Here is a 56,192-nt window from a genome sequence, read left to right as displayed (position 1 = left end):
CCGCAGAGCGCCGACTCCTACCGCTGCGACCGGTTGGTCGACGACGTCGAGGCGCTGCGCGAGCATCTCGGTCTCGACCGGATGGACCTGCTCGCCCACTCCGCGGGCACGAACCTCGCGGCGCTCTACGTGGCCCGTCATCCGGAGCGGGTCGGCAGGCTCGCGCTGATCACACCGAGCGCGGTGGCCGTCGGCATCACCGTCCCCGGAGAGGCCCGCCGCGAGACCGCGCAACTCCGCAGCGGGGAGCCGTGGTTCCCGACCGCCTCCGCGGCCCTTGAGGCGATCACCTCCGGCAAGGCCACGGACGACAGTTGGCAGGCCATCGAGCCGTTCTTCTACGGCCGTTGGGACGACACGGCCCGCGCCCATCAGGCGGCGAAGGACGGTCAGAAGAACGAGGAGGCAGCGGCCGTGTTCGGCGCCGAGGGCGCGTTCGATCCCGATGCCACGCGTGCGGCGCTCGCGCGCTTCGCCGGGCCGGTACTGGTGCTCGCGGGGGAGTTCGACCTGAACTCTCCTCCCGGGCCGACCGCCGAGTGTGCCGAGCTGTTCCCGAACGCCGCATACGTCGTCCAGGCCGGAGCCGGTCACTTCCCGTGGCTCGACGATCCGGATCGTTTCGTCGCGACCACCGCCCGCTTCCTCGGCCGTCAGTCGTGACCGAACCCGTGGTGATCGACTCGGCCGCGCGCCGGGGCGATGCCGAGGTCGCGGCGGCTGCCGCGCGTGCCGGTGCGGACGTCGTGCTCGCCGGATACGGGCAGCGGCTCTCCCGTATCGACAAAGGCGCCGGGGATTTCGCCACCGACGCCGATCTGGCGGCCGAGGAGGCGATCCTCGGCGTCATCCGGGCTGCCCGTCCCGACGACGCGGTGCACGGCGAGGAGGGCGGCCGACAGGGCCCGGCGGAGGCGACACGCGAATGGTTGGTGGATCCCCTGTGCGGGACGCTCAACTACGCGGTCGGCAACATGCTGGTCGCGGTGAACGTGGCGCTGCGCAACGGCCCGGCGGCGGTCGCGGATCCGTTCAGCGGCGAGGTCTTCTGCACGGACGGTACGACGGCGTGGGTGCGGCGCGACGGGGTGGACGAGCCGTTGGTTCCCACGGCCGCCACCACGTTGGTGGACGTGAACCTCGATCCGCCCTTTCCGAGCGCCCCCGGCTTCAGGGCCGTGGACCTGCTCGCTCACCCGGATTTCGTCGCGGGGTTCCGGCCGCGGGTGGTGTCGAGCACGCTGGCGCTTGCCTGGGTCGCGGCCGGCAAGCGGGCCGCGTACGTCACCGACGGCGGTGACCTGACCGAGAGTGTGCACTTCGCCGCCGGTATCGCCCTGTGCCGGGCGGCCGGCTGCGTCCTCACCGGAGTCGACGGCGTTCCGGTCGGAGAGACCGGACGGGCCGGTCGGGGAGGCCGCGGTCTCGTGGTGGCCTCGGACGCCGAGACGCACGGCCTGCTGCTGTCGATGATCCGCGGACAGCGCTGAGTGCCGTCCCGTGGACCGCGTGGGCCCCTGGCGACTGCCGGGGGCCTCAGTCGTCGCCGACGACGATGGTGCGCTCTTCCTCGTCCCTGTCGTCCCTCTGCTTCGGCCCTGATCTGTCCTGCGGGACGAGCACCGCCGGCATACAGGTCCGCACGGGCTCTCCCGCGCTGCTGTGCCGACTGGTGATCAGCCCGGTTTCCGGGGGTGAGCCGTTCACTGTCCGACTCCTTCTTCCTCAATCGACGGCCAATGGAAAAATGCCCGAGGGCATTCCGCGACTCGGGTACCCGCCCGTGCGGTCACAACACATCCCCCGCGCGTTCCCCAGGCCGAGGAAATACGTTCCGCAGGAGGTGGGAGGCGTCGTTTCCACGAATGAAGAAATGTTCGAGGTCCGGGGCATTCGCCTGCCGCCGTGGGCGAATCTCCCCGGCCGTGGAAAGACCACGGCGAATCTCCCCCGCCGGGGAAAGACCACTCCGTACGGATCCGCCGGTGTGAAGGACACCCATGTACGCGCAAGGAAACAGGCTCTCGCGAAACAGGGAGAGAGTACCGGCGAGCGGGCCCGCGTGGATTCCCGGAGTGCGCGGGGGCTCCGACGCCTCCGCATCAGAGCCTCCGCGCGTCGTGACCCCTACTCGTACTCCACCGTCAGTGTGGCCCGCGTGTCCTTGTTGACGAACACATACGCATTCGACGTCTGGTTCGCCGCGAAACGCAGCCGCAGCTGTGTCACCCCTGTACGGTTCACTGCCGCAAGTCCCGCCGTCGACAAATTCGTCGAGGATCTGGTGCCCGAGGTGAACGCGGTGACCTCCGCCGACCCCGGGGCTGTCGTGGTGGCCGACCAGTCCGTGGATTCGACCGGGCACGTGCCCAGGCAGCCGTGGTGGACGTCGACCAGCAGGCGGTTGCCCGCCGGGCTGGTCCACGGGGAACCGGAGCCGCTGCTGTGTGTGAGCGTCACATGGGCGCGGGTGAGCTGTTTGCCGGGCGGGATGCGGGAGGTGTCGAAGGACAGCACGCTCCGGTTGTACCTGCCGTCGCTTCCGCGGCCCAGAGCGAGGCCGTACGTGGTCTCCAGCGTGCCGACGGACGCGCCCGAGCCGTCCGCTGCGGCCTTGATGTAGCCGTCCTGCGCGTCCGTGCTCGGCAGTGTCATCCGGTTTCCGGCGGGCGGCGGTGTGCCCTCGCCGCCGAGTGCCCTCACCATCGCCATGACGGTCTCGATCTGCTTGCCGCCGTGCCGGGCGTAGGCGGAGTCTCCCTGGTAACCCCACCAGTTCCAGCAGCCGTTGGGGTTGTCGAGCGTGGTGGTGGGGACGGCCTGCGGGTACAGCACGATCAGGTCGTTGGTGTCGGCGTACTCGTTGAGGTACGCCTTGTCGATGAACTGGCGGCCGAAACCCTGATAGGAGTAGCCCTGCTTGCACCCGTGCAGCGCGACCACCAGTGTGCAGGCGGCGCCGCCCGCGCAACTGTCGGGTACGTAGACGAAGCCGTTGTCGTCCAGCGAGATCGCCCGTGCCCGGCCACCGGGCGCGTACGGGTTCTGGTCGAACCGAGTCAGGGATCCGCCGGGTGCGGCTGCGGGGGCGGTGACGCTGCCGAGGAGATGGCCGAGCAGGTCGCGTTCCGCGTCGAAGCCGCAGTTGTTGATCCACGGATTCGCCGTGACCGTACAGGAGTTGGGGCCGAGCGGGCTGATCCACGCGTGGCCCGCCGCCGTGCTGTTGTTGTAGCGGACGCGTGCGCCCAATCGGCCGTAGTAGCCGGACAGTGCGTCGGCCACCGGGCGCTTGACGGTGGTGTCACCCGATCCGCTGAAGACGTAGACCGGATCTCCGGCGAGATTGGCCACCGGGTCCACGAGGCCCTGCGCCGACCAGTCGCGGGTGGTCTGTTCGAGCTTGTCGAGCTGGAGGTCCTGAAGGGTGTCCATGCAGGCCAGCAGGGCCTTGTTGAGGTCGTTCTGTGCGCAGAAGTTCGGGCCGGACGCGAACGCCGCGGAGCCGTCGAACGTGCCGGAGTACGCGACATGCAGTTGGGTGGCCATGTAGCCGCCGGACGAGATGCCGGCGCTGTAGACGTCGCTCACGTCGTACGGTCGCAGCTCACCCGGTACCGGCTCCCCTGGCGGAGCAGGCGTCTGTACCGGCGCCTGGGCGGCGGCCGCGGGCGCGGAGGTGGGAAAGACATGCGCCGCGACCATCAGCAGAAGGAGCGCGGCGGGCCGGAGGAGACGGGCAGCGGGCGACGATCTCATGGACCCTCCCGGGTGAGGTGCGGCTCACGGCGGATTCCCGTCCGTGGATTCCGGGAGATTAGGAGCCCGGCACCCGACCGGATATGTCGCTCACACCTACAAAGCACCGAGGGGTCGTGTGTGTAACGAGGAGATCGTGACGGCGAAGTGCCGTACCGGACACGTCAGTTGACGCGCTGGTAACCCGGAGCCCGCAGCCCCTAGCCGGCAACGCGCGGCTCGCTGCCCGCAGTCCCACCCGCCGACCCGCTGGCCCGCCGGCCCGCCGGCCGAGGCGCCTGCGCCCCGGCCGCTCGCCCCTCAGCTCCTCACCACGCCCCGCGGCGCGGCCGCCCGTCCGGTGACGCAGGTGTCCAGGAGTCGTCCCTCTCCTGCCGGGAGCGCGTGTTCGGGCCCGGCGATCGCACAGGTTCCGAAGGGCCCGAGGGCTGTCCCTCGGGGTCCAGTACCTCCGCGCCGTACAGGGCCTGCACCCAGTTGGCCTGATACACGGTGTCGAGGTAGCGCTCGCCGAGGTCCGGCGCGACGGCCACGGCCGTGAGGTCACGCGCGTCGTGCCGGGCCAGCCAGCCCATGGCGCCGCTGACCACCGTGCCCGTCGAGCCGCCGAACAGGAACCCGCGTCTGGCCAGACGGCGGCAGGCGCGGACGGTGTCGGCCTCCTCGACGCGGACCGCCTCGTCCACGTACGACTCGTCCAGCAGTGGAGGTCGGACGCTCATGCCGAGGCCGGGGATCATCCGGCGCCCCGGCTCGCCGCCGAAGCTCACCGAGCCGACACTGTCCACGGCGACGATGTGCACCGGCCGGCGCGACTCGCGGAAGTAGCGTGCGCAGCCCATCAGGGTTCCCGTGGTGCCCGCGCCGACGAACAGGACGTCGAGCTTCGGGAAGGCGCGGGCGATGGCGGGTGCGGTCCGCTGATAGTGCGCCTTCCAGTTGGCCGGATTGGTGTACTGGCTCAGCCATACGTAGCGTTCGTCGGACGCACACATGGCGCGGACGTAGTCGAGGCGCGCGCCGAGGAGTCCGCCGTTGGACCGCTGGCCGGCGACGATGTGCACCTGGCTGCCCAGGGCCTCCATCATCAGCCTGGTCGCCAGATTGCAGCGGGAGTCCGTCACGCACAGAAACCGGTAGCCCTTGCTGGCGGCGATCATGCTCAGCGCGACGCCGAGGTTGCCGGACGAGGACTCGATCAGGATCGAGTCCGGCGTCAGGATGCCCTCCCGCTCCGCGGCCTCGACCATCTCGGTCGCTGCCTTGAGTTTGATCGAACCGGCGAAGTTGAAGCCCTCGCACTTGAGGAAGAGTGAGCGACCGTAGATCGCCGAGAGGTCGACATAGAGCTCCTCCTCGTTGAAGGCCTGGGGTACGGAGATGACAGGCACGATGGCCTCCGTGTGGTGGGGGCGCGGGCGGGCTGCTCAGCCGTACCGGCGCAGTTCGTGGAAGAAACCGTCGGCGACCCGGAGTTCTCCGGTGCGGGCCACCTCGTCGTAGACGTATTTGCCGACCGCCAGATCGAGCACGCCGAGGCCGAACGGGGAGAACACCACGGGCCGGTCCGGTGGCACCGTGACCCGTCCGGCCATCACGTCGTCCAGCGTGCCGTTCACGAAGTCCCGGTTGCCGGTGCGCTGTTCGGTCAGATGAGGTGAGGTGCCGGCCCGCAGACAGTGCTCGATGTCGTCGACGATGTTCGTCGACGCGAGCAGGATGTCCGGGTCGAGGTCGCGCAGCGACACATGCAGGACCACGGGGTTGTGCTCGAACCACGACAGGTCGCCGACGTGCGGTTGACCCGCGACGGTCGCGAAGACCACCAGGTCGCTCAGCCGGATCAGGTCCTCGGCGCTGCTGTGCACGGTGATGCGTCCGCCGCCGCCCGACTGTTCGAGGTAGACGCGGAAGCCCGCCGCGCTGTCGGCCGACAGGTCGTGCACCCCGATCTCGTCGAACGACCAGCCCGTCCCCACCAGGAAGGTGTGGATGTACCGGGCGATCAGACCGGCCCCGAAGAAGCCGACGCGCAGCGGTCGCGGCCGGTCACGGGTGAGCCGGTCGGCGGCCGCTGCGGCCGACGCCGCGGTGCGGGTGGCGCTGATGATCGAGCTCTCCAGACAGGCGAACGGATAGCCGGTGTCCGGGTCGTTGAGGATCAGGACCGCCGAGGCCCGGGGGATACCGGAGGCCACGTTCTGCGGGAAGCTGGAGATCCACTTCAGTCCGTCCACGCGGTCCCGGCCGCCGATCGACGCCGGCAGCGCGATGATCCGAGAGGTGGGACGGTCGTGGAAGCGGAGGAAGGACGACGGCGGGTTCACCGACTCGCCTGCTCCGTGCAGCCGGTACGTGCCCTCGACCACCTCCACGATCTCCTTTTCGCGTCCTTCCAGGGCGCGTTGGACCTGGTCGCCCGTGATCACGGCGAAGGACGGCGCGGGAAGCGGTTCTGGCATGGCGGGCTCCGTTGCGGGAGAGGGGGTGGTGGTCATCGGACAGCCGCTTCGACGGTCGGCGAGCAGTCGCCCAGGCGCACCGGGTCGGCCATCGCCACGACCACGTCCCGGGGTCCTTCGAAGGGCTCTCTGCTGTGCGCGGTACGGATGTTGTCGACGAGCATCAGGTCACCGGCCAGCCAGGGCTGACGGGCGGTGTGGGTCTCGTACACCGCGTTGATCAGCTGGACGGTCTCCTCGGTGAGGGGATCGCCGTTGCCGTAGCGGGTGTTGAACGGCAGACCGTCGGCGCCGTACTCGTCGATCAGGTACTCCCGCACCTCGGGCGCCGTCGTCCACTCGTTGAGGAACGCGATCTGGTTGAACCAGCAGCGCGTACCGGTGACCGGGTGGCGTACCACGGCGCTGCGCAGCTGACGGGTGCGCAGTCCGCCGTCGGGCTGCCAGGCGAACTCGATCGCGTTCGCACGGCAGTAGTTCTCGACGGCGGCGCGGTCCTCGGTGCCGAACGCCTCCGCGACCGAGGCCCCGATCTCGTCGTTGTAGCTGCGGGTGAGCAGCCATCCCTCGCGCTCGAACCGTTCGGTCAGGGCGGGGGGCAGGTCGTCGAGCACAGCCGCCGAGTCGGCGACCGCGGTGGCCCCGCCCTCGGTCGGCGCGGTCAGGCACGCGAACATCATCAGGCCGGGGAACTCCAGTGTGTAACTCAGCTCGTGGTGCATGCACATCGGCTGGTTCGACGGCCAGGCCGTCGACGAGTAGACGCCGTCGGAATACGTCTCCCGCAGCGCGAAGGCCTCCTTGTCGGCCGCCGGTCCGGTCGCGAGCTGCCGGAGCACCGCGGCGACGTCGTCCGCGTCGCGCAGCCCGAGGCCGCGGATCAGGACCGCGCCGTGCTCGGCGACGGCGGCGCGCAGTGCGTCCCGCTGCTGGACCGGCCAGCTCATGGTGTCGGTGCCGGGTTCAAGTTCCAGCAGGGGAGGCCGGCCTGGGCGCGATTCCAGGCCCGGCAGCGCGGTGGTGAGCGAGGAGGGCATGGTGGGCTTCCTTTCAGGCGGGGGGCCGGACGGATGCGGCGGAGTGTTGGTCGTGCCGGGGGACGGCGCCGTCCTGTGGACCGACCGGCTGTGGACCGTCCGGCACCGGCACGGGCCTCGGCAGTGGCGAGTTCCGTGGGGCGGGGGCGTCGGTGGCTTCGGCTGCCGCGGCCCGTTCGTCGACGAGGGCGGCCAGGTCGGCGAGGACCGGGTGGCGGGTGATGTCCTTGAGGGAGACGACGCGGTCCAGGGCCACCACGAGCTTGACCGCCGTCAGCGAGGTGCCGCCGGTGTCGAAGAAGTGGTCGAGCCGGCCGACGCGGTCCTGCGGTACGCCGAGCACCGGGGCCCAGGCCGCGGCCAGCCGCTGTTCGGTCGGTGTCAGCGGTGCGCGGCGGCCGTGCTCGGTCGCCTCGGGCGGTCCCGCCGCGTCGAGCTGTTCGGCGAGGGCCGTCAGCGCCTTCTTGTCGATCTTGCCGTTGGCGGTCAGGGGCAGGCTCTCCTGCCAGTGGAAGGACGACGGAACCATGTACGGGGGCAGAGAGCGGCCCAGCCGGTGCCGCAGGTCGTCGGCTTCCAGCGGGCCGGGGCCGGAGTAGAACGCCACCAGGTGCGCATCACGGCCCGCTGCTCGGGTGATCACCACCGCTCCGTCGCGGACACCGGGCGCCCGCAGCAGCGTGTTCTCGATCTCGCCGATCTCGATCCGGAAGCCGCGGATCTTGACCTGACTGTCCCGGCGGCCGAGGAACTCCAGCTTTCCGCCCGGCAGCCAGCGGCCGTAGTCGCCGCCGCGATGCAGCCGCAGACCGGGACGGTGCGGGTCCGCCATGAAGGCGGGCCGGGTGCGTTCGGGGTCGTTGATGTAGCCCCGGCCGACGCAGACGCCGGAGAAGACGATGGCGCCGGGAGCCCCCAGCGGCACGGGGGAGAGGTGCTCGTCGACGACGTAGACGTGCACGTTGTTGACGGGGCGTCCGAGCGGTACGCGCTCGGTGTCCGGCGCCCGGTCCATGACCTCGTGGTTGGTGTCGTCGGAGGTCTCGGTCAGTCCGTACGCGTTGACCAGGGGGATGTCCGGCTGTGCGGCGAACCAGCGCTGCACGAGTTCCATCTTCAGCGCCTCGCCGGTCACCGACACACGTCGCAGGTCCGGGAGTTCGCGGGGGTGGCGCTCCAGGAGCGAGAGCACGGCGTCGAGGTAGGACGGCACCACCTGGAGGACGGCGACCCGGCCGTCGACGATGGTGTCGAGGAACTGCCGGGCGTCCAGGACCGCTTCCTGCCCGACGAGCAGCGTCCGCCCGCCGGTCAGCAGGGAGGCCAGCAGCTGCCACAGGGAGATGTCGAAGCACTGGGGCGCGGTCTGGGCGACGACATGTCCCTCGTCGATGTCCAGGTCGTCGATCTTGGCGTAGAGGTGGTTGAGCATGCCGGCGTGCTCGCACATCGCGCCCTTGGGTTCACCGGTGGATCCGGAGGTGAAGAAGACGTAGGCGAGCTGGTCGGGCGCGACGCGGATACCGGGGTCGGTGTGCGGTTGGTCCTCCGCGAAGGCGGCTTCGATGAGGAGCCTCTGCACTCCGGAGCGCGACTGCGACTCCCGCGACTCCGGGGACTCCGACTCCCGCGACTCCGACTCCCCGGCTCCCGTCTCCCCGCGCCGCGACTCCAGTGCCTCGTCGAGCGTCGCGGTGCTGCCGGGTTCGGTCAGGACGAACCGGCACGCGGCCCGGTCGAGCATGGCGGCGATCCGGTCGGCGGGGAAGTGCGGTTCGACGGGCAGATAGACGCCGCCCGCCTTGAAGACGGCGATCACCGCGGCCATCCAGTCGAGATTGCGCTCGGTCACGACGGCGACGACGTCCTGGCGGCGCAGTCCGCGCGCCAGGAGGGCGCCCGCCAGCCGGTTGGCGCGGGAGTTGAGCTCCTCGTACGTCCACTGCCGTTCGCCCTGCACCGCGGCGACGGCGTCCGGACGGATCCGTACCTGCTCCTCGAACAGTTCGTGGAACCGGCGGTCCGGCAGCTCCCGGTGGGGTCCGGCGAGCCCGTCGAGCTGGAGATGGAGTTCCCCGGCGGACAGCAGGCTCTGTCGCCCGTGATCGGCATCCGGATCCGCGGCGATGAGGGCGAGCGCCGTGAGGTGATAGCCGGCGACCCTGGCCGCGCACTCGGCGTCCAGCACATCGGTCCGGTACATCAGCCGCATGACGCGACGGGTGCCGTGGTGGGGCAGTGCCACACGCAGCACGGTGTCCCGCGCCGGGCCTTCGCCGTCACCTTCGCTGTTGCCGTCACCGTCGCCGTACGGATCGAAAAGAGTCTCGGGCAGCGGTTCCCCCAGACCCAGCTCGCGCCTGAACTCGTCGACGGGGAAGTCCTGGTGGGCCAGCAGCTCCGCGTGCGTCCGGTCGGTGTCCTCGATCAGCGCACGCCACGAAGCCGACGCGGTCGACAGCCGGCACGGCAGCGGCGTGCCGTCCGGCGTACGGACGTACGTCGCGACCTCCTGCTCGCCGGACAGTGCCGCGAGGACCTTGGCGTGCGCGGCCAGCAGCACCGAACTCAGCGGCACGTCCGTCTCGTCGGCCCACCGGCGCAGCGAGGCCAGCAGGTCGTCCGGTACGGCCGCCCTGTACTCGGCGGTTCCCGGCACATGGTCGCCCGCCCACCGGGGGATCGCGGTGAACGTGCCGGCGGTGAGCACCCCGCGCCAGAAGTCGGCGTCGGTCTGCGTGGACGTTGCCATCACTCCTCCCTCCACTGCTCGCCGGTGTCCCGGCCGACCGGCCGAGCCGGATTCCCGGTCCACCGGGCGTTCTGCGGGACTGCCTCGCCCTTCATGAGGAAGGAGTCGGGGGCCAGCTCTGCGCCGTCGCCCACGGTCACGCCGTAGTGGACGAAGGCGCCGACGCCGAGCGTGCAGCCGGCGCCGATGCTGCTGCGGTCGGACTTGAACGTGCCGTCCTCCTGCGAGTGGCACTGGACGACGCTCCCCGCGTTGAGCGTGGAGTGGTCACCGACGGCGACCAGGGGCCGCTCGGTGAACGAGCAGCCGTCGTCGAAGACCCTGCGGCCGAGCCGGACTCCCAGCAGCCGCCAGATCAGGTTCTTGTACGGGGTGCCGTTGTAGATGCGCAGCCAGGTCTCGTTGGGCACCTTCCAGTACCGCTCACGTCGCCAGAAGCGGCGGTCGTAGATCGAGCAGAACACCGGACTCAGCGGGTGCAGGGCGGTGACGGCCCGCTCGACCAGGACGTAGTACACGGCGGCGGACAGGAGGACGAGGACGTTGCCCAGCGCGATCGACATCGCGCCCAGCGAGGTGTAGAGCTCCGCGGTCACCGCGACGAGGAGTGTGAACCAGGTGAAGTAGAGCCACCGCACCAGCAGATACAGCGCCATGGTGACGACGTTGTGCTTGCTCTTGGCGGCGAGGTTGCCGGGCAGCTCCTGTTCGTTCTTGAGCTGGTCGAACGTGCTGTCCCGGTGGACGGATCGGGGGATCTCGAAGCTGGGTGAGCCCAGCAGGCCGACGCCTTCGCGCACCGCTCCGTCGATGGGGACCATCACCTTCGTGGCGAGCAGGCAGTTGTCGCCGGTCCGGCCCCGCGACGGGTAGGCGATCCTGTTCCCGAGGAAGTTGTGCGGTCCGATCGAGGTGCGGGAGACGCTGAAGGATGTGTTCGAGAAGTCGGCGTTGACCATGGACAGGCCGTCGGCGATCATCGTCCCCGTTCCGACGGAACTCAGGTACGGCGTCTCGTGCTTCACGTCCGTGCCGAAGTTCGATCCGGTCTGTTCGACGGGCGAGAGGTGGTACCCGAGCGTCCGCAGGTAGTGGACGATGGCGGAGCTGTCGCCGAACAGCCGGGTCATGAACTTCCTGTTGGTGATGAGGACGATCGCCCGGTGCATCCCGTAGTGGATTCCGTACAGGGGATAGACCCGGCCGGGTGTCATCGCGCGGTGGAACAGCCGGGGCAGTGTGGTCATGATCAGCAGGCCGACGGGTATGGCACCGAAGAAGAGCACGACAGAGGCGACCAGCGCCTCGACGTAGAACGTCCAGCTGGTCAGCGCCGCGGGCCCGGGTTCCAGAGCCGCGGCGAACTGCGGCACCTCGGCGAACATCAGGCCCACAACGCCCACCGCGAGCGGCATGTAGACGAGCAGCGCGGTCAGCAGCTGGAGGACGCTGTGCACGGCCCGTCGCAGGCCGCCGCAGCCGGCCGGTCCCACTCCACGGAAGTCCACCGCGCTGTCGGCGGGAACGGCGGGGGACCCGTGCCAGTGTTCTCCGGCGGGGACGGTCTGACCGCCGTGCAGCGAGGAGGCATGGGCCAGTTGGGCCCCGTCCCCCATGGAGCTCCCGATGTCGAGCACGGTCGCCTCGCTGACGGTCACGTCCCGCCCGAGCGTGACCGGGCCCGTCTGGATCCGGCCCGCGTGGGCCCGGTAGCAGGCGAAGAACGAGTCCTTGCGGATGACGGTTCCGTCGCCGACCGTGAAGAGGTCGGTGCACACCGGCACGGCGCGGGAGAAGATCACGACACCCCGGCCGATCTTCGCTCCCAGCAGCCGCAGATAGAAGCTGTAGAGCGGCGAACCGACGAACAGCACCAGGGGGTTCGCCCGCACCAGCGTCTTGACGAGCCAGAACCGTACGTATCCCAGGCTCCAGACACGGATCTCGCGCGGCTTCCACCGGCCGATGACCGTCCACTTCACCACGACCGGAAGGGCGCACAGCACCAGGAAGCCGATGGCGCCGAACACGACCGACCGCAGATAGACGTCGGCCACACCCGATCCGGCGGAGATCCACTCGTAGCCCTGTGCGGTGATGTACGCGATGACGCAGGAGTAGCCGATGAACGCGAGCAGTTGCAGCGCTCCGCACAGGACGTACTCCCACAGGCTCGTACGGGCCGCCGGCACTGGGTCGGGCGGTGGCTCGACGGGTGCGGAGGGCTGTGGTGCGTCGATGAGGGCGGCGGTGAGGCTGTGGATCGTCGGATTCCGGTAGACGTCCTTCATGGAGACCGACGGCAGGTCCGCGCGCTTTCTGATGCGTGCGCAGAAATGCGCCATCACCAGGGAGTCGGCGCCGAGTTCGTCGAAGAAGTGGCTGTCGGCCGACACCTCCGGGACGCCCGCGACGTCGGCCAGCATCTCGGCGAGGATCTGCTCGGTTCCGGCGGCGGACTGTTCGGCCGGCGCGGTGGGTGTCTGCTCGGCCGGGACGGCAGGTGTCTGTTCGCTGGGGGCGGTGGAGGTGTCGTACCCGTTCTTCCGGACCACGGCGGATTTCTCCATCCCGGGTGCCGGGCCGGAGGCCAGTGTTTCAACGGGCTTTCCCACCATGCGAGCTCCTTGGAAGGTCGTGACGGCCGGATCGCTGCGGGCTCATGTACCTGGCCCTGGCGTCGCCCCCGCGACGCGTGGTGTGTGCGATCCGTACGGCGGGTGGCGTATCGAGCACGGACGGCAAGCCGGTCGGCGGTTCACCCGACCCGGTGCCCTTGGGGCTCGACGCCGGACACTGCCGGACGTCTTGACCTGTATTCGACACGGGCAGTGGGACGGATTGGCCAAATCGTGACTTGTCTCGCATATCGGTCTTGATCTCGAACCGTGGACAGTGCCGGGTCTCCCCGCGGGTGGGGGTGGCCGGAACCCTGTACTGTCCGCGCAGCGCGTGGACCCGGGGCGACGTGAGGTGCGCGGGCGTCCCGCACACCTGGAGCCAGGTCTCCCGCGGCCCGACGCGCCGACCGGCCGGCGGGGCCGCCGTCGCGACCGACTCCCGGAGAAGAAGTCATGCCGGAACATGCCTCTTGGTTCGTTTGCGGCACATGGGCGACGTGATGATGCTGGACACGACGCCTCGAGCGGCCGGCCCGTGCCGGGCGGACGCCATCCCGTCAGGGGCGGACCAGGAGGACGACGTGGTCGTGACGGCCGGGCGCCGACGCCGGGACTTCGCGCTGCTCGCCGGAATCCTGGTCATCGTGCTCACCGGGGCGAACATCCCCGCCCCGCTCTACGTGGTCTACGAGTCCGTCTTCCACTTCCGGCCCGACCTCACGACACTGATCTTCGCCGTGTACGCCGTCGGCGTGTTGATGTCACTCCTCTTCTTCGGCAGGGCCTCGGACCACCTGGGCAGACGGCCGGTGATCGGAGCCGCGCTGGTGCTGATGGCGGTGAGCGCGGCGGTGTTCCTGGCGGCCGGGAACGTTGCCATGCTCTGTCTGGCGCGCTGGGTCTCCGGTCTCGCCATCGGCCTCGTCGTGGCGCCCGCGACCGCGGGGCTCAGCGAGCTGGAGCCCACGGGGAACGCCCGCCGGGCGGCGCTGACGGCGACCTGCGCGAGCATGCTGGGTCTCGGATTCGGCCCGCTGCTCTCCGGCCTTCTGAGCGAGTACGCCCCGGCTCCCACCCGCCTGGTGTACGCGGTCTATCTGGGACTCCTCGCACTCGCGGCGCTCGCGCTCCTCCTGCTTCCCGAGACGGTGACCGGGCGGGTGCGGCGCTATGTGCCCCGTATCGACATCCGCCTCCCGGCCGCGGTCCGCACGGAGTTCCTCCCTGCGGCGATGGGGGTGTTCTCGGGCTTCTTCGTCCTGGGCCTCTTCGTCGGGCTGATCCCCTCCTTCCTCGGCAACGATCTGCACTGGACGAGCCATGCGCTCGGCGGAGCCGTCGTGTTCCTGCTCTTCGGCGTCGCCACGGCGGCCGAACTCCAGGCACGCGAACTGCCCGACCGGCGCGCCCTCGGCCGGGGTCTGCTGGTGCTGCCGGTGGGCCTCCTGGTGATCGTGCTCGCCTTCGCGCACGCCAGCCTGCCCGCCTTCCTGGTGGGCACCGTGCTGGGCGGCATCGCCGTGGGCCTGGTCTTCATCGGAGGCCAGGCAACCGTGAACCGCATCGCCCCCGCGGAAGCTCGCGCCGGCGTGACCGCCGCGCTGTTCACCGCCGCCTACACGGGCTTCTCCGTGCCGGTGGTCGTGGTGGGGGTGGCCTCCGTGCAGGTGGGCACCTTGCGCGCCACGACGGGGGCGACGATCGGCTTCGTGGTCATCTGCGCCTTCGCCCTCTGGGTGCTCGCCCGGGTGGGCCGTCGTTCCTCACGGACGGGGTGAAGGCCGCCGCGCACGGAACCACCGCGCTGTCCGCATCGGCGGGAAGGGCGGGCGCTGTGCCCCCGACCGACCGATCGATCGACCGGGCGATCGACCGGGCGATCGACCGACCGAGCGGGCGGGGCCGACGCAGAACGTCGCCCCGCCCGCCGACGAGCCCCTCGCGAGAGGCCGTGCACGGCGCGCTCATCCCCGAGCTGCGGTCACTGCCGGCCGTGCATCCCCCGCGTGCCCCCGGGGCGCGGCATCAGGCGCGGCCGATCAGGTGAAACCCCGGATGCGGCGACCTGCCCGGAGGGGCCGTGCCTACGCCGGAGGGGCCGTGCCTAGGCGGGAGGGGCCGTGCCTAGGCGGGAGGGGCCGTGCCTAGGCGGGAGGGGCCGTGCCTAGGCGGGAGAGGCGGCCAGGCTGACCGACTGGTTCGCCCTGCGCAGCGACGCGGCGACGAACCCGTCGGCCTTCAGGTCCTCGACGAGTTCCCGGAGGAATGCGACGGTCTCGGGCCGCCGGGTGGCGGGTGTGCCCACGGCCTGCTGGATCTGCATGAACCGGTCCTCGATCAGACGCACGTCGGGATGCGCGCCGACGAACTCGGTCATCGGCTGCCTGATGCCCGCCGCGACCTCCAGCCCCTCGGTGCGGAACGCGTCGGTCCCCTCGTCCCCGCGGACGACCGTCGCGTGCTGGAGCGTGCGGGAGAGGAAGAGGTCGTAGGCCGATCCCTTCTTCACCCCGATGCGCACACCCGCGCGGTCGATGTCGGCCGGCGAGGTGAAGGGGGAGTCGCGGGGGACGGCGTACACGCCCTCGATCACGACGTACGGGGCGGTGAAGGCGACTTCGGCCTCCCGCGCGGGATCGACGGCGAGGAAGCAGAGGTCGGCGCGGCCCGAGGTCATCGCCTCGTACGACTTCCGCGCCGCGTCGAAACAGAGGAGTTCCACCGCGACGCCCAGCCGCCTGCCGACCTCGCGCGCGATGTCGACCGTGATGCCGGACGGTGTATCCGGCGTTCCCTGGGCCAGTACCGGGTTGCCCAGATTGATGGCGGCCCGCAGCACGCCACTCGGGGTCAGGTCCTCGGTGACGGCGGCAGTCGTGATCCTCATGGAGGGGAGTCTATGGGCTGCCCCGCACTCCCCGGTGGATCAGTCGCAGCCTCCCCCGGGGCCCCAACTGCGCACCGTCACACGCACGGTGGGGGCCGTACCGGTGATTTTGACATAGCCTTGACAAATTAAGATTGCGTTGCGAACATGCAAAACACTCGCACGACGTAGACAAGAATCTTGTGTTCCATGCAAGAACCCCGCAGGGCCGTATGCCCCTTGACGGTGGACGCATGCCGTCGCGCGCCTTGCCTGACAAACCCCCACCAGGTCAGGAAGGAACCTCCATGTCCTTACGCCGTCTTTCGGCATGGGCGGCACCCCTCGCCGCCCTCGCGCTGGTGCTGTCCGGCGCGCCGGTGACCGGCGCGGCCGCCGCGGCGCCGGCCGCCATTCCGCCCTCCGACTACCAGCAGGTCCAACTCGCCTACGGAGCAGCCGAACTGGGCGAGGCGATGTCCCTCGCCGTCCTTCCGGACCGCTCCGTCCTGCACACCGCGCGCGACGGCACGGTCCGGTACACGGACCCCGCGGGCAACACCAAGGTCGCCGGCAAGCTGGACGTCTACACCCATGACGAAGAGGGTCTCCAGGGTGTGGCGGCCGACCCCGGCTTCACCGCCAACCGCCATGTCTACCTCTACTACTCGCCCAAACTGAGCACCCCCGCCGGCGACGCCCCGGTCACCGGCACCGCCGCCGACTTCGAGCGGTGGAAGGGACATCTGAATCTGTCCCGGTTCACGCTCAGGAGCGACGGCACACTCGATCCCGCCAGCGAGAAGGTCGTCCTCGAAGTCCCCAACGACCGCGGGCAGTGCTGTCACGTCGGCGGTGACATCGACTTCGACGCCGCCGGGAACCTCTATCTGACCACCGGCGACGACACCAACCCGTTCGAGTCCAGCGGCTACAGCCCCATCGACGAACGGACCGACCGCAACCCGCAGTTCGACGCCCAGCGCTCCTCCGGGAACACCAACGACCTGCGCGGCAAGGTCCTGCGGATCAAGCCCCAGGCCGACGGCGGTTACACCGTCCCGGCCGGCAACCTCTTCGCGCCCGGCACCGCCAGGACCCGGCCCGAGATCTACGCGATGGGATTCCGCAACCCGTTCCGGATGTCCGTCGACCGTGCCACCGGAGTCGTGTACCTCGGTGACTACGGCCCCGACGCCGGCGGTACCGACCCGAACCGGGGCCCCGGCGGCCAGGTGGAGTTCGACCGCATCACCGGCCCCGGCAACTACGGATGGCCGTACTGCACCGGCACCAACACCGCCTCGGAGACGTACAACGAGTACACCTTCCCGAGCGGACCCGGCGCCGCCAAGTACAACTGCGCCGGCGGACCGGCCAACAACTCCTCCCGCAACACCGGACTCGCCACCCTCCCTGCCGCGAAACCGAGCTGGATCAAGTACGGCGACGCGGGCTCCCCGCCCGAGTTCGGCGGTGGTTCCGAGTCGCCCATGGGTGGCGAGGTGTACCGGTACGACGCCGGTCTCAACTCCTCCGTGAAGTTCCCGCAGTCGCTCGACGGGCGCTACTTCGCCACCGAGTACGGCCGCCGCTGGATCAAGGCCGTGGAGGTCAGGTCCGACGGCTCCTACGGTCTCATCGAGGACTTCCCCTGGACCGGCACCCAGGTCATGGACTCCGACTTCGGCCCCGACGGCGCCCTGTACGTCCTCGACTACGGCTCAGGCAGCGGCAACCAGGCGCTGTACCGCATCGAGTACATCGGCGGCAGCAACCGCAACCCCATCGCCAAGGCCGCCGTCGACAAGACCTCCGGGCCCACTCCGCTCACGGTCGCCTTCTCCTCGCAGGGCAGTTCCGACCCCGAGGGCAAAGCCCTGACGTACTCCTGGAACTTCGGTGACGGCACGACGTCGACGGCCGCCAATCCCAGTCACACGTACACGGCCGCGGGCACCTACCGGCCGACGCTGACCGTACGCGACCCCGAGGGCCTGACCGGCACCGCGAGCCTGGTCGTCACGGCGGGCAACACCGCACCGACCATCACCCTGACGACTCCCGCGGACGGAGCGCTGTTCTCCTTCGGCGACACCGTGCCCTTCACCGTCACCGCCACCGACCCCGACGACGGGCCGGTCGACTGCGCCAGGGTGAAGGTCACCTATCTGCTCGGCCACGACAGCCACCGGCACCAGATCACCTCGAAGAACGGCTGCTCCGGCTCCATCGCCGTCCCGGCCGACGGTGAGCACGACAGTGCCGCCAATCTCTACGGCGTCTTCGACGCCGAGTACACCGACAACGGCGGACTGACCTCCCACAGCGTCCGCATCCTCCAGCCCAGGCACCGGCAGGCGGAGCACTTCACTGCTCAGTCCGGTATCCAGACGGCGGACCACGGAGCCGCCGAGGGCGCCAAGACGGTCGGCTTCACCGACAACGGGGACTGGGTCTCCTTCCAGCCGTACGCGCTCTCCAACGCCAGGAGTGTGACGGCCCGGGTCTCCTCCGGCGGCGTCGGCGGAACCGTCGAGGTGAGGGCGGGCTCGGCGACCGGCACCCTGCTGGGCAGCATGGCCGTCGCGCCGACCGGCGGCTGGGAGAACTTCACCGACGTGTCGACGAACCTGGCGAACGCCCCGGCCGGCACCACCACGCTCTACTTCGTCTTCAAGGGAGTGACGGGGCAGGGCAACCTCTTCGACGTCGACGCGTTCACCTTCGTCACCGGCACGCCCACCGGACCGAGGACCGTCGAGGGCGAGGCATACACCTCCGGCTCCGGCGTCCAGCCCGCGGCGCACGGCAACGCGAGCGGTGGGCAGACGCTCGGCTACATCGAGAACGGCGACTGGGCCGGCTACGCGTCCGTCGCCACGGCCGGCGCGAAGACGTTCTCCGCCAAGGTGTCGTCCGGCGGAGCCGGGGGCACCGTCGAGATCCGCGCCGGATCGGCCACCGGCACGCTGCTCGGCACGGTCGCGGTCGCGCCGACCGGCGGCTGGGAGACCTTCACCACCGTCTCCACCACGCTCAGCGCAACAGGCTCCGGACCACTGTTCCTCCGGTTCACCGGCGGATCCGGCTCCCTCCTCGACATCGACACCTTCACCCTCGGCTGACGGAGACATCGTGAGACGCATCCACCGCACGCCCGGACGCCGCTCCCTGGCGTTACTCGCCACCCTGGCGCTCGGATTCGCCGGGGCAGTGACCGTGCCCGCCACCGCGGCAGCGGCCGACTACGACGTACTCGTGTTCTCCAGGACGGCCGGCTTCCGGCACGACTCGATCCCCGCCGGGATCGACGCCATCCGCTCGCTCGGCACGGCCAACAACTTCTCCGTCACCGCCACCGAGGACAGCGCCGTCTTCACGGCATCCGGTCTCGCGGGCTACGAGGCCGTTGTCTTCCTCAACACGACGGGCGACGTGCTCGGCGACGCGCAGCAGAACGCGCTCCAGTCGTACGTCGACGCAGGCGGCGGCTTCCTCGGCGTCCACGCGGCCGCCGACACCGAGTACGGCTGGCCGCACTACGAACAACTCGTCGGCGCCCGCTTCCAGAGCCATCCCGCGATCCAGCGGGCCACCGTGAAGACCGAGGACCGCTCGCACCCGGCGACCGCCCACCTCGGAGCCGACTGGAGCCGGACCGACGAGTGGTACAACTACCGCTCCAATCCCCGGGCCGGGGTCCGCGTCCTGCAGAGCCTGGACGAATCCTCCTACAGCGGCGGCGAGATGGGCGGGGACCACCCCATCACCTGGTGCCATCCGCAGGGTTCGGGGCGCTCGTTCTACACGGGGCTCGGGCACACCGCCGAGTCGTACGCCGATCCCGCGTTCCGCTCGCTGCTGCTCGGCGGCATCCGCTACGCGGCGGGCACCGCACCCGCCGACTGCACTCCCCGTGGCGGCACCGGGCCGAGGACCGTCGAGGCGGAGTCCTACACCTCGGGGGCGGGCGTGCAGCCCGCGGCCCACGGCAACGCGAGCGGCGGCCGGACCCTCGGGTACATCGAGAACGGTGACTGGGCGGGTTACGCGTCCGTCGCCACGGCCGGCGCCCGGACCTTCACCGCGAAGGTCTCCTCGGCAGGCGCCGGTGGCACCATCGAGGTACGGGCAGGTTCCGCGACGGGCACCCTGCTCGGCTCGGTGCGCGTCGCGCCGACCGGCGGCTGGGAGACCTTCACCACCGTCTCCACGACCCTCACCGCGACCGGCAGCGGACCGCTGTTCCTCCGCTTCACCGGCGGCTCGGGTGCCCTCTTCGACATCGACACCTTCACCCTCGCGACGGCGCCGCCCGTGACCGAGGCCCTCTCGCAGAACGTGCACCTCTTCTACTACCCCTGGTACGGCACGCCCGCGGGCCAGGGAAGCTGGCGGCACTGGCAGCAGGGCGGGCGCACCCCGCCCGCCGACATCGGCGCCGACCTCTACCCGGCCCTCGGGCCGTACGACTCGGGGGACACCGCCGGAGCCGTCGACCAGCACATGCGATGGGCGGTGCAGTCGGGCGCGGGGGTGCTCGTCTACAGCTGGTGGGGCCGCGGCGGTTACGAGGACGGCATCGCCCGTCGGGTCATGGACGCCGCCGATCGCCACGGGATCAAGGTGGCCTGGCACATCGAGCCGTACGCCGGGCGGACCGCGCAGTCCGTCGTCGACGACATCCGCTATCTGAACTCGGCCTACGGCAGCCACCCCGCCTTCTACCGGGACGCCGCCCACGGCAACCGCTCGGCCTTCTACGTCTTCGAGAGCCTGCGGATCGCCGACTGGACGGCGCTCGACCAGGTCACGGCGAGCAGCATCGTTCTCGCGCAGACCACCGACACGACGAAGATCGCCCACTTCTCCGGTCTCTACACCTACGACGGCATCGCGGGGGCCACCGCCCCCGGCTGGAAGCAGGCCGGCGACTACGCCCGCGCGAACAACCTCATCTGGGCCCCCTCGGTCGCGCCCGGCTATGTCGACGACCGCGCCGTTCCCGGCAACACCACGCCCACACTGGGCCGTTCGAACGGCGCCACCTACGACAAGGAGTGGAACAACGCGCTGGATCCGGCGATCGGCGGCTCCCCGGCATGGGTCTCCGTGACGTCCTTCAACGAGTGGCACGAGGGCAGCTCCATCGAGCCCGCCGCCGCCAACCCGCCTGCGGGGCACGGCTATCAGACGTACTCGGGCGCCTACGGGAAGACCGGCGCCGCGGCCGAGACGGCCTATCTCGACCGTACGAAGTACTGGGTCGGCGAGTTCGAGAAACGGCGAGCGGCGCGGCGCCCCTGAGGTGAGTCCGCCCGGTTCCGCCGCGGCGCCGGATTCCGCACCCGGCGCCGCGGTGTGCCTTTCCGGGGAGTGCCTTCCGGGCCGGCCGGTCAGTGACCGATGGTGCTCTGAGACAGGGGGAGCGGGAGATCGAGCGGGCGGGTGCGGGCGTCCGGGTCGATCCAGTTCACCGGCGGCGGGTCGAGAAAGGCCTCCGCGTGGGAGACATGACCGCGCTGTCTGACCGACGCGGGCAGCGGATCACGGATGAGAGCGCCCTGCGGCAGCCCGCATTCGTGCAGCAACTCCGCGGTCTCCTGCACGAACATCACCGGCCCGCAGAGGTAGACCGTCTCGCCGGGCCAGTCCCGGCGTTCCCGCAGATGGGTGTGCAGCCGTTCCGCGGCCCGCGTCCGGCCCTCGCCGCGTTCCTGGTGCCACCAATAGGCGCTCAGATAGGGGTGCTTGCGCAGGATGTCGTCGAGTGCGGCGCCGTCGTAGAAGTGCGCCTCGCCGCGGGGCACGACGTCGATACGGATACGGGGTGCGGGCCTGCGGGAGAGTAAGGCGTCGAGGACGGACTTGACCGGGGCCCAGCCCGTGCCCGCGGCGATCAGGGTGACGGCGCGGGTATCGGGCGGCGGGGTGAGCGCGGAACCCGATGCGGCGCCGAGCCGCAGGACCTGACCCGGCTCGGTCCGGTCGCACAGCGCATTGCTGAGCTGTCCGCGCGGCACGCGGCCCACATGGAATTCGAGCACATGGCTGTCGCCCGGGCGCCCGGCGAGCGAGTAGGGCCGCCACACACCCAGCAGCTCCGGGTGTTCGATCGTCGCGTACTGGCCGGGGAGCCAGGGATAGGGCTCGGACACGGACGCGCGCACGACGGCCGTGTGATCGCGGTGGAGCCGGTGCGACAGGACGGTCGCCTCCCACCAGGCGGGCTCGCCGGTGGCACAGGACCGACGCGCCCCGCCGGTCATGGCGCCGGCGGCGTAGTCGTACACCCGCTGCCAGGACGCCTCCGTGCGGCGGTCCCACGAATCCGGGCTGTGGTGGCTGATCGCGGCGAGGAGGCTCTCGCCGACCGCCCGGTAGTCCTCGTCCAGAATCCCGAACTTGCGGTGGTCCCGGCCCAGGAGCTCCAGATGCGCGGGGAGTCCCGGGTGCCCGAGGTGCTCCACCACATGGACGAGGGCGGTGAACAGCCGGTCGTACTGGTCGTCCATGGCCGAGGGGAACAGCGGGCGCAGCTCGGGATGGTGGGTGAACAAATGTGCGTAGAAGTACCGGACCACATGAGCGGACCGGAGTCGGACCCGCTCCAGACTGGCGCTGACCACATGAATGTCGTCATATATGTCGTCGTCCATGGACATCCCCCGGGGCTGCACGTACGTGCGCCAGTTGAACGCGCGTCAAGTGCCGAGCCAGCGCACCGTATCAACTCGGGGGCGGATAAGGGCCGTTCGGAGCAGAATATGTTCTGAACGGGACAATATTGTGAGTCGTCGGACAGAGCGGCCGACTGTACGTTCGGATCTGCGGGCGATATCCGAACGACAGGAGCGCCGAGTCCCCCTAGAGCCCCTGCCAGGCGGGCTTGGCGGCGTAGGTCGCGCGGAAGTAGTCGCCGAGCTTCAGCCGGGACGCCGCCGCCTCGTCGACCACCACCGTGGCGTGCGGATGCAGTTGCAGCGCGGAGGCGGGGACCAGGGCCGACAGCGGGCCCTCGACGGCGAGCGCGACCGCGTCGGCCTTGGCCTCGCCGGTGGCCAGCAGGACCAGGTGGCGGGCCTCCAGGATGGTGCCGATGCCCTGGGTGATCACATGGTGCGGGACCTCGTCGAGACCGCTGAAGAACCGGGCGTTGTCCTGCCGGGTCTGCTGCGTGAGCGTCTTGATCCGCGTGCGCGAGGCGAGCGAGGAGCACGGCTCGTTGAAGCCGATGTGCCCGTCCGTGCCGATGCCGAGCAGTTGGAGATCGACCCCGCCGGCCTCGGCGAGCGCCCGGTCGTAGGCGGTGCAGGCGGCGGCGACGTCCTCGGCGGTGCCGTCGGGGCCCATGAAGGCATCGTCGGTCAGTCCGAGCGGTTCGACGACCTCGCGCAGAACCACCGACCGGTACGACTCGGGGTGGCCGTACGGCAGGCCCACGTACTCGTCGAGCTGGCAGATCCGAGCCCGCGAGGTGCCGACCTCGCCGGCGCGCACCTTGGCGGCGAGGGCTTCGTAGACCGGTAGCGGGGTCGACCCCGTGGCGACCCCCAGCAGGGCGTCGGGCTTGCGTCGCAGCAGGTCGGCCATGGCTTCGGCGATGAGCTCGCCGCCCGCGGCGGAATCCGGAACGATGACAACTTCCACGAAGATCCCTGTCTCTGAGGACATCACTGGTGTAGACCAATCTACCCGGTGAGCGGGGGTGCTGTCGCGCGAAGTCCTGCGGTACCTCCGGGGAACGCGGGACGGCCGGTCCGGAACACCGCGGGCACGGGGGCCGCGGAAGGCGCGGCGCCCGGTCAGAACAGTGGCAGCTGGCCGGGGAAGGCGGGCACCACGGAGCCGTCGAGCGACGGCTGGACCGCCGGGTCGTACGGCGCCTGCCGCAGCGAGCCGGGGCAGGAGACCAGCTCGGCGGCGGTGCGCGAGGCGGCGGGGTCGTGGCGGGCGAAACGGCCACCGACGACGGCGATCTCGCGACGGCAGACCGGGCACAGCCGGCGGGGAGCGGACATACGTCCAGTCTGCCAGCACGGTCGGACAAGGGACCTTGCCGGACGCGCGCGGCAGGAGGCTGGACCGGGGGCGCTTGCTGCCTGCCGGTGTCGGGACCCGCGCGCGGCGCCCGCGTACCGTACCCGGACGTCCGCTCCGCCGGTGCGGCGTAACAGGCCCGCCCGCTCCCCCGCGCCCGGCAGGCGATGGACGGACCGTCCCGCCGCGATCCGGGACGACACCGACCCTTTCCGTTTCGACGTCCGCCGCGCGGGGCGGCCGCGCTCGACGCCGGTCACGGCGAGGAGGCGACCGTCGTCCTGGGCGGGGCGCTCGCGCCGTGGCAAGGGTGCTCGGCGACGAGCGCTGCACACCGGCCCACCGTGCGGGCCGCGGGCCGATCCGAGTCAGTGCACGTCGACCAGGCGGGCGAAGGCGACCACGTTGGCGTCGTACCCCGTCTTCGCGGAGTAGCCGCCACCGCAGGTGATCAGGCGCAGTTCCGGGTCCGGGCCGTCCCGGTAGACGCGGTCGGCGGGGAAGTCCTTCTTGGAGTACATCTCGACGCCGTAGACGGAGAAGACCGCGGTGCGTCCGTCCTCGCGTGCGACCTCGACGCGATTGCCCGGCTCCAGCGAGCCCAGCAGATAGAACACCGCGGGCCCGGCGGCGTTGTCGACATGACCCACCATCACGGAGGTGCCGCGCTCGCCGGGGGAGGCGGCGCCCATGTACCAGCCGGTCAGGTTGTTGTCCGTCAGCGGCGGTGTCGCCACCCAGCCGTCGTCGTCTAGCCCGACGCGGGTCACCGGGGCGTCGAGCCGCAGGGTGGACACGCTGATCCGCTTCGGCGGCGAGTGCGGCAGCGGGCCGGGCGCGGGCGGCAGCGGTCCTGCGGCACGGTGCGGGGCGGCGGCAGCGGCGACGGGGCGGGGCGGCCCCCCGGCGGTCTCCGTCGACCCGTTGCGCAGGAAGAACAGGCCGAGCAGCAGCACGCACACGAGGGTGAACCACGAACTGCGCCGGGCGGTGGTGTGCACGGACGCCCCGCTCAGACGCCGTCCCCGGTACGCCGGCGCAGCAGGACGACACCGCCGCCGACCGCACCCGCGACCAGCAGGGAACCCAGAGCGATCTGCGTCGGGCTGAGGCCGGGGACACTGCCGCCGGATCCGGCCTGCACACCACCGCCGGGCTTCATCAGCCCGCTCAGGTCGTCCGTGGGGCCGGTGTGCGTCCCGGCGGAAGGAGTCGTGTGAGGGACCCCGCCTGCGCCGACGCTGAGTTTCGTCGTGCCCTTCTCGCCCTCGCAGTCGAAGGTCACGTCGTACTCGGCACCCGGCTTGGCGTCATCGAAGACGGTCGCGGTGGCGGGGAGCCCCTCGGAGAGCGTCACGGTGTCGAAGACTCCCGACGAGGCGGTGACGGTGGGGGATTCGCACTCCGTGGCGTTGAGCGTCACGGTGCCGCCGGGCTCGACGTCCTCGGGGCTGACGGTGAAGCCGAACGAGGTGACGGTGCCCTCGTCCTCGGCGAGAGCGGCCGGGGCGCCGAGGGCCAGCGCGGCGGCGGTGCCGGCGAGGGCCAGGGACGCGACACATAGGGCACGCATGGTCAGGTCTCCGTTGGTAGGAAATGCACCACAACGAGACCGACGCTAGGAGCGCCGTCCGCCCCCTGCCACTCCTGGGGGGCCGAACGGCCCCCACGCTCCCGGAGCGTGGAGGCCGCCGCTCACACCTTCCGGTAGCCGTAGGCCTCCGTGGCCGCCGCTTCCACCGCGTCCAGGTCGCCGCCCGCCGACGCGGTGACCACCGCGGCCACCGCACCCTCCAGGAACGGCGCGTCGATCAGCCGCGTGGCTTCCGGGAGTTCGTCGCCCTCGGCGAGCAGGGCCTTGACCGTCAGGACGGCGCTGCCCAGATCGACGAGTACAGCCACCCCGGCACCTCCGTCGACCGAGGCCGCCGCCTCGGCGATCAGCTCGGAGCTGGTGCCGAGACCGCCGTCGGGGGTGCCGCCGGCCGGAGCGACGGGCGCGGCCCGGCCGCCCGCCAGACCGGTGGCCAGGGCGGCGACGGCCGCCGCCACCTCCTTGCTGTGCGAGACGAGGACGATCCCGACCGTGCTCCCCTCGCTCATGCCGCCACCTCCGCGAGCGCCGCCAGCAGGAGCGCCGACGAGGTCGCTCCCGGATCCTGGTGCCCGATGCTGCGCTCACCCAGATAGCTCGCCCGGCCCTTGCGCGCCTGCAGAGGGACCGTGGCCAGGGCGCCCTCCCGCGCGGCGTCGCGGGCCGCGGCGAAGGACTCGGTCGTGTCGCCGAGCGCCGCGACCGCCGGTTCGAGCGCGTCCAGCATCGTCTTGTCACCGGCCTTGGCACCACCGAGCTGCGCCACGGCCGCGACGCCTGCCCGCAGTGCCTCGGCCAGCTGTGCGGGAGTCACCTCGGCGTCGTCGCCGAGGGCTTTGCCGGTGCGGCGCAGCAGCGTCCCGTACAGCGGTCCGGACGCGCCGCCCACGGTGGAGATCAACTGCCGTCCGGCCAGGGTCAGTACGGCCCCGGGGGTCTGCGGCGCGTCCTTGTTCAGCGTCGCGGTGACCGCCGTGAAACCGCGCTGGAGGTTGCTGCCGTGGTCGGCGTCCCCGATCGCCGAGTCCAGCTCCGTGAGATGCGCCGCCTCACGGTCGACCAGTACCGCGACCGCGGTCAGCCAGCGGTGGAAGAAGTCGGCGTCGAGCACATGCCCTCCCTGAGGTGAGTCGGTCCCGGTCGGTTCAACGGCCCCGGTTCAACGGCCCCAGCGGAGCGCAGGGGTGTTCACCGGCGCGTCCCACAGCCGCAGCAGGTCCTCGTCGACCTGGCACAGCGTCACCGAGCAGCCCGCCATGTCGAGCGAGGTCACGTAGTTCCCGACGAGCGTACGGGCGACGGACACACCGCGCTCCGCCAGCACGCGCTGGACCTCGGCGTTGAAGCCGTACAGCTCCAGCAGCGGGGTACTGCCCATACCGTTGACGAGCACCAGCACGGGACCCGTCGGAGGCCGGTCCACGAGAACCGCGTCGACGGCGAAGTCGGCGATCTCCCGCGAGGTCATCATCGGGCGCCTCTCACGGCCCGGCTCGCCGTGGATGCCGATGCCCAGTTCGAGCTCGCCCGAGGGGAGATCGAAGGTCGGCGTGCCCTTGGCGGGGGTGGTGACGGCGGTCAGCGCGACACCGAAGCTGCGGGAGTTCTCGTTGACCTGACGGGCGATCGACTCCACCCGCTCCAGCGGCATCCCCGCGTCGGCGGCCGCTCCGGCGAGCTTCTCGACGAAGAGGGTCGCGCCGGTACCGCGCCGGCCCGCGGTGAACAGACTGTCGGTCACCGCCACGTCGTCGTTGACCAGGACCTTGGCGACCTGCACGCCCTCGTCCTCGGCGAGCTCGGCGGCCATGTCGAAGTTGAGGACGTCACCGGTGTAGTTCTTCACGATGAACAGCACGCCCTGGCCGCTGTCGACCGCGGAGGCGGCCCGCGCCATCTGGTCCGGGACGGGGCTGGTGAAGACCTCCCCGGGACACGCCGCGGAGAGCATGCCGGGACCGACGAATCCGCCGTGCAGCGGCTCGTGCCCGGACCCGCCTCCGGAGATCAGACCGACCTTTCCGGCGACCGGCGCGTCCCGCCGCACGATCACCCGGTTCTCCACGTCCACGTTCAGCTCGGGGTGCGCTGCCGCCATCCCGCGGAGGGCGTCCTCGACCACGGTCTCCGGGACATTGATGAGCATCCTCATGGGTTCCTCCTGATGACGCGGACGACTGGGCCTCTGTACAGAAACCCAGCACTGTCGGGCCCCGCCGTCAAGCGCAGCGACCTTCACGGCGTGACCGGCGATCCCGGTCTCGGGTCCGTCACCCCCAGGATCACGGGGCCGCCGGAGTTCGTCCACGGGAAGGACCGCGGCGACCGGTCCGAGGCATCGTGCCGCCCCGGACGCGGAGCCCGGACTCACCCGTCCACGCCCCCCGTACGGCGCCTCACGCGCCGTTCGCCCCGTCCACCAGCACGTCCGCGATCGCCGTCTCCGCCACATCCCGGTGGACATCGCTCACCTGGCCGTCCCCGACCTCCACCACCCGCCACACCCCGTCGGCGCGCAGGGCGAGATCGGTGGTGACGAAACGGCAGCCGAGACGCCGCACCGCGGACCGGACATGCCCCAGCTCGGGCTCCGGAGCACGCGGGGAGACGCTGTCGGGGTGCGCCGTGACCAGGCGGGGCTCGCCGTCCAGCCACCACACCCGCGCCTCGGTCGCGGTGGTCCGGGGGCGCACGAACGACTCGTACGCGCGCAGGACGAGCCCTCCGGCCAGATCCTCGCCCTGGAGATCCACGAAGCGCCGCACGACCCGCGTCAGCCGGGCGGTGTCGGCGAGGTCGGGGACGAAACACGCCTCGTCCCACTCGTGCTTGCGGGACTTCACGTAGTCCTTCACGATGCCCGGCCCGCCGGGGAGCTTCCCGGCAGCCGCGGCAAGGTCCTCCCGCGCGGGGACACATCCGGGCGCGGCCGGGATCCACACGCTCTCGGGAGTGATGCCGGAGAACGCGCCGTACCAGCCCGGCAGCTCATGGGCGGACCGGTACCGCGCGGGCGGTACGACCAGGCTGCCGCCCCGCCGGCGTACGGCCTCCGCAAGCGCTCCGTACCGTTCGGACGGCATCATCCAGCCCCGGTACCAGGCCGCGGCCGGGCCACGGGGGACTGTCGCGACCGCCTGTTCCGCGTCGCCGCCGATCAGCGCGTCATGGTCGATCAGCGCCACCTGGCCGCCGCGCTCACGGACCGCGCGCGCCTCCGCCGCAAAATGCTCGTCCACGCGGCGGGGTGCGAGGACATCGCCGCAGTACAGGACCGCTCGTGCCATGGCGGACACCCTACGGGGAACACCTGATCGAGTCCGGGCGTTTTATTCTCGAAGTGGAGGCCACGCCGTGGCCGCCCTCCACCGGATCCCCGGGAACTCCATGCACCTCTCCCGAGCAGTCCCCGCAGCCCTCGCCGGCGCACTCCTCGTGGTGCTCGCCGGCTGTTCGACGGGCGCCGCCGACACCACCGACGCTCTGCGGACCGGGGCCACCGCGACTCCCGCCGCAGGAACCGCTTCCGAGCCCCCCTCCCCGGCCCCGGGCGCGGCGAAGGAGCCGGTGAGAGCCCCGGCGACGAGCACTCCGTCGGCGGAGCCCGCCGACCGGACCACCCCGCGGACCGAGACCGCCCTGCTGTCCATCCCGGCGATCGGACTCGAGGACCTCCGAGTGGTGCCCTACGAAGGCACGACCGACGACTGGCCGGGCACCCGCATCCAGAACCGTGGCGTGGGCGCCAGCCCGTACGGAGCCAACGGCGGCGTCGGCCCCGGCGACGTCGGGAACTACCTGGTCACCGCGCACCGACTGTCCGCGGGCGGACCTCTGCGCGACCTTCCCTCGCTCAAGAACGGTGACTCGGTGATCGTCGAGGAGGACGGTCTCGTCTACGAGTACGAGATCACCGGCACCCGGCAGACGTCCTTCCGCTCGGACAGCTCGCTCGCCGCGCAGCGCGCCCCCGTTCCGGGGAAGCCGGGCGAGAAGCCCACTCAGGCGATGATCACGGTCTCCACCTGTGCCACCCCCGAGGACGACGCCGCCGGGAACTTCTGGCGCGACGACCGGCACAACCCCGAGCACCGCATCGACAAGATCGGCGTGCTGAAGAAGGCGCCCACCCCGGCCGCGGGCGACTGACCGCAGGCGACCGCTGTCGGTCGGGCTCAGGACGCGGCCTTCGTCAGCCGGCCGGCTTCACGGCCTTCGGCGCGCACCGCAGTTCGTTCCCGTGGACCGGTGCGCCCTCCACGCTGCTGCGGTCGTGGACGACCTTGATCACGGTCGACGCGCGGGCGCCGACCCGCACGTCGAAGATCTCGCCGTGGCCGGGAACGGCGCGGAGCCGGGCTCCCGGGATCGCGGTGGCGAGCGAGGCCGCGTAGCGCTCCCGCCGCGGGTCGTATGTGATCACCGTCGGGCCCGGCGGCCGCGGCCTTGCCGGTGCGTCCTCGACCACGAATCCGTCGGCCCGCAGAGCGCGTGCCACGGCGGGATCGTCGACCCGTGCGCGGATCGAGTCCGGAGCCATCTCGACGGGGGTGTCCGTACTGGGCCGGATGCCCCTGTCGCCGACGATGGACCTGTCCTCGCGCAGTGCCGCCCACAGGGCCGCCGACCGGGGTTCGTCCCACAACAGCGTCGACCCCCAGTCGGGCACGCGGTGGTCGAAGTCCGCGATCGGCACCGTCGCGAACTCCGTCTGCTCGGCCGTCAGCCGCCCGAGCGCGAGGCCGAGATGCATCAGATCGTCGAGCCCGGTGTGCGCGTCGGCGCGGACCGCCTTCTTGAGCTCCAGGGCGGTGAGCACCGAGGACGCCGGGTTCGCGAAGGCGCCCTCGCCACGCAGCCGGGTCACCATCTCGATCAGCAGACGCTGCTGGCGGCGTACCCGGCCGAGATCGCCCGGCGGTGTGACGTGACGGGCGCGGACGTAGCGCAGAGCCCGGTTGCCGTCCACATGGTGGGTGCCCTTGGGGAGTCGCAGCCCGGAGCCGGTGTCCACCAGGGTCTTGTCCGTACACACCGTGGCGCCGCCCAGCCGGTCCACGGTGTCGGCGAAGCCGGTGAAGTCGGTTTCCAGATAGTGGTCGATCCGCAGCCCGGTCGCCTTCTCCACGGTCCGTACGGCCAGGTCGCCGCCGCCGTGCTGGAAGGCTCCGTTGATCTTTCCGGAGTGACGGGGATGGTCGTGGTCGGCGAACTCGACGTAGGAGTCGCGGGGGACGGACACCACGGTCGCCCGCCGCTCGTCCTCGGCGAGGTGGACCACCATCATCACGTCCGTGCAGTTGCACTCCTTGCCGCCCACATGAAGGCGTTTGCGGTCCTCGGGGGAGATGCCGGTACGGCGGTCCAGCCCGACGACCAGGATGTTGGTGCCGTCGGCCGTGTCGCCGACGTCCTTGGAGGATGCGGCGCCTTCGGCCGCCCACAGGGAGCCACCCGACGCCAGTGCGGCGATCAGAACAGCCGTGACAGCGAAACTGCGCATGGATGACTCCTCCGGCACCGGGTCTCGGGTGGACCGATGAACCGAAGAAATCATGAAGGTGGGGTAAAAGGTGCGTCGGCACGCCAGAAGCCCTCTGCCGTGCGCCGCCCGGGGGCCGTCCGCCGTAACGGAGAACGGTCCCCGGCCCCGTGACAGGCGACCCGAGGAGAAGGGCCCGGTCGGGGGCCCCTGACAGCGGCTCAGGCGGTGAGGATCGCCGGGTCGCTGACGCCGGGGCGGCCGTTCTCGACATGACCGGCGAAGCGCCGCAGGAAGCCCGCGTGCTTGTCGGACACCACCGTCAGGTCGTACCAGCGCTTACTGGCCGTGAGGTCCACGACCTGCACGACGCGTCCGCCGGGCCCCACGGTGAACGTCTGCTTCCTGCCGCCGTAGGCGTTCGTGACCGTCAGCCGGCAGGCCGTGCTGCCCGCGTTCGTCAGGGTGAGTTCGACGGAGCCGGTACCCGCCACATGGCGGGCCGTCACCTCGGGGCCGGCCGTCGTGCCCGGTCCCTTGAAGCCGCGCACGAAGCCGTTCGGGCCGTACACGGTGAGGTCGTACGCGCCCTTGGAGTACGCGGTGTTCCAGGTGTCGGAGAGCTTCTGGCCCGCGGCCGTGGTGTACGTCCACGGCCCGTCGGTCCGGTTGCCGGCGGCCACCAGGAAGAAGGCGCCCGCCGTCGCTCCACCGCTGAACGTCAGCGTGAAACGCCCGGTGGACGGCGTCGCGGCGCCGTCCACCAGCGGTGCGTACGGCAGCGGACGCGCCGGCCTCGACCCCTTCTCCTGCCGGGGCAGCACGGCGGTGGCGGGCGGCTTCGGCACATAGTCCGGGTGCCGGTCGTTGTCCGGCGGTTCGTAGGCGTCGGTGTCCGGGAGCCCGGCGGGATCGGTGTTGCGCAGGCCGAAGTCGAAGGCCGAGGTGAGGTCGCCGCAGACCGCGCGCCGCCACGGCGAGATGTTCGGCTCGGCGACGCCGAAGCGCGCCTCCATGAAACGGAGGATCGAGGTGTGGTCGAACGTCTCCGAACAGACGAACCCGCCCGTGCTCCACGGGGACACGACGAGCATCGGAACGCGCTGGCCGAGGCCGTAGGGACCGGCGGCGTAGCTGCCGTTGCCGGCGAACCGGTCGAGAGCGGTGTCCACCGTCGACAGCCCCTGAGCGGCGGAGGCCGGCGGATAGGGCGGGGTCACATGGTCGAAGTACCCGTCGTTCTCGTCGTACGTGATGAACAGGGCGGTCCTGCTCCACACCTCCGGGTTGGAGGTGAGCGCGTCCAGGATCTGCGCGATGTACCAGGCGCCGTAGTTCGCGGGCCAGTTCGGGTGCTCGGTGAAGGCCTCGGGAGCGGCGATCCAGGAGATCTGCGGCAGCTTCCCGGCCTTCACATCGGCCTTGAGGTGGTCGAAGTAGCCGTCGCCGTTCTTGACGTCCGTTCCGGTGCGGGCCTTGTCGAAGAGCGGGTCGCCGGGCTTGGCGTTGCGGTACTTGTTGAAGTAGAGCAGCGAGTTGTCGCCGTAGTTGCCGCGGTAGGCGTCCTCGATCCAGCCCCAGGAGCCGCCGGCGTCGAGGCCGTTGCCGATGTCCTGGTAGATCTTCCAGGAGACACCGGCCCGTTCGAGACGCTCGGGGTAGGTCGTCCAGTCGTAGCCGAGTTCGTCGTTGCCGAGGACCGGGCCGCCGCCCTTGCCGTCGTTGCCCGTGTGACCCGACCACATGTAGTAGCGGTTGGGGTCGGTCGCTCCGATGAACGAGCAGTGGTAGGCGTCGCACACCGTGAAGGCGTCGGCCAGCGCGTAGTGGAACGGGATGTCCTGGCGGGTCAGATAGGCCATCGTTCCCGCGGACTTGGCGGGGATCCACTGGTCGTACCTGCCGTTGTTCCAGGCCTTGTGGCCGCCCGCCCAGTCGTGGTTGAGCCCCGCGATGAACTGCATGCCGAGGTCCTCGGCGTCGGGGTGGTAGGGGAGCACCTCCTTCGTGCCGTCCGACTGGTGCCACACCGACTTTCCCGGGCCGGTGGTCACCGGACGCGGGTCGCCGAATCCCCGTACTCCCTTCAGCGCGCCGAAGTAGTGGTCGAAGGAACGGTTCTCCTGCATCAGGACGACGATGTGCTCGACGTCCTTGATGGTGCCGGAGCGGCGCCCGGCCGGGATGGCCGCCGCACGGTCGATGCTGCTCGACAGGGCCGAGAAGCCCGCGGTCGCGCCGGCGATCTGGAGAAAACGGCGCCGATTGAGTTCAGGCATGAAGATGGGCCCTCTTGGAGTAGGGGGAAGGGTCTGGCGGAGTGTCCAAGAGGAGCGAAGGGAAGGGAAGGGACGCGGTGGTGTCAGGGGTGTGAAGGACCGCGGTACGGGCCGCGAACAGCCCTCCTGAGCGGCTGGTCAGGGAGGTGGGGGAGCGTCGTCGCGGCGCAGGATCCGTCCGGGCTCCCGCGGTCGCCGAGTGCGCTCTCGGCGGCACGGGCGCCGGGCCGCTGGGTCCGTCGGTTCCGCGCGCCTTCTCGTCGGCGCGGGTGCGGGCAACGACGACGGGCCGACCGTCATACGGTCGGCCCGTCGCGCGGGACACCGGGGCGGTGTGCCGGATGCCGCCGGCCCTGCCCGTCCTCGGTCGGCCCTTCGCCGGTCAGGGGGCGGTGCCCCGTTGGGTCTCGACGATCGCCGCCAGTTCGTCCTTGCGCGTCTGGCGCGTACTGCGGCGCGGCTGTGGCGAGACGGCCAGTGAGAACGAATGACCCGCCGGGTCGGAGTAGACACGGACGTCGCGCGGCCCGCTGTTGTCCTTCGTGTCCACCGGCCTCGCCCCGAGACTCACGGCCTCCCGCTCCGCCTCGTCCATGTCTCCGCGCTCCACGAGGATGCGCAGATGGGCCTGTTGGGAGTCCTCGGGCCGCGGCCAGCTCGGGGGTGCGTAGCCGAAGTCGCGGTGGATGGCCATGTGGACGCCGTCGTGACCGACGATCTCCACGAAGTCGGGATCGGTCCCGACGCGAACCTCCGCGCCGAACAGGCCGGCGTAGAACTCCGCCAGTTCCATCGGTTCGGCGCAGTCCAGTACGAGCACGCTTGTCTTGTGGACTGTCATGCGCCTCGCGTACCCGCGGTCGTCGCGGACACACGGCTCGTGCACCGGACGGTCACTTCTTCCCCGGCCGGTTCTCGGCCGAGGATCGCCCGTTGAGCGCCTCGGCGGCGAAGGGCAACGACCGCTGGCCCCGCGGACACGACCTAGCCCACCCTGTCGAGCAGATCGGCCGCGCTCAGGGTGTTGATGACACGCTCCGCCGGAACGCCCGCGCGTTCCGCCCGGTCGCAGCCGAGGATCTGCCAGTCCAGCTGGCCCGGCGCGTGCGCGTCCGTGTCGATGGCGAACCGCACACCCGCCTCGACCGCGGCCCGCAGCAGCCGCATCGGCGGATCCAGCCGCTCCGGCCTGCTGTTGATCTCCACCGCCGTACCGTGCGCGGCACAGGCGTCGAACACCGCGACCTCGTCGAACCGGGACTCCGGCCGGCCCCGTCCGGTGACCAGCCGGCCCGTGCAGTGGCCGAGCACGTCGACCAGCGGGTTCTGCACCGCCCTGATCATGCGCGGGGTCATCTTCGCCGGTTCCATGCGCAGTTCGGAGTGGACGGAGGCCACCACGAGATCGAGCCGGTCCAGCAACTCGTCCTCCTGATCGAGCGAGCCGTCCAGCAGGATGTCGCACTCGATGCCGGTGAGGAGCCGGAAGGGCGCCCACTGCCGGTTCAGCTCGGCCACCACGTCCAACTGCTCGCGCAGCCGCTCGGCGGACAGACCCCGCGCCACCGTCAGCCGGGGCGAGTGGTCGGTGAGCACCACCCACTCGTGGCCCAGCGCGATCGCCGCCCGGCCCATCTCCTCGATGGAGCTGCCGCCGTCCGACCAGTCCGAGTGCACGTGGCAGTCGCCGCGCAGCAGGCCCCGCAGCTCGCCGCCGCCGTCCGCGAGGGGCGTGGACGCCTCCTCCTCCAGGCGCTCCAGATAGGTCGGCACCCCACCGGCGAGGGCCTCCCGGACGACCTTCGCGGTCTTGGGGCCGATGCCCTTGACCGCTTCCAGAGTCCCCGCGTCGGCCCGTTCGGCGATCTCTTTCCGCGGCATCGTCGCGAGAGCCGCCGCCGCGTTGCGGAAGGCGCGGACCCGGTAGGTCTCCGCGAGCGAGCGCTCCAGCAGAAAGGCCACTCTGTCCAGCGCCTCCACCGGTTCCATCACGGCTCCTTCCTGTGCGGCTGTCGTTGCCTCCACTCTCGCCCGCACCAGTGGTGACGGCATGCCGAAAGAACGCGACCGGTGCCTTCTCAGGGTTTGGACGGGCGCAGACGTGCAACACGCAGTCGGGAGGAGCCATGGCGAATTCAGCAGAGAACACAGACAACAAGAGCCGGAGCGAGGCTTCCAGGCCGGGGCCGATGGATGTGCTGCGCCAGGCGTGCGCACAGCTGACGGAGCTCACCGGCCGGGAAGCCGAATCGGTCTCGTCGTTCGAGCGGACGGAGGACGGCTGGTCGCTGGAGGTGGAGGTGCTCGAGATGGAGCGCGTGCCCACCACGACCAGCCTTCTGGCCACTTACCAGGTGACGCTCGACGAACAGGGCGAGCTGAGCGGATACCGGCGCATACGCCGATACGAGCGCGGCAGGGCCGACCCCAAGTAGGCGGCCGCCGTGCATCACTTCATTGAGGAGGGCTGACGGCAATGACCGTTGTGCCGGCACAGCAGCAGCAAGGACGTGGTGGTGGCTCGAGCGGCCTCTACGACGTCCTGGAACTCATTCTCGACCGGGGACTCGTCATCGACGCCTTCGTGAGGGTCTCCCTCGTCGGTATCGAGATCCTGAAGATCGACATACGTGTCGTCGTGGCCAGCGTGGACACGTACCTGCGCTTCGCCGAGGCGTGCAACCGCCTCGACCTGGAGTCCGGACCGCACAAGGACCCGGGTCTGCCCGAGCTGGTCGGCGAGATGACCGAGTCGGGTGCCCGCGGCAAGACCAAGGGCGCGCTCTCGGGTGCCGCACAGACGATCTCGGACTCCTTCCAGCAGGCGCGCGAAGAGAGCCAGACCGAGTCCAAGCCGCGCAGTTCCCGTACCCGCCGCCCGGCGGCACGCAAGAAGGAGGAGGAGACGGAGTGAGTACCTATGTCTACGGCATAGCCAGGAGCTCGCACCCGAGCCTCCCGGACAAGGCGGACGGTATCGGTGACCCGCCGCGGCCCGTACGGGTCATCCGCCAGGGGCAGCTCGCCGCTCTGGTCAGCGACGCCCCCGACAACCTGAGGCCCAAGCGGCGCGATCTGCTGGCGCACCAGAACGTCCTGCGTCAGGCCGGCGAGGCCGGCTCCGTCCTTCCGCTGCGGTTCGGCGGAGTGTCACCCGACGACGAGACGCTCGCCGCCGTCCTCGCCGAGCGCGAGGAGCACTACCTGGAGCGCCTGGGCGCTCTGGACGGCAAGGTCGAGTACAACGTGAAGGCCTCGCACGACGAGGAGTCCGTGCTGCACCGAGTACTCGCCGACGACCCCGAGCTGCGCTCCCTGGCCGAGGCGAACCGGACCGCGGGCGGTGGCACGCACGAGCAGAAGATCCAGCTCGGCGAGCGCATCGCGGCGGCCGTCCAGCAGCGCGAGGCCCGTGACGGCGATCTGGTGCGGGCGACGCTGGAAGGCGTCTGTGAGGAGGCGAGCGCCGGGCCGCAGAGCGTCGGCTGGCTCGCGAACCTCTCCTTCCTGGTGAACCGCGAGCGCAGCGCCGACTTCGTGAACGCGGTCGACGCGCTCCGTGTGGAGCAGCCGCACCTCGTGCTGACGGTCACCGGACCGCTTCCTCCCTACAGCTTCGTGGAGTGAGCCATGGGCCTCATCTCCGAACTGCTGCTTCTGCCCGCCGCCCCGGTGCGCGGCACCTTCTGGGTGCTGCAGCAGGTGGTGGACGAGGCCGAGCGGCAGTACTACGACCCTTCGGCCATTCAGAGCGAACTCGCCCGGCTGTCCGACCAACTGGATGCCGGCGAGATCGACGAAGCCGAATTCGACCGCCGGGAGGACGAGCTCCTCGACCGGCTCGAGGCGATGCAGAACAGAGAGCAGGGATGATGAACAACAGGCTGGTTCTTGGCCTCGCTGTGGGGGCGGGGTACGTGCTCGGGCGTACGAAGAAGGCGAAGCTGGCGTTTGCCGTCGGCACGCTGGTGGCAGGCAAGCGACTCCAGCTGAGCCCGAAGGCCATCGGGGAGTTCGTCACCCAGCAGCTGCAGAACAACCCGCAGTTCAAGGAGTTGGGCGATCAGCTGCGGCAGGACCTCGGCGGCGTGGGCAAGGCCGCGACCGGCGCGCTCGTCAACCGGCAGCTCGAAGGGTTCGCCGACCGGCTGCACGGCCGCACGCTGGGTGTCCAGGACCGGCTCCAGGGCGTCGTCCCCGGATCCCGGGACGAGGACGAGGGACACGCAGAGGACGCAGACGCGCGGGACAGCGCCGATGACGAGGGCGGCGACGAGGAGGAGCGCGGCGAGCGTCGCGAGCCGCAGAAGAAGGCGGCCCCGCAGAAGAAGACTGCCGCACGACGGACGACGGCCGCCAAGAAGACGGCCGCGCCCGCGCGGCGCGCCACGAAGAAGACGGCGTCCAAGACGACCGCCGCGAAGAGGGCCGCCTCGAAGGGAGGCCGGGACCGTGGCTGAGAAGACGTCGCCGCTGAGCGGGGAGAACCCCGCCATCCAGCGGGTGAAGGAAGAACTGCAGAGTTTCCTGGCGGCGCAGGCCCAGCAGGCGCTCATGTCCGCCGGCAGGAAGCTCGGCCAGAGCACCAACAAGCTCAACGACATCGCGGAAGGCAGAAGCCCCGGCTTCGCCAAACTCGCGCTGGAGGGCGGCCGCAAGGCGATGGAGGGCAAGGGACCGGTCCGCAGCGCGGTCGAGCTCGGCGCCTCCCATCTCAAGGACAAGGTCACTGGCGTGTTCAAGAACCTCGGCGGCAAGGGCAAGTCCAAGAGCGGCGGCGGCAACAAGCCGATCGTGATCATCGAGTCCATCGACGTCGGCGTGTCGGTCCGTGACGCGTACGACCAGTGGACCCGCTACCAGGACTTCTCCACCTTCGCCAAGGGCGTCAAGAGCGCGACGGTGGCCGACGACACCTCGTCCGACTGGCAGCTGAAGGTGTTCTGGTCCAGCCGCAGCTGGAAGGCCCGGACGACCGAACAGGTGCCGGACAGCCGCATCCAGTGGACGTCCGAGGGCGCCAAGGGCAGCACCAAGGGCGTCGTCACCTTCCACTCGCTCGGCGAGAACCTGACCCGCGTTCTGCTGGTCATGGAGTACTACCCCAAGGGGCTCTTCGAGAAGACCGGCAACATCTGGCGCGCCCAGGGCCGCCGGGCCCGGCTCGACCTCAAGAACTTCGCCCGCCACATATCGATGCGCGGCGAGGCCGAGGACGGCTGGCGCGGTGAGATCCGGGACGGCGAGGTCGTCGTGACCCACGACGACGCCGTCGCCGAGGAGCAGGAGCAGGAAGAGCAGGACCAGCGCGACGAGGCCGAGGGCGAAGAGCCCGAGGAGGAGTACGCGGACGAGGACCTTCCGGAGGAGGACGAAGAACTTCCGGAGGAGGAAGAGGAGGAGCCGGAAGAGGAGTACGTCTACGAGGACGAGGAGCCCGTGGACGAGGAGGAGCCGGCCGAGGAGGACGAGCTCCCCGAGGAAGAAGAGGAAGACGTCGAAGAGGACGCGGTGCGTGAACCGGCCGGGTCCGGAGGCCGTGGACGCCGATGACCACTGCAAGCAGGCTCCCCGATCCCTACGGCTCCGGCGGAGGCGCGAACCTCGCCGACATCCTCGAGCGGGTGCTCGACAAGGGGATCGTCATCGCCGGTGACATCCGCATCAATCTGCTCGACATCGAGCTGCTCACCATCAAGCTGCGGCTGATCGTCGCCTCCGTCGACAAGGCGAAGGAGATGGGCATCAACTGGTGGGAGGACGATCCGGGACTGTCCACCGGTGCTCGCCGCAACGAACTGGCCGCCGAGAACGAGCGGCTCCAGCGCCGTATCGCCGAACTGGAAGAGGCGGCGCAGCCGGCGGTGGACGGCGCGGAGACGAAGAAGGAGCGTAGGGAATCCGCATGAACGAACTGCGCTATGTGTACGCCGTGTCCCGGCCCTTCCAGGCCGCGCTCCCCAAGGACCTCCTGGGGGTGGCCGGGGCCCCGGTGTACGCGCTCGGCCATGGCGACCTCGTCGCCGTGGTGTCGGCGGTGTCGCCCGACGACTTCGACGAGGCTCCGCTCAAGGCACATCTGGAGAACCTCGACTGGCTGAGTGACACCGCCCGGGCCCACGAGTCCGTGGTCGCGGCACTCGCCTCGGTCACCAGCCCGCTGCCGCTGCGTCTCGCGACCGTGTGCCGGGACGACGACGGGGTGCGGCGCCTGCTCGACTCCGGGCACACCCGCTTCCTGCGCACCCTCGAGCGCCTCGACGGCCGGGTGGAGTGGGGCGTCAAGGTCTACGCCGAGGCGCCCGCGCAGTCGCCGGACTCGGCCGGCCCGGCCCCCGCCACCGGCCGCGACTATCTGCGCCGCCGGCTGGAGGAGCGCCGGACGAGCGAGCGGTCCTGGGAGTCGGCGGACGTGGTGTCGCGCCGGCTGCACGAGGAGCTGGCGCGCCACGCGGTGGCGGTACGGCTGCACCGGCCGCAGCAGGCCCAGCTCTCCGGGGCGGCGGGCCACAACGTGCTCAACGCCGCCTACCTCGTACCGCGGGAGGAGAGTGCCGCCTTCGTCGAGACGGTGAACCGTCTCAAGCCCGAGGAGCCGGGGCTGAGCGCGGAGCTGACCGGCCCCTGGGTGCCGTACTCCTTCGCCGGCGACGAGGACGAGCGGTGACCGCCGGTGACGGGTCGCCCCTCGCGCAGCGTCAGGTCGCCCTGGTCGATCTGCTGGACAGGCTGCTCGCGGGCGGTGTCGTGATCAGCGGTGACATCACGCTGAGGATCGCGGACGTCGACCTCGTCCGCATCGATCTCAAGGCCCTCATCAGTTCGGTCACCGAGCAGGTGCGGTCGCCCTGGGAGGGAGCACCATGAGCGAAGAACCGCGGAAACTCGATCTCGACGCCGACACCGTCGAACGCGACCTGGCGAAACTCGTCCTGACCGTCGTGGAACTCCTCCGCCAGCTCATGGAGCGCCAGGCCTTGCGCCGGGTCGACCAGGGAGACCTGAGCGAGGAGCAGGAGGAGCGGATCGGCCTGACGCTGATGCTCCTGGAGGACCGGATGGGCGTGCTGCGGGACGAGTTCGGGCTCAAGCCCAGCGACCTGAACATCGACCTCGGGCCGCTCGGCCCCCTGCTGCCCAGGTCGTGACCGCCGCCCGCCGCCCGGGTTCCGAAAGTCCCCGGCACCGGCCGCCCCGGAACCGATTCACCCGTCCGGACGCGCGCTCGCGGGGAAGAAGGGCTGCATGAAGGCACTCGTCGTCAACTGCACCCTCAAACGGTCGCCCGACCCCTCCAACACGCACGCCCTCGCGGAGGTCGTCGGGCACCGACTCATCGAGCTGGGCTGCGACGTCGAGTATCTGCGTGCGGTCGATCTGGACATCAGGCCCGGGGTCGTCTCGGACGCCGGGGCCGGGGACGAGTGGCCCGCGGTGCGCCGGAAGCTGCTCGGCGCACAGATCCTGATCGTGGCGTCGCCGACCTGGGTCGGCAGGCCCTCGTCCGTGGCCCAGCGCGTACTGGAGCGGATGAGCGCGCTGATGTCGGAACTGGACCACGAGGGGCGGCCGGTCGCCTACAACCGTGTGGCGGGCGTGGTGGTCACGGGCAACGAGGACGGCGCGCACCACGTCATCAGCGAGATCACGGGTGCGCTCGGCGACATCGGCTACACGATCCCGGGTCAGTCCTGGACGTACTGGCATCTCGGTCCCGGACCGGGACCCGACTATCTCGACGACGAACGCGGGCACGAGTGGTCCCACCGGACCGGACGCACGATGGCGGCCAATCTGTACCGGACCGCGTACGCGCTGATCGCCCACCCGCTCGACGTACCCGAGCAGTAGACCTGCCGAGCGGCACCCCACCGAGCGGAATGAAGGAGCAGGCCATGGATCGCGCGGCGGTCTTCGACGTCGACGGCACCCTTGCCGACACCAACCACCTCCATGTGACGGCCTGGTGGGAGGCGTTCAGGCAGTCCGGCCACCGGGTGGAGATGTGGGACATCCATCAGGCTCTCGGGCTGCCGAGCCATCACCTGGTCGCCCGGCTGCTCGGGGACGACCGGGACGCCGACGGAGACGACACCGTCATCACGGCGCACAAGGTGCTCTACGCGACCTACTTCGACCGCATCGCGCCGCTGGACAGGGCGCCCGACCTGCTGCGGGAACTCGCCGAGTCCGGGTGGAAGGTGGTGCTCGCCACCTCGGCGTCGGGCGACGAACTCGCCGCGCTGCGGCACGCGATCGACGCCGACGACGCCATCACCGCGACGACGAGCGCGGATGACGTCGACCAGGGCAAGCCCGCGCCCGAACCGGTCCAACAGGCCCTGGAGCTCGCGGGGGTGTCCGCCGACCGCGCCGTGTTCATCGGCGACGCCGTGTGGGACATGAAGGCGGCCACAGCCGCGCACGTCGTCGGGGTGGGGCTGCTCAGCGGTGGCATCTCACGGGCGGATCTGGAGACGGCCGGGGCGAGCGCCGTGTACCGGAACACCGCGGACCTGCTGGAACAGCTGGGCAGCAGCCCCATCGCGAACATCGAGCGGCGCCGGAACGGCTGAGCGGGCTCCTGGCCCGGCGACCTGGTACCGCAGGCTCGCGGAGAGTCCGGCGGCTTGAGGGCGCGGTTCCGGCGGCTGGAAGGCGGCGGTGTCGCCGCACACCCGCGCCTCAGGCCGCCTTGTGCCCCTGAAGCGTGCGGTCGCCTCGTCGGAACCCTTCCGCACGCCGCGCAGGAACTCCTCGATCGCCTCGGTCGCGGACCACTCCGGCCGCCACCCCGGCTCCTCCCGCCCCCGGATCGTGTCCAGCAGCGGCAGTCGCAGCACCGCGTCGAACAGATGCGGCGTGAACCGGAATCTCACGCGTCGTTTCTGCTGTTCAGCGTCCGGTCGACGGCGCAGGCGCGTGCTCACGGCCTCTCGGGTGATCCACGCGGATCGAACAGCCCACCCGTGCGTGGGCCAGGACTCGTCGACTCCCGGGGCGGTCTTCGTACCGGGGGAGTAGGCACCCACCGACGAGGAGACATGCGCTCCGCGCCCTGCGAGTCCCCACGGGCAGCCGGTGAAACGGGGCCATCCGGAGGACCGGCCACTTGTGGGTTCATCCGAAAACCGCCGCTCACCGTGACGGAGCGATCTCAGCGGGCACCTCAGTCACATGAGGAACGCGAACGAGCCGTGCCCGACGGACCGGCGGGACGACGAGCCGGCCCAGCGGCCGCGCCGTGTGACCGTGACCGAGAACGGCCCGGTGCTCGTCGAAGGTCCGGTCGAGGTCGTCCTCGACGACGGCACCACGGTGACGTCCGACCGGTTCACCGTCGCACTGTGCACCTGCCGGCGGAGTCGGACCTACCCCTGGTGCGACACCAGCCACCGACGTCGCACCAAGGGGTGAGCGCGCCCGGTCCACGTGCCTGACATGCGCGAATCCGCACGAACGCCGGTCGTCGAACTCTTCCACCGGTACCGCGAGCCTGTCGTCGTCCAGACGGTCCGGTCGACCGCCGCAGCCACCATCGCCTACGTCGTCGCCCTCCAGCTGAGCAGCGAACCTGCCCCGCTCACCGCACCGCTGACGGCCCTTCTCGTCGTCCAGGTGACCCTGTACTCCACGCTGACCACCGGCGTCCGACGCGTGAACGCGGTCGTCGCGGGCGTGCTCCTCGCCATCGGCTTCAGCGTGCTCGTCGGCCTCAGCTGGTGGAGCCTCGGGCTGATCATCCTGGCGTCCCTGGTCGTCGGCCGGGTCGTACGGGTCAGTGAGTTCGTCCCCGAGGTCGCGATCAGCGCCATGCTCGTCCTCGGTGTGACCCAGGTGGCCGACACCGCCTGGGACCGCATCCTGGAGACGGTCATCGGCGCCGCCGTCGGGCTGGCCTTCAACGTGCTGTTCGTGCCGCCGGTGTGGGTCGGTACGGCTGGGGAGTCCATCTCGGATCTCGCCCGGCGGATGCGGCAGCTGCTGCTGCGCCTCGGTGAGGAGCTGACGACCCCCACCCCCGTCGCGACCGCCGCGGCCCGGCTGCACGAGGCCCGCCGGCTCGACCACGACATCGCCGACGTCGATGCCGCCCTGCGCCAGGCCGAGGACAGTCTGCGGCTCAACCCCCGGGTCAAGGAGGGGCTGCTGCACCGCGTCGTGCTGCGGACCGGACTCGACACCCTGGAGATCTGCGCGGTCGTCCTGCGCGTCCTCGCCAGGACCATGACCGACCTGGCCAAGGAGCGGGACGAGGAGAACCTCTTTCCCCCCGAGGTGGGCCGTGAACTGGAGGACCTGCTGGGGCATGCCGCCGACGCGCTCGTCAGCTTCGCCGTCCTCGTCACCACACAGACGAGCGAGGCCGCCGAGGCGGCGGAGAGCCGGCTGGCCGGGGACCTGGCCGCGGCCGCCACCCGTCGCGAACGGGCGGCCCAGCTGCTCCTCCAAGGGGTCCAGCGCCACCCGCGCCACTGGCAGCTCCACGGCGCGCTCCTCGCCGAGATCGACCGCATCCTCGATGAACTGGCCCCGGAATTCCGCTCCCAGCGCCTGATGGAGGAGCTCGACCGCAGCGCGCGGGAGCAGCGCGAGAAGTACCCGAGGATCGCCGCGGCCCGCGAGTGGGTCAAGGAACGGCGGCGCGAGCGCGCGGCAGCCCGCTGACCGCCGTCCCCGAGCGCCCGGCCAACGGCCCGTGCACGGCCCCGTTTACCGGGTTTGACCCTCGGGTACCCGCATGCGGCGCTGGGCGGTGACGGAAGGCCGCCCCCGAGGAGGCACTGCCCATGAGCTCTGGCGGAGAAGCGACCACCGGGACCATCACCACCAAGGTCCCCGCGAGGCTGGACCGGCTGCCCTGGTCGCGCTGGCACTGGATGATCGTGATCGGCCTCGGCACCGTATGGATCCTCGACGGTCTCGAAGTGACCGTCGTCGGCAACATCGCGAGCCGGCTCTCCGAGGACGGCAGTGGACTACCGATCAGTGACGCCCAGGTCACCGGTATGGCCGCGGCCCTCTATGTGGCGGGCGCCTGTTCGGGCGCCCTCTTCTTCGGCCGGCTCACCGACCGCTACGGCCGCAAGAAGCTGTTCCTGATCACCCTGGCCGTCTACCTCGCGGCCACCGCGCTGACCGCCGTCTCCTTCTCCGTCTGGTGGTTCTTCCTCTTCCGCTTCCTGACCGGTTTCGGTATCGGCGGTGAGTACGCGGCCATCAACTCGGCCATCGACGAGCTGATCCCCAGCAAGTACCGCGGGCGCGTCGACCTGATCATCAACGGCAGCTACTGGCTGGGCGCCATGGGTGGCGCGCTGCTGTCGGTCCTGGCCCTGAACACCGACTTGTTCCCCAAGGACGTCGGATGGCGGCTGACGTTCGCCCTCGGTGTGGTCCTCGGCCTCGTCATCCTGCTCGTACGCCGTCATGTGCCGGAGAGCCCGCGCTGGATGTTCATCCACGGGCAGTCGGCGGAGGCGGAGAAACTCGTCGACCAGGTCGAGCGCGAGATCGAGGAGGAAACGGGCCGGCCGCTGCCGGAGCCGGCGACCGAGATCACCATCGAGCAGCGGGGCAGCGTCGGGTTCGTGGAGATCGGCAGAAGCGTCTTCCGCGACTATCCCCGGCGGGCGACCCTCGGCTTCGCGCTCTTCATCGGCCAGGCGTTCCTCTACAACGCGATCACCTTCGGTTTCGGCTCGATCCTGGTGAAGTTCTTCGACGTCTCCAGCAGCACGACCGGCTACTTCTTCGCCGTCATCGCCTTCGGCAACTTCCTCGGCCCGCTGCTGCTGGGCCGGCTGTTCGACACCTGGGGCCGGCGCCCGATGATCGCGGGCACGTACATCCTCTCCGGCGTCCTGCTGTTCGTCACGGCCTGGCTGTTCGGGGCCGGCTGGCTCACCGCGACGACGATGACCCTGTGCTGGTGCGTCGTGCTGTTCTTCGCGTCGGCGGGCGCCAGCTCGGCGTACCTCACGGTGAGTGAGATCTTCCCGATGGAGACCCGGGCCATGTCGATCGCGTTCTTCTACGCCATCGGCACGGCGGCCGGCGGAATCTCCGGTCCGCTGATCTTCGCCGAGCTGACGGAGAGCGGAGTCGTCGCCGATGCCGTGCTCGCCTTCTGCATCGGAGCCGCGCTGATGGTGCTGGCCGGCCTGGTGGCCGTGTTCTTCGCCGTGGCCGCCGAGCAGAAGTCCCTGGAGGACATCGCCACCCCGCTGTCCGCGGTGAAGGCCAAGGGCGGCGAGCCGCGGGACAAGGCCGGCGACCTGCGGCAGAAGGAGCCCGGTGGGCCGCCGGGCGCGCCGGCCGTGTGACCGCGCGTCAGACGGCAGGTCCGCGGTGTGCTCCCGGGCCCGTAGGCGGTCGGCGCGTTTTGAGGCAGCCGTGCCGGGCACTGTTGCGTACATCCGGGGAAGCACCGGGAGCGCTGTCCCACCGGCGACGGCGGGTGCGTTCTGCCGGTCTCGACGCGGCGCGCACCCCGTGGGGGTGCGCGGCCGGATTCACGGCAGGAAGACGGGAGAGCCCCATGGTCTCGGGAGTATCCGGGCAGCCACCGGGGGAGGGCGCGGCGGACGGACGCTTCGGCGTCGAGGTGCGCCCCGGCGAGACGACCGTGGTTGTGCTGCTCACGGGCGAACTCGACCACGACACCGCCGAGCCCCTGCGTGAGGCGCTTCAGCGGTGTCTGGAAGCCGCTCCCGAGCGCGTCGTGGTCGATTGCGGGGATCTGCAGTTCTGCGACTCGACCGGCCTGAACGTCCTGCTCCGGGCGCGTCTGACGGCGCGCGAAGCGGGAAGCCGCCTGGAACTGGCCGCACTGCGGCCTCCGGTGGCACGCATGTTCGACATCACCGGCGCCCATGCGGTGTTCCGGGTGTACGCCGGCCTGGACGAGGCTCTGGCGGACGAGCGGCCGACCTAGCGGAGGATCTGATGGATGCAAGCCTCCGTGGACAGGGGCAGACACGCCGTCTCGCCCTGTTCGGGACGAAGGGCGTGGTGAGCCGATGCCGCGACTTCACCGCCGAAGCCCTCGACGACTGGGGATGGACGCCGGCGGTGGGGGAGCGGGGAGCGGTCGTCGAGGATGTGCTGCTGCTCGTCTCCGAAATGGCCACCAACGCCTGTCTGCACGCCGGCGGGCCCACCGAGCTGGTGCTGCGCCACGGCCCCGACGGTCTGCGGATCGAGGTCGCCGACGCCAGCGCCCAGCCGCCGCATCCCCGGCCCAGGGAGGTGTCCCTGCCCGGTGGTCACGGGCTGATCGTGCTGGAGCGCCTCTCGCAGAGCTGGGGCTGGGCCCCGACGGACGGCGGGAAGATCGTCTGGGTCCAGGTCACGGCACCGGACCGGCAGGCGGGGCCGCCGGATCGGTAGGGCCGTCGTCGGGAGGCTCGTCGCTCAGAAGTCCGGCGCGCAGGGTGCCGAGGATGCGGGCCAGCAGACGCGACACATGCATCTGCGAGAGGCCCAGACGGTCGCCGATCTCCGACTGCGTCAGCTCGTCGCCGAAGCGCAGGGAGAGCACGAGCCGGTCGCGCTCGTCGAGCGCGGCGATGAGCGGCTTCAGGGACTCCAGGCAGTCCACGATGTCGTAGGACCGGTCCTCGCAGCCGAGGCTGCGGGTCAGGGCTCCGACCGTGCCGTCGTCCTCGTTCGCCGGGACGTCCAGGGAGCGCGCGACGTACCCGTTCGACGCCCGCTCGCCCTCGACGATCTCGTCCTCGGTGACGTCGAGCCGGTCGGCGAGCTCGGCGGTCGTCGGCCGGCGCCCCAGGTCCTGTTCCATCACGTCGACGGCCTTGGCCAGGTCGATCCGCAGCTCCTGGAGCCGGCGCGGCACCCTGACGGCCCAGCTGGTGTCCCGGAAGAAGCGCTTCATCTCGCCCACGATGGTCGGCAGGGCGAAACACGCGAATTCCACGCCGCGGCCAGTGTCGAACCGGTTGATCGCCTTGATCAGCCCGATCGTGCCCACCTGGATGATGTCCTCCATGGGCTCGGCCCGGTTGCGGAACCGGGTCGCGGCGAACTTCACCAGGCTGAGATTGAGCTCCACGAGGGTGTTCCGGGTGTAGGCGTGCTCCGCTGTTCCCTCGTCCAGCGTCGCCATGCGCTCGAACAGTGCCGCCGAGAGTTCCTTGGCGTCCGTCGTGCTGAGGGAACCGGGCTCGGGGAGGTCCACGGTTTCCGATACGGCGAGGGTGCTGGACATGGGGCTCCTTCGACGGGGCGGAGGCCGGCGCTGTCGGATACAGCGGGACCGTCGTCTGAGCTACCTGCTGAGAAACTCCCATTTTAGACGCTTCGCCATGTTTCGGCCGTGGTTCGTGGCGTCCCGGGCGCCCCCACGGGACGGCACGGGCCGGGGCGCCGCCCGGAGGGGAACATCTGTACGCAGTTCCGGGTGTCGCGGGGGTGGCGGCGTGCCACAGTGGAGTCGAAAACCGCCGTTCACCACGGTCAGCCCATGGCAGTCCTCTCACGGCGCGGCTGTGCGGCGCCGTGAACCATGACAGGCGAGGTCGACGATGGATGTGCCGGACCGGACGTCCGATCCGCGCCGGACGCCCCCCGCTGCCCAGCTCAGTGAGGAGGGGCTGCGCAAGCTGCTCGCGGGGCTCACGGCCGTACGCGACGGCGATCTCTCCGCCCGGCTGCCCGACGACGCCGAGGGGCTCCTGGGCGAGATCGCCATCGTCTACAACGGCATGGTGGAGCAGCTGTCGCTGGTCACCTCCGAGGTCACCCGCGTCGCCAACGAGGTCGGGGGCCAGGGTCTGCTCGGCGGCCACGCGCGCGAGCCCCGCGTCAGCGGCGTGTGGCAGGAGCTGACGACGGGCGTCAACACCATGGCGGACAACCTCACCTCGCAGGTCCGCAACATCTCGCAGGTCGCCACCGCGGTCGCGCGCGGTGACCTCACCCAGAAGATCAGGGTCGACGCCCGCGGGGAGATCCTGGAGCTCAAGGAGACCATCAACACGATGGTGGACCGGTTGTCCTCGTTCGCCGAGGAGGTCACCCGGGTCGCCCGCGAAGTGGGGACAGAGGGAAACCTGGGCGGTCAGGCGACCGTCCGCGGTGTGTCCGGGACCTGGAAGGACCTCACCGACAACGTCAACTCCATGGCGAACAACCTCACCAACCAGGTCCGCAACATCGCCCAGGTGACAACGGCGGTCGCACGCGGCGACCTGACCCGCAAGATCGACGTCGACGCGCGCGGGGAGATCCTGGAGCTCAAGACCACCATCAACACCATGGTCGAGCAGCTGTCCTCGTTCGCGGCCGAAGTCACCCGGGTGGCCCGCGAGGTCGGCCGGGAGGGCCGTCTCGGCGGCCAGGCCGAGGTCGAGGGCGTCTCCGGCACCTGGAAGCGCCTCACCGAGAACGTGAACGAGCTGGCCGGCAATCTCACCCGGCAGGTGCGCGCCATCGCCGAAGTGACCAGCGCGGTCGCCGAGGGAGACCTGACCCGGTCCATCACCGTCGTGGCGCCCGGCGAGGTCGGCGACCTCAAGGACAACATCAACGCCATGGTCGAGTCGTTGCGGCAGACCATCCGGGCCAACGAGGAACAGGACTGGCTGAAGACGAACCTGGCCCGCGTCTCCGGCCTGATGCAGGGCACCCGCAGCCTGCCCGACATCGCCGAACTCATCATGGACGACGTACCGCCGCTGGTCTCCGCGCAGTACGGCGGCTTCTTCCTCACCCACGACGGCGACCGCGGTCCCGAACTCGTCATGACCGCCGCCTACGGCTCGCCCGACGACCCCTCGGCCGGCCCGCGCCGCTTCCTGTTCGGGCAGTCCCTCGTCGGACAGGCCGCCCGCAGCCGGCGCACCATCGCCGTCGACGACCTTCCGCCCGGATACGCCACCATCGCGTCCGGCTCCGGCAGCATGGAGCCCAGCAGCCTCCTCGTCCTCCCCATCGTGGTCGAGGACCAGGTGCTCGGGGTCATCGAACTGGCGGCCCTGCGCCCCTTCACCCGTATCCATCGCGACTTCCTCGACCAGTTCATCGAGACCGTCGGGGTCAACGTCAGCTCGCTGATCGCCAATCTGCGCACCGACGAGCTGCTGGAGCAGTCCCAGCGGCTCACCGCCGAACTGAGCACCCGGTCCGCGGAGTTGCAGGCGCGACAGGAGGAACTCCAGCGCTCCAACGCGGCGTTCCGCGAGAAGGCGGCCCTGCTCGCCGACCGCAACCGGGACATCGAGCGCAAGAACCTGGAGATCGAGCAGGCCCGGCAGGAACTGGAGGACCGCGCGCAGCAGCTGTCGCGGACCTCGATGTACAAGTCCGAGTTCCTCGCCAACATGAGCCATGAGCTGCGGACACCGCTCAACAGCCTGCTGATCCTGGCCCAGTTGCTCGCCCAGAACCTGGAGGGCAACCTCACGGAGAAGCAGGTCGACTACGCCGAGGTCATCCACTCGGCAGGCTCCGACCTGCTCCAGCTGATCAACGACATCCTGGATCTCTCCAAGGTCGAAGCGGGAAAGATGGACGTCCACCCGGAGGCGTTCGAGCTGTCGCACCTCCTGGACTACGTCGAGGCGACCTTCCGGCCGGTGGCCGGCGAGCGCGAGCTGGAGTTCCGGGTGACCGCCGACGCGGACATACCGGCGCAGCTGACCACCGACGAGTCCCGGCTCCGTCAGGTGCTGCGCAATCTGCTCTCCAACGCGCTGAAGTTCACCGAGAACGGCCGGGTCGAGCTGCGCATCGAGAACGCCGACGCGGACGAACTGCCGCCGGCCCTGCGCGACAGCGGCGCGACGCTGGCCTTCCGGGTCACCGACACGGGTATCGGTATCCCCGCGGACCGGCTGCAGACCGTCTTCGGCGCCTTCCAGCAGGGGGACGGCACCACGTCACGGCGGTACGGCGGCACCGGTCTCGGACTCTCCATCAGCCGCGAGGTCGCCCAGCTCCTCGGCGGCACCATCACCGCCGAGAGCACTCTGGGCGAGGGCAGCCGCTTCACGCTCTACCTGCCGATCCACGCCCTGGCCGCACCCCGGGTGCCCGCCACCGCCGAACGGGCCGAGGCACGGGCCCGGGCCCTCCCGCGGACGGGCGGTCAGGCTCCGGGAGCCACCGTCCTGGTCGTCGACGACGACACCCGCAACGTCTTCGCCCTCACCGAAGTCCTGGAGCACGAAGGGATGCTGGTGCTCCAGGCGGCCGGCGGCCAGGAAGGGATCGAGGTGCTGCAAGCCCACGAGGACGTCGATCTGATCGTGATGGACGTGATGATGGCCGGCATGGACGGCATCGCCACCATGGGCGCCATCCGGCGGATCCCCCGGTTCGCCGAGGTGCCGATCATCGCGGTCACCGCCAAGGTCATGCCCGGTGACCGGGCCGAGGTGCTGGCAGCGGGAGCCAGCGACTACGTGGCCAAGCCGGTGGACACGGACCAGTTGATGACGAAGATCCGCAGCTGGCTGGCCGGGGACGGCCGCGGCCCCGCGGAGTAGAGCAGCTGCGGGCGCGACCGTCAGGAAGCACCGTCCCTGCGGGCGGCCGCCGGACGCTCAGCGGACCCGTACCGCGATCAGACTCGTGTCGTCGTCGGTGTCGCCGGTCGCGGCGCCCAGCAGCCGGTCCACCTGGTCGTCGATCTCCCGCCCGGCCAGTTCCTCCGCCGTGCGCAGCAGCGCCTGGAGACCTTCGTCGAGGGCGTCGTGGCGGCGCTCGATGAGACCGTCGGTGAACAGCAACAGGGTGTCGCCCGGCTTCAGTTGGGTCGTGATCTCCTCGTACCGGGCGTCCGGAGTCGCCCCCAGAAGAATGTTCTTCGGCGGGGCCAGCAGCTGCGCGTGCCCCTCACGGAGCAGCAGCAGCGGCAGATGGCCGGCGCTGGCCCAGCGCAGCGTGCGGTCCGCCGGGTCGTAGAGCGCGCACACGGCGGTCGCGGTCGGGCGCCCCTGGGTGTGGATCGTGACCTCGTTCAGCCAGGACATCAGACGCCCGGGCGTGTGACCGGTGAAGGCCAGACCGCGGAGCGCGTTGCGCAGGGCGACCATGCCGGTGGCGGAGTCGATGCCGTGCCCGGCGATGTCCCCGACGGCCACGAGCACCTTCCCGCCCGGCAGCGGCAGTACGTCGTACCAGTCGCCTCCGACGCGGTACTCCTGCACCGCGGGCCGGTAGCGGGCGGTGGCCTGGAGGCCGGGCAGCACCTCCAGGGCGGGCATCTCCGGAACGATCGCCTGCTGGAGCTGGAGCGCGAGGCGATGACGCAGGGCCGCCTGCGCCTGGACGGCGGTCAGCTGGTCGAAGGTCGCCGACAGGGCCACCTCGGTGTGGAACTCGGCGGAGACGTCCTGGTAGATGCCCGAGATGCCGATGAGAGCCCGCTGGTCCAGCAGCGGTTCGGCGGTGATGCGCACATGCCGCTGCCGGCCGTCGTCCCGGACCACGCGGATCACCGTGGCGGCGCCCCTGCGCCGCTGCGTGAGGTTTCGCAGCAGCTCGGCCAGGTCCTCGTCGTCCTCCGGATGGACCCGCTGGTACAGCTCCGTGAGCGGGACCGGGGGAGCGTCCCCGGGGATCCCGAAGATGCCGTATGCCTGCTCGCCCCATGTGGACGTGCCGGTCAGCAGGTCGTCCTCGAACGGTGCGACGCCCTGGAGCCTGGCGACGGCACGGGTGGCCGCCGTGCCCCGGTCGGTGCTGCTGTGCCACAGGACGACGGTCCGCTCAGCCCCGGCGGGCAGCACCCGCACATCGAGCAGCGGAACCGGCGCGTCGGAGTGGTCCACCGAGGGCAGCCTGGACGCCCGCTGGAGCGACGAGGTGGAGTGCGCGAGCCCGGCCAGTTCCGCGATCGGCGCGTGGAGAAGGGGAAGCGTCCTGCTCAGGAGCCGGCCGGTGGTGTGCCCCGCGATGCCGAGGGCTTCCACGGCCGCCCGGTTGAGGTGCTCGACCGCGAGGGCTCCCGTCTGTGGATCGCGTACCAGCGTGAGCGCGGGATGGGCCATCGCGTCGAGCAGCTCGTCCAGCGCCGGCAGCTGGGCGGGCTCCCACACGGGAGCCGTCAGGACCCGCGCGGCCACCTCCATCAGATCGGTCAGTGCGCGGCGCACCGGCCCGTCGAGGTCGGCGCGGTCGGGCCAGACCGCAAGGGCCACCCCGACGGTCGTGCCTCTCAGCCGCAGGGGCAGCACCGCACGCGCCGCCTGTGGAGCCGGACCCGGCAACACATCGTCCGGCGGCGGACCCGCCGCGAGCCAGACCGGCGAGTCCTCCCGCAGAGCCGGCCGGAACGACGCGGGAAGCGACGGAGGAATCCACCGCCACTGCGACGCCTCGGTGGCCCCGACGCCGGCGTGCCCGGCGAGCTGGAGGCAGCCTGTGCCGGTCCGCCGCCACAGCCACAGGCTCTGCACCCCCAGAGGCCGGAGCGCGCCGTCGAGGAGGGAGGCGGCGGCCTCGTCGACGGTGTGCTGCGCCTCCGCGTCCGTCATCGCCCGACGCATCCGGCGCGCCTCGTCGCCGTGCGGTGCCCGGTCGGCGTACACGGCGGACGACTCGGTCGCCGTGGCCGGCGGGGGAGTGACCACGGCCGTACCGGCGACGCCGTTCACCACGTCGGCGGCGAAGTCCTCGATGCTCAGGCCGGTTTCGGCGGCCAGGCGGGCCAGCTGCTCGGCGGCCTCCGAGGGTGAGGTGGCCAGCCGGGTCACCAGCACGCCGGTCGCCAGGTCCAGCAGATGCCGTCGCACGAGCTCGGCCCGCAGATCCGCGTTCCGCGCGGACAGCTCGGCCACGGCCGCGGACAGATCTTCCCGCTCCCGGCCCTCGCCGGAAGGATCCTGTGCGGACGTGCTCACGGACTCTCCCATCCCGGGCAGAGAGGCGCGACACCGTGTGATCGCACCCGATGCGGATTCTACGGGGACGGGCCCGGAGCGGCACTGCCTGCGAGGCCCGGCAGGAGGCCGGCCGGGCAGGCCCTACCCGCCGCGGCCGGGCAGAGCCGCGATCGCGGCGCGCAGCGCGGTGCGTACGGCCGGGGGCGGCGGCGGCCCGTTGACGCTGTCCACGACGTGCCGTGCCACCTCGCGCAGCTTGACGTTGCTGTGCTGGGAGACGTCCACCAGCACCTGCCAGGCCTGCTCCGGTGTGCAGGCCGCGGTGGCCATGACGATTCCTCGCGCCATGTCGATGACCGGGTGCGAGGCGAGCGCCTGCCGCAGTCCGTCGACCTCTTTGCGCAGCTCATCGGACTCGGCCTCCGCGCTCACGGCGCGGTACTGCTCCTCGTCCGAGGCAGCCCATGACGCGTCGGCGGCGTTCTCGGTGCCCGCCTGCTCGTCGCTCATCCCCGACATGCCCGTATTCCCTTCCGGCCAGGCCGAGCCGTCCCGCACGGTGGACGGCATCCTCGTTCCGCTCATTCCCCCGGCCGGACCAGACACGCACACCGCCGGGTCCATCCACTCCGACGGGTTTCGGTCCGCCGGACCGCGGTACCCCCCTCAGCACGTTCCCTTCGCGCGAGGAAGCGCAGGCGCCGGGCAGTTGGACCCATCAGCTCCCGGCGCCGCTTCCCGTTCCGGTGCGGCTGGTGAGGGTGAACAGGGCGCCGTCGGGATCCCGGATCGCGGCCTCCCTGCCCTCGCGCGTCAGCCGCTCCGCCATCACGGTGCCGCCCTGGTCGCGGACCGCACGTGTCATGGCGTCGAGGTCGTCGACAGGGAAGTGCACGTCCCAGCGGGGCCTGACGAGCGGGTCGGGTGCCGCCTCCACCGCGCCGGAGTTCAGCCGCGCCAGCACATGGCCGTTGCTGAGGAGGACCACTTCGTCGTTCTCGTAGCTGACGTCACAGCCGCCCGGGCTCTCGCCGGCCCAGTCCAGGACCTCGCCGTAGAAGATCGCGGCGTCGAAGGCGTCGCGGGTGCGCAGCAGCAGCCAGGCGGGCGCGTCCTTGTGACCGGACTGCCAGTCGGGCAGGAGCGCCCCCTCCCAGATGCCGAAGACGGCACCGTCGCGGTCGGAGGCGAGGGCACCGCGACCGAGAGAGAAGGCGAGCGGGCCGACGGCGACCGTGCCGCTGCGCTCGCGGATGCGGGAGGCGGCCACGTCCGCGTCGGCGACGGCGAAGTACGGCGTCCAGGCGACGGCGACCTGAAGGCGGGGTGCCAGCGCCCCGATGCCGGCGACCGGCGTCCCGTCGGCGAAGGCGACGCTGAACTCGTCACCGAGGGCCGCCCGGCGGAATTTCCAGCCGAGGACGGCGCCGTAGAACTCCTGGGAGGCGCGGAGGTCGCGGGCCATGAGGCTGACCCAGCAGGGTGCGCCGACCATGTCCGCGCTCGACGCGGTGCCGGCGGCGTGGGCAAATCGCTTCTTGTCCATCACAACACTCGTGTCCTGAGGTTACGCGGCGTCCTCGACGTGCCCCGGGACGTGCGGCCGCGGGCCAGGGGGCGGGTGCAGCCGGGATCCGGCTCCTCCTCATAGTCCCCTCAGGTCCGCGTCCCCGCGAGTCGCGCACCGGCTGCCGGGCCGGGAGCCCGGCAGCCGGACAGCGGAGCGCTCAGGCGCGTTCCTCGTCCTGGTACGGCCAGCGCAGCAGGGCACCGAGCCCGCCGACGGGCACGGTGTGGCCGTCCACCGGCGGCACCCGCAGGACCTCCGCGTTCGTCACGACGGCCGAACGGATCAACGCGTCGTCGGCCCGCGCCGACGACGGGTGGATCTCGCCGAGGTACTGCGATTCCGTACGGCGTACGGCCAGCTGGTCGGGGCCGTCGCCGACCCACACCTCGCGATTGCCGTCCGGACCCTCCGGCCGGACGAACAGGGCCGCGATCCGGTGCTCACGCGCGGCCTCGACCAGCGCGGGCACTCCCTCCGCGGTGGCGTCACGGGCGGACAGATAGCGGTCCAGCTCGTCGTCGGCACGCTGGTGCAGCCGGTCCGCGCGGGCCCGCTCCACGTCCTCGTCGAGCAGCCGGTTGCCGCCGTCCGAGCGGCTGCCGTGCTCTGTCTCGACGACGTGAGCGTGCAGCCGTGCGGGGAGCTTGCGGTGCACGGCACGCCGCTGCCGGTGGTCACCTGCGAGGACGACCAGATCGGCGTCGTGGCGGTCGCAGGCGCCGGCCACCGCGGCCGCGGTGGTGGTGGCGTTCTCGTCCCAGGTGTTCTCGACGCTCTTCTGGAAGTGCTGCTCCGACCAGTCGGCGCTCGGGCTGCGGTGCAGCGGCCAGTCCCTGCCCTCGGCCTGGCCGGCGCTGCGGCGGCCGTGGGTGCTGCGGACCTCCAGATCCGCACCCCGGCGGTCGATGTACGCGACGAGGCAGACCGGTTCCTGTTCGGCGAGGTCCAGCAGGGGTGCCACGCGGGGCACGGCCGACCAGGTGATGTCGGCGTTCCCGGGCGGCCGCGCCGTGAGCACGGGGTCCAGTACGACCTCTCCGCCCGTGGCGAAGACGGCACGACCGGCCTTTCCGGGCAGGGTCTCCGGCGCGATGAGCGCCTCGTACACGGCCTGGCCGGTCGCCTCGTCCGCGCCCTGTTCGGTCAGCTCGCGGCAGGCCGCGCGGGCCTGGAGTTCACGCCGGCCGGGGTGCGCCTCGTCGGCCCGGTCCGTGCCCAGATAGACACTGGCCCAGGGGCCGGGACGCTCATAGAGGGGCGCGAGGAATCCGAGTTACATGGGCTACCTCCAAGAGGGCCGGATAGTGCGTCGGGGGCGGGTACCCGTCTGCACAGGAGCAACACGGAAACCGTTGTACGGAAGGAGCACGGCTGTCATGACGCAGGCCGAGAAGAAGCCAAGGGGCATCGACGCCGGCAGCCTCGGCGAGCACGAGCTCATCCGGGAGCTGGAGACCATTCACCGCAGCCGGCACGACACGCTGCTGCACGGCTCGCCCGCCGCGCTCTCCGCACACACCACCCGGATGGCGCAGTTGGAGGAGGAGTATCTGCGCCGCCACCCCGAGCGCTCGGTGTCACCGGGCAGGACGCGGGCGGGTGCGCGCGACCGGCCGGAGGCCGGGCCGGGCACGGGGTGAGCGGTCATCAGCGGTCATCAGGGGTCTTCTGCGGCAGGGCATGGGCGGGCCGGCCGCACTGCCCACTGAACGGGGAGCACGGCGAGGGATGACGCTCTGTCCGGCTGCCGACGCACGCTCTGTCCGACCGCCGGCCGGTGTGCCCGGCGCGGTGGCTGTCCCGTGGTGGCGGGGCCCGCCCCCCCGGGCGGGGCGGAGGCCCGGCCCCTCCAGGGGGGGCCCCGCCGGGTTCGCGGC

Annotated in this window: 51 protein-coding genes (1 of these 51 running past the window's edge); 25 read left to right on the top strand and 26 right to left on the bottom strand. The window is 70.9% G+C overall.

What is annotated here, in order from left to right:
- Positions 1–663, top strand: partial view of an alpha/beta fold hydrolase gene (locus ACFWU3_RS15735; RefSeq protein ID WP_384436804.1) — the 3' portion only. 186 nt of this gene lie to the left of the window's left edge; the window shows 663 of its 849 coding nt (coding positions 187–849); the start codon falls outside the window, past its left edge; it ends in the stop codon at positions 661–663.
- An 11-nt stretch (positions 664–674) separates the two neighbouring features.
- Positions 675–1,490, top strand: a complete 816-nt coding sequence (locus ACFWU3_RS15730) for an inositol monophosphatase family protein (RefSeq protein ID WP_384436917.1) — start codon at positions 675–677, stop codon at positions 1,488–1,490.
- A gap of 46 nt (positions 1,491–1,536) precedes the next feature.
- Here the strand turns inward: ACFWU3_RS15730 and ACFWU3_RS15725 are convergent, their stop codons facing one another.
- The 7 genes from ACFWU3_RS15725 to ACFWU3_RS15695 form a co-directional block, all read right to left on the bottom strand.
- The gene (locus tag ACFWU3_RS15725; protein WP_384436801.1) at positions 1,537–1,707 is read right to left on the bottom strand and encodes a hypothetical protein; all 171 of its coding nucleotides are present in this window, start codon (positions 1,705–1,707) and stop codon (positions 1,537–1,539) included.
- Positions 1,708–2,127: 420 nt separating this feature from the next.
- The gene (locus tag ACFWU3_RS15720) at positions 2,128–3,759 is read right to left on the bottom strand and encodes a PHB depolymerase family esterase (protein WP_384436798.1); all 1,632 of its coding nucleotides are present in this window, start codon (positions 3,757–3,759) and stop codon (positions 2,128–2,130) included.
- 308 nt (positions 3,760–4,067) lie between these two features.
- The gene (gene sbnA, locus ACFWU3_RS15715; RefSeq protein ID WP_384436795.1) at positions 4,068–5,150 is read right to left on the bottom strand and encodes a 2,3-diaminopropionate biosynthesis protein SbnA; all 1,083 of its coding nucleotides are present in this window, start codon (positions 5,148–5,150) and stop codon (positions 4,068–4,070) included.
- Positions 5,151–5,186: 36 nt separating this feature from the next.
- The gene (sbnB, locus tag ACFWU3_RS15710) at positions 5,187–6,257 is read right to left on the bottom strand and encodes a 2,3-diaminopropionate biosynthesis protein SbnB (protein ID WP_384436792.1); all 1,071 of its coding nucleotides are present in this window, start codon (positions 6,255–6,257) and stop codon (positions 5,187–5,189) included.
- Positions 6,254–7,258 (bottom strand): TauD/TfdA family dioxygenase, encoded by a 1,005-nt coding sequence (locus ACFWU3_RS15705; protein WP_384436789.1) that lies wholly within the window; start codon positions 7,256–7,258, stop codon positions 6,254–6,256. Before ACFWU3_RS15705 ends, sbnB begins: the two co-directional genes overlap by 4 nt.
- A gap of 13 nt (positions 7,259–7,271) precedes the next feature.
- The gene (locus ACFWU3_RS15700; RefSeq protein ID WP_384436786.1) at positions 7,272–10,010 is read right to left on the bottom strand and encodes an amino acid adenylation domain-containing protein; all 2,739 of its coding nucleotides are present in this window, start codon (positions 10,008–10,010) and stop codon (positions 7,272–7,274) included.
- Positions 10,010–12,628: a Pls/PosA family non-ribosomal peptide synthetase gene (locus ACFWU3_RS15695; RefSeq protein WP_384436783.1), complete on the bottom strand. Its 2,619-nt coding sequence runs from the start codon at positions 12,626–12,628 to the stop codon at positions 10,010–10,012. The genes ACFWU3_RS15700 and ACFWU3_RS15695 overlap by 1 nt, the downstream gene beginning before the upstream one ends.
- 491 nt (positions 12,629–13,119) lie before the next feature.
- On the opposite strand from ACFWU3_RS15695, the gene ACFWU3_RS15690 reads away from it, so the two are divergent.
- On the top strand, positions 13,120–14,409 hold the full coding sequence (locus ACFWU3_RS15690; RefSeq protein WP_384436780.1) for an MFS transporter: 1,290 nt from the start codon (positions 13,120–13,122) through the stop codon (positions 14,407–14,409).
- Between the two features lie 386 nt (positions 14,410–14,795).
- Here the strand turns inward: ACFWU3_RS15690 and ACFWU3_RS15685 are convergent, their stop codons facing one another.
- Positions 14,796–15,518, bottom strand: a complete 723-nt coding sequence (locus ACFWU3_RS15685) for a transporter substrate-binding domain-containing protein (RefSeq protein WP_384436777.1) — start codon at positions 15,516–15,518, stop codon at positions 14,796–14,798.
- A 287-nt stretch (positions 15,519–15,805) separates the two neighbouring features.
- Between ACFWU3_RS15685 and ACFWU3_RS15680 the strand changes: the two genes are divergently transcribed.
- Both ACFWU3_RS15680 and ACFWU3_RS15675 read left to right on the top strand, forming a co-directional pair.
- Positions 15,806–18,625: a carbohydrate-binding protein gene (locus ACFWU3_RS15680; protein WP_384436774.1), complete on the top strand. Its 2,820-nt coding sequence runs from the start codon at positions 15,806–15,808 to the stop codon at positions 18,623–18,625.
- Between the two features lie 10 nt (positions 18,626–18,635).
- Positions 18,636–20,807, top strand: a complete 2,172-nt coding sequence (locus tag ACFWU3_RS15675) for a ThuA domain-containing protein (RefSeq protein WP_384436771.1) — start codon at positions 18,636–18,638, stop codon at positions 20,805–20,807.
- An 89-nt stretch (positions 20,808–20,896) separates the two neighbouring features.
- Here the strand turns inward: ACFWU3_RS15675 and ACFWU3_RS15670 are convergent, their stop codons facing one another.
- The 9 genes from ACFWU3_RS15670 to ACFWU3_RS15630 all read right to left on the bottom strand — a co-directional run bounded on the left by ACFWU3_RS15670 (position 20,897) and on the right by ACFWU3_RS15630 (position 28,421).
- Positions 20,897–22,159, bottom strand: a complete 1,263-nt coding sequence (locus tag ACFWU3_RS15670) for a globin domain-containing protein (RefSeq protein WP_384436768.1) — start codon at positions 22,157–22,159, stop codon at positions 20,897–20,899.
- Positions 22,160–22,367: 208 nt separating this feature from the next.
- Complete coding sequence (nagB, locus tag ACFWU3_RS15665) at positions 22,368–23,150, bottom strand: glucosamine-6-phosphate deaminase (protein ID WP_384436765.1); 783 nt, start codon at positions 23,148–23,150, stop codon at positions 22,368–22,370.
- Positions 23,151–23,305: 155 nt separating this feature from the next.
- Positions 23,306–23,521 carry a hypothetical protein gene (locus ACFWU3_RS15660; RefSeq protein ID WP_313947907.1) on the bottom strand — a complete coding sequence of 72 codons (216 nt, stop codon included), beginning with the start codon at positions 23,519–23,521 and terminating at the stop codon, positions 23,306–23,308.
- A gap of 387 nt (positions 23,522–23,908) precedes the next feature.
- Entirely contained in the window at positions 23,909–24,541 is a 633-nt protein-coding gene (locus ACFWU3_RS15655; protein WP_384436762.1) for a class F sortase, read from the bottom strand.
- A gap of 11 nt (positions 24,542–24,552) precedes the next feature.
- The gene (locus tag ACFWU3_RS15650; RefSeq protein ID WP_384436759.1) at positions 24,553–25,113 is read right to left on the bottom strand and encodes a hypothetical protein; all 561 of its coding nucleotides are present in this window, start codon (positions 25,111–25,113) and stop codon (positions 24,553–24,555) included.
- A gap of 122 nt (positions 25,114–25,235) precedes the next feature.
- Entirely contained in the window at positions 25,236–25,643 is a 408-nt protein-coding gene (locus tag ACFWU3_RS15645; RefSeq protein ID WP_384436756.1) for a PTS-dependent dihydroxyacetone kinase phosphotransferase subunit DhaM, read from the bottom strand.
- Positions 25,640–26,245 carry a dihydroxyacetone kinase subunit DhaL gene (gene dhaL / locus ACFWU3_RS15640; protein WP_313947912.1) on the bottom strand — a complete coding sequence of 202 codons (606 nt, stop codon included), beginning with the start codon at positions 26,243–26,245 and terminating at the stop codon, positions 25,640–25,642. The genes ACFWU3_RS15645 and dhaL overlap by 4 nt, the downstream gene beginning before the upstream one ends.
- Before the next feature lie 48 nt (positions 26,246–26,293).
- Positions 26,294–27,286 carry a dihydroxyacetone kinase subunit DhaK gene (gene dhaK, locus ACFWU3_RS15635; RefSeq protein WP_384436752.1) on the bottom strand — a complete coding sequence of 331 codons (993 nt, stop codon included), beginning with the start codon at positions 27,284–27,286 and terminating at the stop codon, positions 26,294–26,296.
- A gap of 244 nt (positions 27,287–27,530) precedes the next feature.
- The gene (locus ACFWU3_RS15630; RefSeq protein WP_384436749.1) at positions 27,531–28,421 is read right to left on the bottom strand and encodes an ATP-grasp domain-containing protein; all 891 of its coding nucleotides are present in this window, start codon (positions 28,419–28,421) and stop codon (positions 27,531–27,533) included.
- 100 nt (positions 28,422–28,521) lie between these two features.
- Here ACFWU3_RS15630 and ACFWU3_RS15625 point away from each other — a divergent pair, with 100 nt between their 5' ends.
- The gene (locus ACFWU3_RS15625; protein ID WP_384436914.1) at positions 28,522–29,283 is read left to right on the top strand and encodes a sortase domain-bontaining protein; all 762 of its coding nucleotides are present in this window, start codon (positions 28,522–28,524) and stop codon (positions 29,281–29,283) included.
- Between the two features lie 43 nt (positions 29,284–29,326).
- Here the strand turns inward: ACFWU3_RS15625 and ACFWU3_RS15620 are convergent, their stop codons facing one another.
- The 4 genes from ACFWU3_RS15620 to ACFWU3_RS15605 form a co-directional block, all read right to left on the bottom strand.
- Positions 29,327–30,637, bottom strand: a complete 1,311-nt coding sequence (locus tag ACFWU3_RS15620; protein WP_384436747.1) for an LCP family protein — start codon at positions 30,635–30,637, stop codon at positions 29,327–29,329.
- 200 nt (positions 30,638–30,837) lie between these two features.
- Positions 30,838–32,895 (bottom strand): phosphocholine-specific phospholipase C, encoded by a 2,058-nt coding sequence (locus ACFWU3_RS15615; protein ID WP_384436745.1) that lies wholly within the window; start codon positions 32,893–32,895, stop codon positions 30,838–30,840.
- 382 nt (positions 32,896–33,277) lie between these two features.
- Entirely contained in the window at positions 33,278–33,736 is a 459-nt protein-coding gene (locus tag ACFWU3_RS15610; protein WP_384436743.1) for a VOC family protein, read from the bottom strand.
- A 143-nt stretch (positions 33,737–33,879) separates the two neighbouring features.
- On the bottom strand, positions 33,880–34,884 hold the full coding sequence (locus tag ACFWU3_RS15605) for a PHP domain-containing protein (protein ID WP_384436740.1): 1,005 nt from the start codon (positions 34,882–34,884) through the stop codon (positions 33,880–33,882).
- 137 nt (positions 34,885–35,021) lie between these two features.
- Between ACFWU3_RS15605 and ACFWU3_RS15600 the strand changes: the two genes are divergently transcribed.
- The 17 genes from ACFWU3_RS15600 (at position 35,022) to ACFWU3_RS15520 (ending at position 46,287) form a co-directional block, all read left to right on the top strand.
- Entirely contained in the window at positions 35,022–35,330 is a 309-nt protein-coding gene (locus ACFWU3_RS15600) for a gas vesicle protein (RefSeq protein WP_313947921.1), read from the top strand.
- 41 nt (positions 35,331–35,371) lie between these two features.
- The gene (locus tag ACFWU3_RS15595; protein WP_384436737.1) at positions 35,372–35,809 is read left to right on the top strand and encodes a gas vesicle structural protein GvpA; all 438 of its coding nucleotides are present in this window, start codon (positions 35,372–35,374) and stop codon (positions 35,807–35,809) included.
- Positions 35,806–36,522, top strand: coding sequence for a GvpL/GvpF family gas vesicle protein (locus tag ACFWU3_RS15590; RefSeq protein ID WP_327685591.1), 717 nt, complete (start codon positions 35,806–35,808; stop codon positions 36,520–36,522). Before ACFWU3_RS15595 ends, ACFWU3_RS15590 begins: the two co-directional genes overlap by 4 nt.
- Before the next feature lie 3 nt (positions 36,523–36,525).
- Positions 36,526–36,768 carry a gas vesicle protein GvpG gene (locus ACFWU3_RS15585; protein WP_313947924.1) on the top strand — a complete coding sequence of 81 codons (243 nt, stop codon included), beginning with the start codon at positions 36,526–36,528 and terminating at the stop codon, positions 36,766–36,768.
- A complete protein-coding gene (locus ACFWU3_RS15580; protein ID WP_384436733.1) occupies positions 36,765–37,355 on the top strand; it encodes a DNA primase in 591 nt (196 codons plus the stop codon). The genes ACFWU3_RS15585 and ACFWU3_RS15580 overlap by 4 nt, the downstream gene beginning before the upstream one ends.
- Positions 37,348–38,448, top strand: a complete 1,101-nt coding sequence (locus ACFWU3_RS15575) for an SRPBCC family protein (RefSeq protein ID WP_384436730.1) — start codon at positions 37,348–37,350, stop codon at positions 38,446–38,448. Before ACFWU3_RS15580 ends, ACFWU3_RS15575 begins: the two co-directional genes overlap by 8 nt.
- The gene (locus tag ACFWU3_RS15570) at positions 38,445–38,804 is read left to right on the top strand and encodes a gas vesicle protein (RefSeq protein ID WP_384436726.1); all 360 of its coding nucleotides are present in this window, start codon (positions 38,445–38,447) and stop codon (positions 38,802–38,804) included. The genes ACFWU3_RS15575 and ACFWU3_RS15570 overlap by 4 nt, the downstream gene beginning before the upstream one ends.
- Entirely contained in the window at positions 38,801–39,562 is a 762-nt protein-coding gene (locus tag ACFWU3_RS15565) for a GvpL/GvpF family gas vesicle protein (RefSeq protein WP_384436723.1), read from the top strand. Before ACFWU3_RS15570 ends, ACFWU3_RS15565 begins: the two co-directional genes overlap by 4 nt.
- On the top strand, positions 39,559–39,762 hold the full coding sequence (locus ACFWU3_RS15560; RefSeq protein WP_313947929.1) for a gas vesicle protein: 204 nt from the start codon (positions 39,559–39,561) through the stop codon (positions 39,760–39,762). Before ACFWU3_RS15565 ends, ACFWU3_RS15560 begins: the two co-directional genes overlap by 4 nt.
- Entirely contained in the window at positions 39,759–40,043 is a 285-nt protein-coding gene (locus ACFWU3_RS15555) for a gas vesicle protein K (RefSeq protein ID WP_384436720.1), read from the top strand. Before ACFWU3_RS15560 ends, ACFWU3_RS15555 begins: the two co-directional genes overlap by 4 nt.
- Positions 40,044–40,140: 97 nt before the next feature.
- A complete protein-coding gene (locus ACFWU3_RS15550; protein WP_384436717.1) occupies positions 40,141–40,746 on the top strand; it encodes a flavodoxin family protein in 606 nt (201 codons plus the stop codon).
- Between the two features lie 44 nt (positions 40,747–40,790).
- Positions 40,791–41,471 carry an HAD family hydrolase gene (locus tag ACFWU3_RS15545; RefSeq protein ID WP_384436714.1) on the top strand — a complete coding sequence of 227 codons (681 nt, stop codon included), beginning with the start codon at positions 40,791–40,793 and terminating at the stop codon, positions 41,469–41,471.
- Between the two features lie 601 nt (positions 41,472–42,072).
- Entirely contained in the window at positions 42,073–42,312 is a 240-nt protein-coding gene (locus ACFWU3_RS15540; RefSeq protein ID WP_384436711.1) for a CDGSH iron-sulfur domain-containing protein, read from the top strand.
- A gap of 24 nt (positions 42,313–42,336) precedes the next feature.
- Complete coding sequence (locus ACFWU3_RS15535) at positions 42,337–43,563, top strand: aromatic acid exporter family protein (RefSeq protein WP_384436709.1); 1,227 nt, start codon at positions 42,337–42,339, stop codon at positions 43,561–43,563.
- 122 nt (positions 43,564–43,685) lie between these two features.
- Entirely contained in the window at positions 43,686–45,221 is a 1,536-nt protein-coding gene (locus ACFWU3_RS15530; protein ID WP_384436706.1) for an MFS transporter, read from the top strand.
- Between the two features lie 215 nt (positions 45,222–45,436).
- Positions 45,437–45,832, top strand: a complete 396-nt coding sequence (locus ACFWU3_RS15525) for an STAS domain-containing protein (RefSeq protein WP_384436704.1) — start codon at positions 45,437–45,439, stop codon at positions 45,830–45,832.
- 11 nt (positions 45,833–45,843) lie between these two features.
- Complete coding sequence (locus tag ACFWU3_RS15520) at positions 45,844–46,287, top strand: ATP-binding protein (RefSeq protein WP_384436701.1); 444 nt, start codon at positions 45,844–45,846, stop codon at positions 46,285–46,287.
- Here the strand turns inward: ACFWU3_RS15520 and ACFWU3_RS15515 are convergent.
- Positions 46,247–47,125 carry a SigB/SigF/SigG family RNA polymerase sigma factor gene (locus ACFWU3_RS15515; protein WP_384436698.1) on the bottom strand — a complete coding sequence of 293 codons (879 nt, stop codon included), beginning with the start codon at positions 47,123–47,125 and terminating at the stop codon, positions 46,247–46,249. The genes ACFWU3_RS15520 and ACFWU3_RS15515 overlap by 41 nt on opposite strands.
- Positions 47,126–47,441: 316 nt before the next feature.
- On the opposite strand from ACFWU3_RS15515, the gene ACFWU3_RS15510 reads away from it, so the two are divergent.
- Positions 47,442–50,405: a HAMP domain-containing protein gene (locus ACFWU3_RS15510; RefSeq protein WP_384436695.1), complete on the top strand. Its 2,964-nt coding sequence runs from the start codon at positions 47,442–47,444 to the stop codon at positions 50,403–50,405.
- Positions 50,406–50,462: 57 nt separating this feature from the next.
- Here the strand turns inward: ACFWU3_RS15510 and ACFWU3_RS15505 are convergent, their stop codons facing one another.
- The 4 genes from ACFWU3_RS15505 to ACFWU3_RS15490 form a co-directional block, all read right to left on the bottom strand.
- Positions 50,463–52,763: a PP2C family protein-serine/threonine phosphatase gene (locus tag ACFWU3_RS15505; protein WP_384436692.1), complete on the bottom strand. Its 2,301-nt coding sequence runs from the start codon at positions 52,761–52,763 to the stop codon at positions 50,463–50,465.
- 123 nt (positions 52,764–52,886) lie between these two features.
- Positions 52,887–53,264 (bottom strand): ANTAR domain-containing protein, encoded by a 378-nt coding sequence (locus ACFWU3_RS15500; protein ID WP_384436689.1) that lies wholly within the window; start codon positions 53,262–53,264, stop codon positions 52,887–52,889.
- Between the two features lie 199 nt (positions 53,265–53,463).
- A complete protein-coding gene (locus ACFWU3_RS15495; protein ID WP_384436687.1) occupies positions 53,464–54,291 on the bottom strand; it encodes a VOC family protein in 828 nt (275 codons plus the stop codon).
- 181 nt (positions 54,292–54,472) lie between these two features.
- A complete protein-coding gene (locus tag ACFWU3_RS15490; RefSeq protein WP_384436911.1) occupies positions 54,473–55,534 on the bottom strand; it encodes a Vms1/Ankzf1 family peptidyl-tRNA hydrolase in 1,062 nt (353 codons plus the stop codon).
- Positions 55,535–55,691: 157 nt separating this feature from the next.
- On the opposite strand from ACFWU3_RS15490, the gene ACFWU3_RS15485 reads away from it, so the two are divergent.
- A complete protein-coding gene (locus ACFWU3_RS15485; protein WP_384436684.1) occupies positions 55,692–55,955 on the top strand; it encodes a DUF6158 family protein in 264 nt (87 codons plus the stop codon).
- The last annotated feature ends 237 nt before the right edge of the window (positions 55,956–56,192 follow it).

The sequence above is a fragment of the Streptomyces sp. NPDC058685 genome (assembly GCF_042714725.1).
Classification (GTDB): Bacteria; Actinomycetota; Actinomycetes; order Streptomycetales; family Streptomycetaceae; genus Streptomyces.
This window is presented reverse-complemented; position numbering and strand designations above follow the sequence as displayed.

What these genes read in the sequence shown, in the direction of transcription:
- ACFWU3_RS15720 (WP_384436798.1), bottom strand. Translation starts at nt 3,759, where the DNA reads ATGAGATCGTCGCCCGCTGCCCGTCTCCTCCGGCCCGCCGCGCTCCTT.
- sbnB (WP_384436792.1), bottom strand. Translation starts at nt 6,257, where the DNA reads ATGACCACCACCCCCTCTCCCGCAACGGAGCCCGCCATGCCAGAACCG.
- ACFWU3_RS15705 (WP_384436789.1), bottom strand. Translation starts at nt 7,258, where the DNA reads ATGCCCTCCTCGCTCACCACCGCGCTGCCGGGCCTGGAATCGCGCCCA.
- ACFWU3_RS15700 (WP_384436786.1), bottom strand. Translation starts at nt 10,010, where the DNA reads ATGGCAACGTCCACGCAGACCGACGCCGACTTCTGGCGCGGGGTGCTC.
- ACFWU3_RS15695 (WP_384436783.1), bottom strand. Translation starts at nt 12,628, where the DNA reads ATGGTGGGAAAGCCCGTTGAAACACTGGCCTCCGGCCCGGCACCCGGG.
- ACFWU3_RS15690 (WP_384436780.1), top strand. Translation starts at nt 13,120, where the DNA reads ATGGGCGACGTGATGATGCTGGACACGACGCCTCGAGCGGCCGGCCCG.
- ACFWU3_RS15685 (WP_384436777.1), bottom strand. Translation starts at nt 15,518, where the DNA reads ATGAGGATCACGACTGCCGCCGTCACCGAGGACCTGACCCCGAGTGGC.
- ACFWU3_RS15680 (WP_384436774.1), top strand. Translation starts at nt 15,806, where the DNA reads ATGTCCTTACGCCGTCTTTCGGCATGGGCGGCACCCCTCGCCGCCCTC.
- ACFWU3_RS15670 (WP_384436768.1), bottom strand. Translation starts at nt 22,159, where the DNA reads ATGGACGACGACATATATGACGACATTCATGTGGTCAGCGCCAGTCTG.
- ACFWU3_RS15660 (WP_313947907.1), bottom strand. Translation starts at nt 23,521, where the DNA reads ATGTCCGCTCCCCGCCGGCTGTGCCCGGTCTGCCGTCGCGAGATCGCC.
- ACFWU3_RS15650 (WP_384436759.1), bottom strand. Translation starts at nt 25,113, where the DNA reads ATGCGTGCCCTATGTGTCGCGTCCCTGGCCCTCGCCGGCACCGCCGCC.
- ACFWU3_RS15645 (WP_384436756.1), bottom strand. Translation starts at nt 25,643, where the DNA reads ATGAGCGAGGGGAGCACGGTCGGGATCGTCCTCGTCTCGCACAGCAAG.
- dhaK (WP_384436752.1), bottom strand. Translation starts at nt 27,286, where the DNA reads ATGAGGATGCTCATCAATGTCCCGGAGACCGTGGTCGAGGACGCCCTC.
- ACFWU3_RS15630 (WP_384436749.1), bottom strand. Translation starts at nt 28,421, where the DNA reads ATGGCACGAGCGGTCCTGTACTGCGGCGATGTCCTCGCACCCCGCCGC.
- ACFWU3_RS15625 (WP_384436914.1), top strand. Translation starts at nt 28,522, where the DNA reads ATGCACCTCTCCCGAGCAGTCCCCGCAGCCCTCGCCGGCGCACTCCTC.
- ACFWU3_RS15620 (WP_384436747.1), bottom strand. Translation starts at nt 30,637, where the DNA reads ATGCGCAGTTTCGCTGTCACGGCTGTTCTGATCGCCGCACTGGCGTCG.
- ACFWU3_RS15615 (WP_384436745.1), bottom strand. Translation starts at nt 32,895, where the DNA reads ATGCCTGAACTCAATCGGCGCCGTTTTCTCCAGATCGCCGGCGCGACC.
- ACFWU3_RS15610 (WP_384436743.1), bottom strand. Translation starts at nt 33,736, where the DNA reads ATGACAGTCCACAAGACAAGCGTGCTCGTACTGGACTGCGCCGAACCG.
- ACFWU3_RS15605 (WP_384436740.1), bottom strand. Translation starts at nt 34,884, where the DNA reads ATGGAACCGGTGGAGGCGCTGGACAGAGTGGCCTTTCTGCTGGAGCGC.
- ACFWU3_RS15600 (WP_313947921.1), top strand. Translation starts at nt 35,022, where the DNA reads ATGGCGAATTCAGCAGAGAACACAGACAACAAGAGCCGGAGCGAGGCT.
- ACFWU3_RS15595 (WP_384436737.1), top strand. Translation starts at nt 35,372, where the DNA reads ATGACCGTTGTGCCGGCACAGCAGCAGCAAGGACGTGGTGGTGGCTCG.
- ACFWU3_RS15585 (WP_313947924.1), top strand. Translation starts at nt 36,526, where the DNA reads ATGGGCCTCATCTCCGAACTGCTGCTTCTGCCCGCCGCCCCGGTGCGC.
- ACFWU3_RS15580 (WP_384436733.1), top strand. Translation starts at nt 36,765, where the DNA reads ATGATGAACAACAGGCTGGTTCTTGGCCTCGCTGTGGGGGCGGGGTAC.
- ACFWU3_RS15570 (WP_384436726.1), top strand. Translation starts at nt 38,445, where the DNA reads ATGACCACTGCAAGCAGGCTCCCCGATCCCTACGGCTCCGGCGGAGGC.
- ACFWU3_RS15565 (WP_384436723.1), top strand. Translation starts at nt 38,801, where the DNA reads ATGAACGAACTGCGCTATGTGTACGCCGTGTCCCGGCCCTTCCAGGCC.
- ACFWU3_RS15555 (WP_384436720.1), top strand. Translation starts at nt 39,759, where the DNA reads ATGAGCGAAGAACCGCGGAAACTCGATCTCGACGCCGACACCGTCGAA.
- ACFWU3_RS15550 (WP_384436717.1), top strand. Translation starts at nt 40,141, where the DNA reads ATGAAGGCACTCGTCGTCAACTGCACCCTCAAACGGTCGCCCGACCCC.
- ACFWU3_RS15545 (WP_384436714.1), top strand. Translation starts at nt 40,791, where the DNA reads ATGGATCGCGCGGCGGTCTTCGACGTCGACGGCACCCTTGCCGACACC.
- ACFWU3_RS15540 (WP_384436711.1), top strand. Translation starts at nt 42,073, where the DNA reads ATGAGGAACGCGAACGAGCCGTGCCCGACGGACCGGCGGGACGACGAG.
- ACFWU3_RS15535 (WP_384436709.1), top strand. Translation starts at nt 42,337, where the DNA reads ATGCGCGAATCCGCACGAACGCCGGTCGTCGAACTCTTCCACCGGTAC.
- ACFWU3_RS15530 (WP_384436706.1), top strand. Translation starts at nt 43,686, where the DNA reads ATGAGCTCTGGCGGAGAAGCGACCACCGGGACCATCACCACCAAGGTC.
- ACFWU3_RS15525 (WP_384436704.1), top strand. Translation starts at nt 45,437, where the DNA reads ATGGTCTCGGGAGTATCCGGGCAGCCACCGGGGGAGGGCGCGGCGGAC.
- ACFWU3_RS15520 (WP_384436701.1), top strand. Translation starts at nt 45,844, where the DNA reads ATGGATGCAAGCCTCCGTGGACAGGGGCAGACACGCCGTCTCGCCCTG.
- ACFWU3_RS15515 (WP_384436698.1), bottom strand. Translation starts at nt 47,125, where the DNA reads ATGTCCAGCACCCTCGCCGTATCGGAAACCGTGGACCTCCCCGAGCCC.
- ACFWU3_RS15510 (WP_384436695.1), top strand. Translation starts at nt 47,442, where the DNA reads ATGGATGTGCCGGACCGGACGTCCGATCCGCGCCGGACGCCCCCCGCT.
- ACFWU3_RS15500 (WP_384436689.1), bottom strand. Translation starts at nt 53,264, where the DNA reads ATGTCGGGGATGAGCGACGAGCAGGCGGGCACCGAGAACGCCGCCGAC.
- ACFWU3_RS15495 (WP_384436687.1), bottom strand. Translation starts at nt 54,291, where the DNA reads ATGGACAAGAAGCGATTTGCCCACGCCGCCGGCACCGCGTCGAGCGCG.
- ACFWU3_RS15485 (WP_384436684.1), top strand. Translation starts at nt 55,692, where the DNA reads ATGACGCAGGCCGAGAAGAAGCCAAGGGGCATCGACGCCGGCAGCCTC.